We start from the raw sequence: 57671 nt of genomic DNA on the forward strand, positions 1-57671 counted from the left end.
ATAAGTGACCGTGGCCGGCCGAATGGGCCGGATCTGCAACTCCATGCCGATAGGCAGCGGCGTGACGGCGTATTCGAACTCGGGATACATCTTGACCGTATCGGTCATCTCGGGCTGCACGGGGAGCTTCGCGGCGCTCTCCAGACTGGGAACATATGCCTTCGTTACCTCGACCTGCTTGCCGACCTGCGCCGAAGCGAGACCCGGCAAGACGAACGCCGCGACAAGGGCTGTGAACACTTTCTTCATATCACTTCATTTTTCGGATCCGGGCCTTGGCCTCCTCCACGATGCCGTCGTCGGCATGCGAATAACCGTCGGCGACGCTCTGCCATGTGGCGCGGGCCTGAAAGTTATCGCCCTTGCGGACATAGACGTCGCCCAGCAGAATGTAGGCCTTGGCCAACCAATAAGCCTGCGGCTCCCGCTCGGAAAAGGCGAAAACAGCCTTCTCTGCGCGATCCATATCCCCTTCGGCGAAGATATCCTCGATCAAATAATAAGCGGCGGCCGACCCCTCGCGGGTGCGCACCTCCGAAGCGAGCTTCTTGTAGTGCTTGGCCGCTTCGTCGCGCTTGTCGCAGGCGCGCAGCTGCTCGGCCCAGGCGAAACGCGCCTCCCGCAACGCCTCGACGCCGGCATCGGGATGGGCGCAGACGTCGGCGGCCATCTTTTCGATCTGCTGCGCATCGCCGGCGGCGATCGTGGCCCGGACGTAACCGGTCATGGCTTTCTGCCGGTCGGCGGCAGTCGGCGCCACGTCGTAGAGCTGGCGATAGGCCGTGGCTGCCCGATCGTAGAGTTTATCGGCATAGGTCATCTCGGACAACTTCTCCAACACGGTAACGGAATACTGGTTGACCCCCAACTTGGCCAAATCGGAAAGGGTCTCGATGGCATTGCGCCGCTGCCCGAGCCGCAAATAACAATCGCTCAGATAATAAAGCGCCTCGACCCGATAACCGCCCTTGGGATAACTCTTGACATAGCTCCGCAACGATTTGGCCGCCACCTCATGGCGGTTGGACAGATAGAGTTTCTGCGCCGCGGCGAACGAAAGCGAATCGCGCGACAAGGCCGTAAGGTCGCTCTCCATACCGACCCGGGCGGCATGCTCGAAATAACCGTCGACATCGCCCTCGGAGACATAGATCTCGCGGATGCCCTGCATCGCTTCGCGCGCCTCGAACGACTGGGGCGAAGCCGCGACGACCAAATCGTAATAATGCAACGACTTCTTCCGGTCGCCCAAGTTAAGATAGACCAGTCCCAGGTCGGAAAGCGCCTGTACCCGCTGGGGCGAAGAAGGGTAATCGGCCAGGAAACGTTCGAGCTGCCGGGCGCCCTCGGCATAACGCTCCTGCTCGACGTAAGAACGGCCCAACTCGTAGGAAGCGGCATCGGCATAGTCGCCGGCCCCCGAAGCGACGATGCGCTGCAAGGCCTGCTGCTTCTGCTCGGTACGCCCCAGCAGACCGAGCGCTATGGCCCGCTTGTAGGCAGCATAATGTTTCTCGGGGGTGTTCGCAGCCATCGCCTGGGCATACTCCTCGACGGCGGCCTCGAACTGACGGCCAGCATAGTAGACGTCGCCCATGCGGTTGTGGGCATCGGCCCGATAACGATCCTGGCCGCTGTAAACGGCGAGGAACTTCCTGAACGCCTCGCCGGCCTGCTCCAAACTGCCCTTGGCGAACGAACAATAACCCAGGTTATACCAAGCGAAAGCATACTCGCGTTCGGTGCGCGGCGCCCGGGCGATGTAAGCGTTGTATTTGGCGGCGGCCACGGCATGATCGCCCTGTGCGAAAGCGATCTCGCCCTGCCAGAAAGCGCTGAGCGCCGTATACTTGGGACTCACGTTGACAGCGGCCGATTCCTCCAGATTGCGCCGGGCGGCCTTCATGTCGCCGGCGGCGTAGGCCTCCAGACCGCGGAAATAAGCGATCTTCTGCAAGGCGGCCCGCACGTCGGCATTCATGGACGACGACGACTTGATGGCCCGATAAGCGGCATCGTAATCGTGGGAATTATAATAAGCAGCCACCAGCAAAGCCCGGGCCTCGTCAGCCCGCGGCGACGAAGGATAACGCTCGACGTAGCGGCTCAACAGATTGATGGCCCCGTTGAAAGCACCCCCGCCCAACTCGTACTGCAACTTGGCGTAGTTGAACAATGCGTCCTCGGCGACCTCGGCATTGAACCGCTCGTCGGCAGCCATGGCGAAAGAGAGCATGGCAGCCTGCTTGTCGCCGGCCCGCAAGTAACAATCGGCCAGATGATAAGAAGCGTTCTGCGTCATGGCATCCTCGGCTCCGCACACGCGGCGCAAGCGGTCGGCCGCTTCGGCATAACGGGCCGTACGGTAGAGCGAAAAACCGCTCAGATAATCGGTTTCGCGGTCGTAGTGCCCGCCGGCATCCTCGAAAGCCTGCAAATGATCGAGCACGGCGCCGAAATCCTCCAGCCGAAACCAGGCCTCGGCGATCACGCGCTCCAATTCGGCACGCCGCCGCGGCACGGCGCGGCGGGCCAATTCGTCGCCGGTGTCGACCACATATTGGTAGTTGCCCTGATGATACTCGATCTGGAGCAAATAATAAGGCACCAGCTCGGCATAAGCCTCGCTATGGCCCAAAGCGAAGAAACCTTGCTTGGCCCGCTCGTAATCGCCCTGCAAATAATCGATGTAAGATTTGTAATACAAGGCATGATCGGCATACTTGCTTCGGCTGTCGATGCGGCTGAAATAACGGTAAGCCTGGGCGAAGTCCTTGTCGAAAAATTCGACATAACCCATGCGGATATTATACTGCTCGCGCCGCGAAGCGCTCAACGTCCGATAATCGACGGCAGCAAAAGATTCGCGCGCACGCTTCAGATCGCCGTTGGCACAATAATACGACCCCAATGCGAAAAACGCATCGTTGTTGTACACCGAACCGGGATGACGGATGATGAAGCGCCGCAAAGCCCCTTCGGCATCGTCGCTGCCCAGCTCGACGGCACAGGCCGCCAACAAGAATTCGACCTCCTCGGCAGCGGCCTTGTCGACCGGAGCGAGCGCCTGCTGCGCAGCCAGAAGCTCGTGCCGCGCATCGCTCCAATGCCCGCGGTCGAACAACTCGCGCCCCCGATCGATATGCTGGCGCGGGTCGTCGGACGCAGCCCATGCACCCAAACACCCGCAAAACAAGAAAAACCACAGAAAAACGAACCTCCGCATAGGTGAAAAATTTCAAAAGAGACCTGGCAAAGATAAACATTTTACCAGCACGCCCCGCAATCCGAGGAACGGAATTTGCCGGTTGCAGAAGAAACAACACAAAAAAAACACGAATCATGATCGAAAAAGTAACGGTAGAACTGACCGGCCAAGCCGGATTCCGAGCCACGGAAGGCTATGGATGCGACGCCATGAATCCGAAGGAACTGCTGCTCTACGCAGCGGCGCAATGCGCCGGACAAACGGCGATGATGGTAATGGAGAAGATGCACGTGAAACCCAAACGGCTGGAAATTACCTACTCGGGCGAACTGAACACCGACCGGCTGCAAGCCGAAAGCATGTTCCGCTCGTTCCGTGTGATCTACAACGTGGAATGCGGCGCCGGCGATCAACAAGAAAAAGCGGGCCGCGCACTATCGCTGACGCACGAAAAATACTGCGGCCTGACACAAATGCTGCGCAAGATAGCGCCCGTGAGCCACGAAATCGCAGTGGTAAACACCGAACCGGAACCTATGACCGCAGAATGAAAAGATCGCTCCGGGATTTTTCCCGGAGCGATCTTTTTGAGGTAAACGCTGTCGCCGCAGGTACTCACTCCGCCGCCGTGATGCGGCGATAGTCGGAAAGCGCGACAGCATAGTTGTAGCGGGCGTCGATGTCGTTGGTATACAACTGTATCCAACTCAACTGCGCCTGCAACACATCGAGAATCGTTACCAACCCCTCGCCATAAGAATAGGTGCTGAGGGCGAGGTTCTCGCCGGCGATCCGCAAACTGCGCTCCGAAGCATCGACCTGGGCGCGGCTCTGGACGATGGCCGTCCAACCGTTCATCTCCTCGCGTACGATGTCGTCGTGCACCTGCGCGGCGTTCGACTCGCTTTCGGCCTGCAACGCTTGGGCTGCTCCCACGGCCCGCCGCCGTTCGCCCCAATGGAAAAGCGGCACCGAAACCTTGACGAAAGCCGAGCCGTCGAGCACCGTTTCGCCCGTACGGTTGGGCGAATAAGGCTGCCACGATCCGCCCACCCCGACGCTGACCTGGGGATTGAAAGGCGCACGCACTGCCCGGATCGCGACGGCGGCCTGCTCGGCACGCAACTGCGCGACGGCATAGTCGGGCCGGCGGGCCAAGGCAGCATCGGCCGTCATGCGTCGGGGCATAGGCAGCGAATCGCGCACATCGTCGGCCAGGCTTACCGCGGCCGCGGCTTCGGCTCCGCGCAGGATATTGAAATTGTGCAACGCCACCTCGGCGCGCTGCTGTGCCGAAACCAGCCCGTAACGGGCTTCGCTCAACCGGGCATCGATCATCAACACGTCGCCCTTGGCGATATAGCCCTCGTCGAAACGCCGGTCGACCACCTCCTTGAGCGATGCGATCAACGCCACGTACTGTTGCATGGCCTCGGCATAAAGGTTCATGGCGGAGAGATTCCAATAAGCATAATCGGCTGCATAACACACCTCCAACCGCGAGAACTCCTCGTCGCAAAGGGCGATGTCGTATCCCAGTCCGGCGCTTTCGACCGCCGCACGCACGGAACCGCCGCCGTAGACGAGCTGGACGAGTTGCGGCAAGACACTGAAAGTCCAGTGCTTCACACCATCATAATGGCGCACCGTAGCGGTAAAGCTCCCGTCCATCGAAAGGCGCGGAAGGTAGCCGGTGCGCGCCTGCCCCACCCGCTCGGAAGCCGCAATCCGACGGGACTCGGCAGCCTTGAGCTGCCAACTATAATCCAAGACGGCAAGCCGATAATCATCGAGCTGCACCTGTGCTGCGAGCGACCGGACGAAAAAGAGGAAAAAGAGGAGGAAAAAAGGTTTCATGGTCGACGGATATGGTAAAAAACGGCATAAAACACAGGCAACACACAGATCGTAAGCAACGTAGCGACGAACAACCCGCCCATGATCGTAGCGGCCATCGCTCCGAACATGGAATCGAACAACAGAGGCAGCATGCCCAGAATGGTAGTGCCCGAAGCCATCGTCACAGGGACGATACGGCTGCGCGTAGCCGAAATGAGGGCATCGTAGGACGCGAGACCGGCTCGCTTCAACTGTCCGATCTGCTCGACGAGCACCACGGCGTTCTTGATGTTCATGCCCACCAACCCGAGCAGGCCGAGCAACGAAAAGAAGTTGAAGACCTTGCCCGTGACGGCCAACCCGAGCACCACCCCGATGAAAATCAACGGAATCATGGACAAGATGATGATCGGCTCGCGATAATTGCGGAACAACAACAACAGCACGATGAGAATCAAAACCAAAGTCAGCGGCATGTATGCAGCCAGCGCCCGGTTGGACTCCTGCTGGCTCTCCTGCTCGCCGAAAATCTTCATGGCATATCCCTCGGGCAAGACGATGCTGCGCCTGACCGAATCGCTCAAGGCGGCGAACAACCGCATGGTGTTGACCCCGCGTGCGGGATCGCACTGCGCTTTCATCACGCGCTGGCGGTTGTAACGCTTGACCGTGCCGCGGCGGAAATCGAACCGGAAATCCTCGACCGCCTGTCCGAGCGAGAAGACGCGGCCGGCGGGATTGAAAATAGGCAGAGCCTGCAAGTTGGTCAGGTTGTAGGCCCCGATGTTCTCGTCCTTGAGCAGGATGGGCATGAACTGGTCGCCCTCGCGGTACTCGCCCAGGACGTAACCCTGCGTGGCGATGGTAATGCCCTGGGCCATCTGGCTGCGGGTAACACCGATACGCTGCCCTTTCATCTGCGAATAGATCGGCAGCCAAGCCGGCTCGCGGTTGCCCCAGCTGTTGCGGATGTTGGTCGCACCGGGCGTGTGCCACATAATCTGCTCGACGGCCGAAGTCAAACGGCACAACGTATCGATGTCGTCGCCAATGAACCCGAACTCGATGGCGGCATCGGGCACAGGCGAGAGCTTGAAAAGCGACGAACGCAGCCACACGTCAGGGAACTCGGCCGTGACGAAAGCATCGAACCGCTCCTCGACGGCAGACGTCTGCCGCTTGTCGTACAACTCGATCAAGATATTGCCGAAATTGGAACGCAAGGAAACATTGCTGCTGGCCAGATAATAACGCGGAGGAGTGGCGCCCAACGTGACGGAAACGCATTTGACCTCGGGCTGCTCCTGCAACCATGCTTCCATACGCCGCAAATTGCGCTCCGTCTCGCGGATGTCGAACCCCTCGGGCAACAAGACGTCGGCCCGGAAGTAAGGCTTATCGAGCGACGGGAAGAAATTCTGCGGCATGCGTCCCATGACTGCAAGCGAGCCGACGAAAAGCGCCACGACGCCGAGCACGACGCCCCACCGCCACTTCAGAAGCCAGCTCAGAAACCGGTCGAACGCATGGTAGAACCCCGTATCGTAAGGATCGCCCGGCTTCGGCTTAACCCGCAGCATGAAGTCGGCGAACAACGGCGTCTGCGTGAGGGCGAGCACCCAACTGAGCAGCAACGACAAGGCCAGCACGACGAACAGCGGCTTGACGATCTCGGCGACGGACGAAGGGGCGAGGTACAAGGGCAGAAACGAAAAGATGGCGATGAGCGTAGCCCCGAGCAGGCTCCACACCGGGCCGTTGGCCCCGTCGATCACGGCGCGCCGCCGCTCCGCGCCCCGCAGCATGGCCTGCTGGGCGTTGTCCGTCACGACGATGGCATTGTCGACCAACATGCCCATGGCGATGATGAATCCGGCCAGCGACGTGCGGTTGAGTCCCTCGCCCAAAAACTGCATGAACAACAAGGTGCCCCCGATCGAAAACAACAGCGAACTGCCGATCAACACCCCGGCCCGAAATCCCATGACGAGCATGATGATGGCTATGACAATGGCGACAGACTCGGCCAGATTCAACACGAACGTAGCATTGGCTTCGCGAGCGATCCGGTTTTCGGGGTAAAGCACCGTAAGCTCCATGCCCACGGGCATGCGGCCGACCTGGGCATCGAGCACCCGGGCGATCCGGTCGCCCGTCTTGACCACGTCGGCCTGCGCCTCGGTGGAGATGCCGATCCCCACGGCACGCCGCCCGTCGATGCGCATGAGCGTCTGCGGCGGCTCGGCATATCCCCGCTCCACGCGCGCAAGGTCGCCCAAACGGTACTGCTTGCCCGACGCGGACATGAGCAGCTGGTCGGCGATGTCATCCAAACTTTTATAAGCCCCCTCTTCGAGGATGCGGATTTCGAGCGCCCCGGCCTGCTTCTCGCCGCTGTTGACCACGGCGTTCTGCTGGCGGACGGTCGAGAGGATCGTTTCGGGCCGGATCGAAAAATTGGCCAAAGCCGAAAGACTGACATAGACGTTCACGACGGGAGTCTGCTCGCCGAAAAGCGTCACTTTCTGCACCCCGTCGACCGTTACCAACGCCGTTTTCAACCGCTGCGCCCACTCACGCAATTCCGCCCACGAAAACCCGCGGTCGACCGACAACCCGTAATAAATGCCGTAGACGTCGCCGAAATCATCGGCAACGGTAATCGCTGAAGCACCGGCCGGCAAACGCGGCTGGACGTTGAGCGTCTTACGGCGCAGCTCATCCCACAACTGGGGGATGTCGCGGGCCGAAGTAGCAGGATCCAGCTCGACGAGGATTTTCGAACGTCCGTAAGAAGATTCGGAAGTAATCTTATACACGCTGCGCATGGACTGCACCTCGCGCTCGATCGGCTCGGTAATCAAAGCCTCGACCTCCTGCGGCGAAGCGCCGGGATAGGAACAAAGGAGCGAAGCGCTTTTGATGACGAAAACCGAATCCTCCTTTTTACCCAAGGTGGCAAAGCCTGCGACACCGCCGACCAGAAGAATCAAGAGGAAAAACCAGATGACTTTGGCGTTGCGCAACGAATATTCGGGAAGCGTCATGGCCGTGTCATATTAAGATCCGCACCCGATCGCCCGGATGCAAACGATAGACCCCGGCCGTGACGACCCGCTCGCCGGGTTCGACACCGCTGTCGATGACCACCCGGTCGCTGCCGAACAACTCGCCGAGCGTCACGGCGCGGCGCTCGACCCGATCGTCGGGGCCGACGATCCAAACATAGGTGCCGCCGTCGGTCGGCGCATAGATGGCCGACAGGGGCAACGCCACGGCACCCGGCACGGGATCGGGCGAAAACATGGTAACGGTGCACGACATGCCGGGCGAGATGTCGTAACGCGCCGTATCGACTCCGAGGAGGGTCAACGAAACGGGAAAGCCCGAAGCGTCGGACGACGTGCGGGCGTAATCCTTGAGCTTTGCAGCAAAACGCAGGCCGCGGAAATTGTCGAATTCAACCTCGAAACGCGACGCGGTATCGGCCAACGAAGCCAACCCGCGCTCGGGCATGGTAAACTTGACGGTAGTCGTGCGCGGATCGACCAAACGCAAGATGGCTTGCCCGGCCTGCACCCGCTCGAAATTGTCGACATACGTAGCCTCGATTACCCCGGAGAAAGGGGCTGTGATCTTCGTATCTTTCAACAGATCGAGGGCATTCTCATACGCCGACCGGGCCTGCGCGAAACGGGTCTGCGCGGCTTCGGCTTCCTGGCGCGAGACCGCCTGATGGGCCAATAAACGCTGCATGCGCTGCTGCTGCGAACGCGCCTCCTCGAACGCTGAACGCGTGGCGGAGACCTGCAACTCGACATCGCGGGGATCCAACTCGGCCAGCAAGGCTCCCCGCACGACCCGCTCGCCCTGGGCGACGGGAACGTCGAGCACCTGTCCTGCGAGCTTGAAAGCCAGGTTCACGGCATCGTCGGGCGTAGCCATACCGGCGAAGTCCTTGCGGATGGAGGCGGCATCGGCCGCCACGGCGACCTTCACAGGACGGATCGCATCGGCAGAAACCGACGACCGACGGCCGCAGCCGGCAAAGGCCAACAACGACATCGAAAAAGCAAGAACACGCATACGAAAAAAGTTGACTTCGCATTCGGAAGTCAACTTTCATACCACATGCCGGCCGTGCGCCCCTACGGACGAATATCCCGACAATTCATTTTAGCCGAGATCGTTCCGTCATCGAGCACCACCAGCCCATTGCGTGCGCGGAGCATGGTTTTCATGGTCGACGCGTCGATATTGTAACACTTGACCCGCTGCTGGCCGAACATGCGCCACTGCTCGCCATAGAGCGGATCGGGCGTGAGACACACCACGAGCGCCCCCTGCGCGACAGCGTGCGCCGCCAACTGCTCCATGCGCCGTGCGCAGCGCCGTGAGAGCCGATCGAACTGCGTGACGCACAACATATAGACTCGTCCGGGAGTAGCCAGCACCCGCTCCGTGGCATCGCCCTCGACATCGCGCAACGAAAACTCGCTGATGAGAGGTCGCATCACGGACGCCTCCTCCGAAACACGGGTATCGACCCATTCCCACTTGTCGGTATCCTGCCAGGCGGTATCGTCCAACGAGAACTCGCGCAGCCGCCCGGTCTCGCGGTTGCGGTAGACGAGCACCGTTTCCACCTCGCCCTGTCCGCTTTCGGGAGCCTGCATCGCCTCACGGATATTGACTCCGACCTTATAAGGCAAAAAATCGATCAACGGCAAATGCCGGTAACAATAATACCCCAAATACATCGACATGACGAAGAACGTACAGGTCAACATGATCTCCAAGGCGTTGAACGCGAAAACCTTGTCAGGCCGGTAACGCCACCAGACGACGACCGCCATAGGCAACAACGCAAGATTCTTGAAGAACGTCTGCCACGGCGTGAGTTTCAAAGCCTCGCCGAAGCAACCGCAATCCTCGACAGGAATCAACGTAGCGCTCAAAAACGTAAGCACAGTAAAAAACGACATCGACAACAAGGCGAAGATCGAGATCAACCGGATGCGCACCTTGCACAGCAACATGCACCCCATCATCAACTCGGCACCGCACAACCAGATCGAAAAGGCCATGCTGGCACCCTGCAAGTAGTCCAATCCGTAGATCGAGAGGTACTCATTGACCTTCAAAGCCGTACCCCACGGATCGATTACTTTGGTAAAACCCGAGAGCACGAACGTGGCGGCCAACGCCAGCCGGCAGAGGTTGGCGACGAACTTAAATATCCGACTGGAACGCATGGGCATCAAGCAAAGGTTTCAACGAATCATGTATCTTGGCGAAAATTCCATCGGGCGTCTCCATATTCCCTTGCGCATCGCAGCAGTCGACCACGCGCAACGCCGGATCGGCGGCCGCAGCATCGAGGTAGACCTCGCGGACGGCCTGCTGGAGTGCGAGCGACGACTCGTGGATGTCCTCGGCGCCATGCAGATAGGCGCGGTCGTCGCCCTCGCGCACAGCGGAGAGCTTGCGCTCGGTAAACGAAAACGGCACGTCGAGAAAGAGCGAGAGATCGGGCCGCGGAAGGTCGTTGTGCCCGAACTCCAGGTCGAGAATCCACCGGGCCAACTGCCGGCGCGGCTCGCCCTGGGGCAACTTGGCACACTGGAACCCGACGTTGGAGTAGACATAACGATCGAGGATCACGGCCTTGCCCTGCCCGAGCCATTCCCGGATCCGGGGCGCGGCCTCGGCCCGGTCACCGGCGAAAAGGAGTGCGACCAAGTAAGGATCGACCTGATCGACCCCGCCGAACTCGCCCCTCAAAAAACGGGCGATCAACTCGCCGTAGACGGGTGCGTCGAAACGCGGGAAGTGGACATAGGCGCTCTCGACGCCCTGCCGGGCGAACAACTCGCGCAGCAAGGCGATCTGCGTCGACTTGCCGGCACCGTCCAAACCTTCGAGTACAATAAACATCCGGTTGCTTCTTTAATTTGGGTTCTATCGCAACATCCGCACTGCACGCTGTACGCCCTCGGCCAAAGCGTCGGCCTCGGCGAGCGTATTGTACATGGCGAACGAAGCACGGCACATGCCCGTAGTGCCGAAATGGGTCATTACCGGCTCAGCGCAATGCTGTCCGGTACGCACGGCGATGCCGAGTTTGTCGAGGATCATCCCCAGGTCGTAAGGGTGCACCCCCTCGACGTTGAACGAGAGGATGGCGCACTTGTCCGGAGTCCGGCCATAGATGCGCAATCCCTCGACCTCGCGCAAACGCGCCTCGGCATGGCGCAGCAGGGCGCTTTCGTGGGCCTCGATCTCGGCGGGATCGAAACGCTGCATGAAACCGACCGCCTCGCCCAATCCGATGGCACCCACGAAGTTGGCGGTTCCGGCCTCGAACCGGAACGGCACGGGCGCGAAAGTGGTGCGTTCGAAAGTCACGCGATCGACCATATCGCCGCCGCCCATGAACGGAGGCATGGCATCGAGCAAGGCTCGCTTGCCATACAAGACGCCGATGCCGGTGGGGCCGTAGAGTTTGTGGCCCGAGAAGGCATAGAAATCGCAATCCAAAGCCTGCACATCGATGCCGCCATGCACGGCGCCCTGACAACCGTCGACTACAACGACGGCGCCGACAGCATGGGCGGCCGCAACGACGGGCCTCAGATCGGGCCGTGTGCCGAGCGTATTGGAAGCCTGCGTGACGGCGACGACACGCGTACGCCCGTCGACAAGCTCCCCGAGCAACTCGGTGCGCAAGCGTCCGGTCTCGTCGAACGGCAAAACGCGGATGTCGGCCCCCTTGCGCTGGGCCAGCAACTGCCACGGCACGATGTTGGAGTGGTGCTCCAACTCGCTGACGACGATATTATCGCCCGCGCTGACGAACTTGTCGCCCCAGGCATAGGCCACCGTATTGAGCGATGCCGTGGCGCCCGACGTGAAAACGATCTCCTCCTTGGCGGCGGCACCGATCCATGCGGCGATCCGCGCCCGGGCCGCCTCGTACAACTCGGTGGCCTCCTCCGAAAGAAAATGCACGCCCCGGTGAATGTTGGCATTCTGCTCGCGGTGCAGCCGGTCGACGGCCTCGATGACCTGCAACGGCTTCTGCGCCGTAGCGCCGCTGTCCAGATAGACCAGCGGCTTGCCGTAGACCTTGCACCCCAAAATGGGGAACTCCTCGCGTATCTTATCGACTTCGAACATCCTACATCATCTCCATTTTACGGGCGACGACCTCCATGAGCGCCTCGCCCAACTCTTCGACGCCGCAGCGCCGCACCACGTCGCCGGCAAAACCCTCGATCTGCAACCGCCGGGCCTGCGCCAAACTCAAACCGCGCTGCCGCATGTAGAGGATCGCCTCGGAGTCCATCTGTCCGACCGTGGCGCCGTGGGAACACTTCACGTCGTCGGCGTAAATCTCCAACTGCGGCTCGGCGACGATGCGCGCCGCCTCGCTCAACAAGATATTGCGGCTCTGCTGCCGGGCATCGGTGCGCTGGGCGTCGGGGGCGACGTAAACCAAGCCGTGGAACTCGCCGACGGCGCTGCCGCCCGCGATGCCCTTGACCAACGAATCGCTGCTGCAATCGGCCGCGCGGTGCTCGGTGCGCAGCTCCATGACGCAATGCTCGCTATCCGCGGCGAGAAAAAGTCCGCCCATCCTGCTGACGGCATGCGCCCCGTTCAAACCGATCTTATAGATCGCATTGGCACTTGTGGCCTGCACGGCTGTCATGCAACAAACGCTATCGGCCGCCTGCTCGACAACGACTTCGGCGAACGCCTCGGCCAAGAAAAGATGGGTAAGCTCCAACCGGGAGCCGCCCTCCAACAAGAAAGAAAGCGACGAGGCCAACGGCTTTTCGTGCACGACGACAAACCGGGCCGCCACCCCAGCGGCAACCTCGATGCACAACTTGCGGGGATCGACGGCAACGAAAGGCTGCGCGGCACCGGCATCGGCTCCGATGCGGAACTGCTCGCCCGCGACGGTCGCGAACCGGCGAATCGTATCGGTAATGGCGGCCATTATTCCTTATAATCGTTTATCAACCAATCGTACCCTTCCTTTTCGAGCTTGAGCGCTAAAGTCTTGTCGCCCGAATGGATGATCCGCCCCTTGTAGAGGACGTGCACCACATCGGGAACGATGTAATCCAACAAACGCTGGTAATGGGTAATGACGACAGTAGCATTCTGGGGAGTATGGAGCTTCGTCACGCCCGTAGCGACGATGCGCAGGGCATCGATATCCAGACCCGAATCGGTTTCGTCGAGGATGGCGAGCTGGGGATCGAGCATGGCCATCTGGAAAATCTCGTTCTTCTTCTTCTCGCCGCCCGAGAACCCCTCGTTGACGGCGCGCGACGTGAGCTTGGCATCCAACTCGACAACTGCGCTTTTCTCTCGCATGAGCTTGAGGAACTCCGCAGCCGACAAAGGCTCCTGGCCGCGGAACTTGCGCTGCTCGTTGACAGCCAACTTCATGAAATTGGCCATCGTGACACCGGGAATCTCGACGGGATACTGAAACCCGAGGAACAATCCTGCACGGGCACGATCCTCGATGGACATAGCCAGCAAATCCTGCCCCAAGAAAGTAGCGGAACCTTCCGTGACGGTAAACTTTTCATTACCGGCCAACACCGACGCCAAAGTAGACTTACCCGAACCATTAGGCCCCATGATGGCATGCACCTCGCCGGCCTTGACCTCGAAGTCGATGCCCCGCAAAATCTCCTTGTCGTCGACCGACGCATGTAAATTCTTAACGCTCAACATATCTTTTTTGCCAATTTCTTACATTTCATTATCTCCCGCGGCGTCAGCCCGCCCTGCTTGCGGCAACCGCCCTTGGCCAGGGTGCCGACCACCTTGTAGCCGCTCCACTTGAGAATCTCGCGCACGGCCCGGAACACACCGCCGGTCTGGCCGAACCAAACGTTGAACGGCCACACCGTATTGCAAGCAGAGACCACGACGGCCCGTTTGCCCCGGTGCAACGGCACGGGTATTCCGTTCTCCCGCTCGCCCATCATCACATAGACCACCCGGTCGAACAACACTTTCAATTCGCCCGTCATATTACCCCAATAACAAGGCGATCCGACGACGAGCGCGTCGGCATCGCGCAACAATTCGGCAACACGGTGCGCATCGTCTTCCGGGAGCACGCAGCGTCCGAGCGTGCGGCAGCGCATGCACCCCGTGCAAGGCTTTACCTGCAAGTCGTGGACGAAGAACTCCTCGGCCCGGCACTGCTCCGGCAGATGGGCCGCAACATGCCCCAGCATCTGCGACACCACGCCCCCGCGGCGCGGGCTTCCGTTCAACACGACGATTTTCATCTCCGAGTCCCGCATCATCCTACCGACCCCTCCAGACTGAGAGCCAACAATTTTTGCGCCTCGACGGCGAACTCCATAGGCAACTTGGCCAACACCTCGCGGGCATAGCCGTTGACGATCAATCCGACGGCATCCTCGGTCGAAAGACCGCGCTGGTTGCAATAGAAGAGCTGGTCGTCGGAAATCTTGGATGTCGTGGCCTCATGCTCCACGACGGCCGAACGGTTGCGGCAATCGATGACGGGGAACGTATGCGCACCGCACCGATCGCCGATCAACAACGAATCGCACTGCGAATAGTTGCGGGCGCCCTCGGCGCCCTTGCCCACACGGACCAAACCACGATAGGAATTCTGGCTGCGACCGGCCGAAATGCCCTTGGAAACGATGCGGCTGCGCGTATTGCGCCCGATATGAATCATCTTGGTGCCGGTATCGGCCTGCTGGAAGTTGTTGGTCATGGCCACGGAGTAAAACTCGCCGACAGAATGATCGCCTGCGAGAATGCAACTGGGATATTTCCACGTGATGGCCGAACCGGTTTCGACCTGCGTCCACGAAAGGCGCGCATTTTCACGGCAAATGCCACGCTTGGTAACGAAATTATAGATACCGCCCCGCCCCTCGCGGTCGCCGGGATACCAATTCTGCACGGTGGAATACTTGACCTCGGCGTTTTTCTCGACGATGATCTCGACAACGGCGGCATGCAACTGGTTTTCGTCGCGCTGCGGAGCTGTGCACCCCTCCAGATAACTGACATAAGCCCCCTCGTCGGCGACGATGAGCGTACGCTCGAACTGGCCTGTGCCGGCGGCGTTGATACGGAAATAAGTGGACAACTCCATGGGACACCGCACCCCCTTGGGGATGTAACAGAACGACCCGTCGGAGAAGACGGCGGCGTTCAATGCGGCGTAGAAATTATCGGTATACGGCACGACGCTGCCGAGATATTTCCTGACCAATTCGGGATAATCGCGCAACGCTTCGGACATGGAACAAAAAATAATACCCATCCCGGCCAGCGTCTCCTTGAAAGTCGTCTTGACCGAAACGGAATCCATGACGGCATCGACGGCGACGCCGGCCAAGGCCATCTGCTCCTCCAGCGGGATGCCGAGTTTGTCGAACGTGCGCTTCAACTCGGGATCGACCTCCTCCATCGACTCCAACTGCTTCTTGGGCTTGGGCGCCGCATAGTAGATGATGTCCTGAAAATCGATCTCGGGAATCGACAGATGCGCCCACGTCGGCGGATCGAGCGTCAACCAATGCCGGAAAGCAGCGACACGGCGCTCGGTCATCCACGCCGGCTCGCCCTTCTTGGCGGAAATCAGACGCACGACCTCCTCGTCCAACCCTTTCCGGATCAGTTCGGTATCGATATCGGACGTAAAACCGTACTTATACTCCTGTTCGCCGATATGCTCCAGCAACTCTTTTTCATTCTCAGCCATAGCTATGGAATATCGTGCAAAGATACGAAGTGCCGAGCGCAATGCCAAATAAATTTAACATTGCCGCGGCCGAGTATCTTCGAAGAGGTCAAAGATACGAATAAGCGAGGGCAAAAGCAAGCTCGCTTGCATTTTGCCGAACGTGAGTATCTTGGGCGCAGCCCAAGATGTAAAAATATTCGGCAAAAAAAGCCACCTTGCGTCCCGGCAAATCCCGTTCCACAAAACGACCGAAGACAAGACAACACCCCAGATACCGCCAAAACCGCAGCATCGATCATAGGCCGTCCGGCCAGAGCATTAGGCAAGCGCCGTTCCCGAAAATAAAAAACAGGAGGTGCGCAAAAATTCGCGCACCTCCTCGATATGAAAGGAAATCTCAAAGAATTACTGGAGCCAACGCGGGTCGCCGGCACCTGCGGCAATCACATCGGCATTGGTCGGCTTGTAGTTCTCAAGGAACTTATAACCCGTAATTTGAGGATCGGCAACCGTAAAGCCTTCGAGCGTCGACGTCGTATCGTAGATGAAGTTATTCGTCGAGGTCAAGGCAGCCTTGATACCGATATTCTTCGTCCAGGCACCCGTAGCCGACGTATCGATCGTGACAATGTTCTTCGAAACGGTTATCTGGCCCTGAGGTGCTTCGAAGAGGTCTTTACCCTTGATAATACTCAAATTGTAGAACGTATTGTTCTCAATCTTGCCAACGAAACCCTCGCCGTTACCGTTCGGGAAGCGAACGATCTGGCTGAACTTGGTATTGCCGTAAAGGCTACCCATGGCATCGATCGTGTTGCCCGTAATGGTCCAATCCTTACCAATAGGCTTGCCGTTGGCACCGATAAGACCTCCATCCGAACCGCCGACACAGATGATATTGTTCTTGACAACCAAGTTGTCTACGCCGAAATTCGAACGGTTCATACGGATGAATGCGCTCTTGAAACCGCCCCAAACCACGCAGTTCTCTACTTCGAGAATGTCGACATGCGCTTTCTGAGTGCTCTGGAAGTCGATGAAATACTGACCCTGATATTCCGTATTATTCAACGTACCGTCATCGTTGAGCTTGAAGTTGGTAAACTCGATGTTCGCAATGCGGATCTTCCCGCATGCAGCCTGCGGATCGATAGCGAAATTGCTGAAATTCACTTTCGGACGATCCGCTGCGTTCTCGCCCTGAATCGTCACACTCTGCGAAATGGTAAACCGAGCCGTCGTGTTGTAAGAGCCAGCCTGCAAGGTAATAACAGCGCCGTCCTTCACACGGCCCATCAAATCGCTGATATCCTCGCCGTCCTTGATCGTCAACGCAGACACCAAGTCGACCGTGTTGACATCCAGCCATTCAGACCACGACGAATCGCCGTAAACCTGTCCATCGGGATCAGCGATCGACTTCATGCGGAACTTGTAAGCCGTCTTGATGGTCAACGGAATGGTCTTCCCATCGGCATCCTTACCGAAGTCTTTTACCGTAAGGGTCGTAGCGATAGCCTCACCGGGGTTGGCCGCACGAATCTGTCCAGTAACATAAGCAGCCTCGTTACCGTCTTTCACATCATCCGGAGTAGCGATCTGATAGTCATAACCGAAAGCTTCGGCAACAGCCGGCCACGAGAAAATCAACTTCAACTGCTGAGCCTCGTCGAGTTTGAATTTGGGCAGGCCCAGAGGACGGGGATCGAATTCGAGCGTGCGGAAGACATACTGATCGGTAAACTCGGAATCGACCTGTTCGGTCTGATCGGCGGCAGCAACAGCCTTGACACGGAAAGCATAGTAGGATTTCTTCTCCAGACCGAGGAACGAAATCGAATTGTTGGCCGTGGAGGTAGCATAAACCGTAGCGCCGGGTGTGAAGTTGGCGCCGACGTCAGACATCAGACCGTCCAAAACCGTTTCGGTCGAACCGGTCGGCGTGAGCGTAATGAGTTCATACTGATAAGTTTTGGCACCCTCGACCTCGTCCCAGACGAACTGGGCGGCCTGGGCCATCTTGACCTTGAGCTGGAGATTCTGCGGAGTGGTCAGTCTGGCCGTAGTCGTAGCCTTGACGGCACCCGACCAGTCCGAAGCGTTGGTGCCTGCCTCGCCGGGAATCTCGGCAACCTGCACCGAGAAGAAATACTTCACACCGGTGGTCAAACCGTTGAACGTATAAGAAGTCCCCGTGGTCTCGAACGTACGATCGTCCTCGCCGATAGCGGTCAGCAAGACGTTGTACTTCTGAGCACCCTCGACCGACTCCCACGTGAAAGTCAGCGATTCAGCGGTCGTCGCCCCCATGTTGCAACGCACCTCGGCAGGCACGGCGAAAGTCGGACGCGTAGGATCGGCCTCCTCGGTCTTAGCCGAAACATAAGCCGAATAAGCCGAGTTGCGGCCCTCGTCGTACTTATAGGTAGCGCAGACGCGGAAGAAATACTCCGTACCGGAATTCAGATTCTCGAACGTGACGGTCGTGTTCTCCGAAATCTGCTCGCGAACGATATCGCCGGTCTCCGAATAACGGATCTGGGCCTGGTAACCGGTAGCATCCCCGACAGCCTCCCATGAGAAGGTAAGCGAAGTCTTGGTAATGTCGGTCTCGGCGCTCACGGCATTGACCGTAGGCACTTCGAGGCGCGACTTGATACCGGAATTATCGATCTCGTCGTCGTCCGAACAAGCAGTGAACGACACGACGGAACCGAGCGTCAAAGCGACCGCAGCGACACTCGCTGCAAAGCGCGAAATGAACTGGAATTTTTTCATGACTGTATTTTTAATTTTCATTTTTCATTCATTCGGCTCTTGGGGGCGGGAGAGAGCGACTCCCCCGCCCTTCGAGCAACAAGTTTCGGATGTTATTTGAGCCAACGCGGGTCGCCGACGCCGAGCTTGCGGACTTCGTCGTTGGTCACGGTAAAGTCGTAGCCGGAAACGCTCTTGAAACCGGGATCCATCTGGGCGTATTTGTTACCCCACGACGCAAGCGTCTCGGTCGGGATGGAACCGCCGTCGCTGCCTGCGCCCCACGGAGTTACGACCACGTTGTTCTCGATATTCGCCGTCACGGTAAAACTGTCGAAGTTGGAGACGTTGCGCGGAGCGTCCGAATCCTCGTTGAAAAAGATATTGTTGGCGATCGTTATGCTGCCGCCCGTATTCGCACCTGCACCGAGACCGGCGAGGTGGAAGAACAGACGTCCCGTCGAGTTATTGAACAGAATCGTGTTGTTCGAGAACTTCACGACCGTATTGTCATCGGCCATGTAGCTCAAGAAGCGGACACCGGCTTTCTGGAAGTCGAGACCCGTTGCCGTATTGTTCGTGAACGTAACCTCGCGAGCAACGATCTTCGATATCTGCAAGTAACTGTTCTGACCGTACATGCGAAGCAAGCGGTTGTTGTTGACGTAAACCTCCTCGACCGAAGTATCCTGGCGGTTGAAACGCATGAACGAACTGCCGAAATCGTGGATATAGCAATCCTCGACCTCTATACGCTTGATGTTGGCCTTTTGACCCGTATGGTCGATAAAGCAGCTGGTCGTATTATTCAGGTTGGCGCACTCGAACTCGATGCCCTCGAAACGAAGCGTACCGTCGACATATACCGTATTGGCTACCGTGAACTGGTTGACGATGACCTTCGGCTGCTGACGCGTAGCGGACATGAGCGTCAGGGCACGGGTAATGGTAATGCTGCCCTTGTTGGGCACGACATACTCGCCGGGCTGGAGTGCAATAATAGCTGCGGAACCGTTGATGGCGGCGAGCAACTCATCGATGGTCTCGACGAAGACGACACCCTCGGGCTTGACCATCATCGACGTAAACGATGCGGTATTGGTCAACTCGGGTTCGGCACCGGCTTCGGACTCGTAAGCCATGACCACAACATAAGTCGTATTGGGCTTGAACATCGAAGCATCGGCTACCAATTCGCCGGCAATGCGCTGCCCCTCGGTAAGGTCGAAGACCACCTTGTCCTCGGCATCGGCCACATTGGTGCAGATCAACTGCGCGAGCTTGGCATCGATACGCCACAAGAACGTCACATTGTCGAACGTTACCTTAGCCGGATCGATATCGTAGAGCACGGGGATGATGAACTCGACCGTATTGTAGGTCTCGCGCTCATTGCCTGCAACAACCGTATAGGTGCCGGACAAGAAACCGTCCATCGTGAAACCGCCGTCGGCATCGTCGACATTGATCGTCCGAACACCGCCGTCAGGCGCCGTGATCTTGACGAACGACACATCATAACCGGGCATCCACGTGAACTTCACGAGAGCCTCGACCGGATCGAGCACCTCGCACGAGAGCACCTCGGTCATGGCGGGAATGCGCACCGACTGGAAATCGGTAAAATAGGAATTGCGCGCAGCATCGGCATCGACGGCCTTGATGCGGAAGTAATAAGTCTGGTCGAACTTCAATCCGTTGACCACCCACTCGGTGCCGGTAACTTGCTCATTGCTGGCAACGAGCGAATAATCGGGTTCTGTGTCGCTCGCCGAGTCCCCGACCGAGGAATCCTCGCGCTCGATGCGCTCGTAGAGTTCGACCCAATAACCGATGGCGCCCTTCATGCCCGACCACGAAGCGGTCAGCGAAGTGCCGCGCGGCGTAAGCGTCACGCTTACCGGACGGAACAGACGCGAAGCCCCGCTGGGTTCGGTCTCGTCGTCGGTACACGACACGGACAACAAGGCGAAGAACGCCGTCATCAGCATCGCTATATTTTTCACGTATTTCATATCTGTTTACAGTTTTAGGTTCGATGAACTAATTGGGGAAACCGTAGTCCTGCTTGAGCAATCCGTTGTAATCGCGGATCATGTTCGAAGGAATGGGATAGAACGGACAATAAAGCGCACCGTAATCCTCGCGGAAGAGTCCCGAAGCAATATCGCTGATGAAGCACTGGTACTTCTTCTTGCTGACCGCATCGGTAACGACGGCACGCGGATCGCCCTTGTCGTCCCAGAACCAGAGACCGCCGGTGGCCGACTGGAAATACTCGGCGCCGGGCAACTTCGTACGCTCGTAATCGTAGTTGACGTCGAGCATCATCTCGTTGTTGTCGTCGTACTTGTAGTACACGTTCTTCGGGACGACGCGCTCGACCGTCTCGCCGTTGACGCGGCGGGTCTTGAACTCGAACTGATAGGGAGTGACGCCATCGGTCAAGCCCACCAAAGCCAAGCAATTGTTCTTCATGGTCTGAATGGCGGTGTGCAACTCGCCCCAACGCACCAAGTCCCATTTGCGGGAACCCTCGCCGAGGAACTCCCAGCGACGCTCGTCCTTGATAGCCTTCAAGAAATCCTTTCCACCGATGTAAGCGGCGAAATCGGCCTCGGTCATGGTGGGGATGGCGCGATGACGCACGGCATAGAGCGCATTGCGGGCCTCGGACGTCACAGCACCGTTGTACATATAGGAAGCCTCGGCGAACATCAGCAAGATGTCGGAGTAACGCATCATGGGATAATTGACGCCCGTACCGGTCTTGGTGTTGGCGGCATAGGAAGCCGATGCGAAATCGGAAGGCATCCACATGGTGTTCCACTTACCGATGCGGAACTCCGAAGGGTTGCTGATCATGTACTCGGAGATACCGGTCTTCGACGTAACACCGTTGGTATACTCGCCCGTATCGGAAATGTCGCGGAACTCGGTAGCATAGACCGAAACCGGCAGACGCGTGTCCTCGGGATGGTAAGAGTAGAACATGTCGATGGTGGTCAGAATCTGGCCCTGCGTAGCGTAACCGTAAGCCGTGGTGGTCGTGCGCAGACGCGGCCCGATGGTATAACCGAACTCGGAAGAACGCGACAGGATGAAACCGACCTCGTAGAGTACCTCGTTGGCCACGTACTGACGCTGGCAGACCGTACGCCAGAGGTTCTCGAAACCGGAGTACTGGGCCGTGCCCTCGGTCAAGAAATAACCGCCCTCGTCGATGACGATCTTGGTCTGCTCCATGGCGATCTTATGCCAATCCTTGGCATCGTCGCGGGGAGCCTCCCATTCGCCGGCAGTGGAGAAGTTCCAACCGGCACGCATCAAGGCCAGCTGAGCGCAGAGACCGCGGGCATAACCCTGCGAGATGCGCTCGGGCGTATCCTGGCGCCAAGGCAGCTCGCCAGCGTACTGCAACAACTGCTCGATGAGCCGCTCCATGATGACGAAACGATCGGTCTTGGGCAGATAGACATTGGAAAGGTCGGTCTTGGTAGCCTCGACCTTGAAAGGCACGTCGCCCAACAAACGGATCAGGTCGCGATAACACTGGGCACGCAAAGCGATCGCCTCGCCGTGCATGGCCACGACATCGGAATGGCCCGAAGCATAGAGCGACGAACCCTCGATGCCTTCGATGAGGACGTTGGCACGCTCGATAGCCTCGTAGAGCGCAGCGGCGGTCTTGGAAACCATGGACGACGAACCATCGGTGGCAGGCATGTAATTGGTGGTGCCGCGACCGTCGTCGGAAGCGGGAGCGCCGGCCGTGAAAGAACGGATTTCGGAGTCGCTCTGGCAATTGAGAATGATACCCAGATACTGCGAGTAAGTAGCATCCTCGGTAAACTTGGAGTAGACGCCCATCAACACCTTATAAGTCATGTCGACATCCTCGTACGTCACGTCGGGCGTGAAGACCGAAGGCGAACTCTGCTCCAGAAACGATGAGCACGAACCGAGACCGAAGAGCGACACGGCGGACATCATCGCGCATATATAAACCTTTTTCATTTTCATACGACTATCAGGTTAGAATGTAATGTTGGCACCTACGACAACCTGGCGGGCACGCGGAAATGCCGAGTAATCGACATTGGGCGTCAACGGCGTCGAACGGCGCGTATCGACCTCGGGATCGTAACCGCTGTAATCGGTCAGGCAGAACAGATTGGTGCCCGTCACATAGACGCGGAAACGCGACATGCCGATCTTCTTGGTCCACTTCTCGGGCAAGGTGTAACCTACCGTGACGTTCGACAGGCGCAGGAACGAAGCGTCCTCCAAAGCCCAGTCGGTCATCACGCCGCGCGTGATATTGACCGGCGTCCATATTTTGGCATTCGCATTGGCAGCGCGCAGCGCGTCGATATCGTTGAGCAACGTCGTACCGGTCTGCTTGTCGATGTAGGTAAAGCGATCGCGCATGATGCCGAGGTGGTTACCGTAACGCCGGGTGTTGAACGTCGAGGTAAACTCGATCTTGTTGGCGTTGTAAACCTTGTTGCCGATGCTGTAGTTGAAGTAAGCGGCCACGTCGACTCCGTAGAACGTCGCGGAGAGGTTGAAACCGCCGGTAACGGTCGGCTGCACGCAACCCAGCACTTCGCGGTCGGAAGAATCGATCTTGCCGTCGCCGTTCAGGTCGCGGATCTTCATGGCGCCGGGCATCGGCGAACCGCCGTAAGGCAACGACTCTACGCCGTCCTTGGGCGTCCAGGTAGCCGTACCGGAATCGGGATCGTACGTATAGTTGAAATCATCGACCGTATAAAAACCGTCGCAACGGTAACCGTAAACCTGGCCGATGGGCTTGCCCACCTCGACGAGGTAATCGCCGACACCGCTGATGGTCGACTCCCAACCCGAACCCTGCAACATGGTCTGGGCATAACCCAGAGCGTCGACACGGTTCTTATTATAGGAAAGGTTGGCGCTCAACAAGAGACGGAAGTTCTTCTTGTCGACCAACACACCGTCGAGGACGACCTCGACGCCTCGGTTGGAGGTCTTGCCGATGTTCTGGAACTGCGAGCTGAAACCCGACGAAGCGGGGATCGAAGCACCGATGAGCAAGTCCTTGGTGGTGTTCCAATAAACATCGACGCTACCCGACAAGCGGTTGTTGAAGAAACCGAAGTCGACACCGAGGTTGCGGGTAACGGTGGTCTCCCACTTCAACTCGGGGTTGGGCAATGCCGACGAAGGAGTCATGATCGCCTGCTCGACGCCGTTGATACCGTACATCTTGGGAGGCGACGACACGGAATAAACATAACGGTAGAGGTCGTTGGAAATGCGGTTGTTACCCGAAGCACCGAACGAGAAACGCAACTTGAGGTTCGAAAGCCATTCCTCCGAACTCTTCATGAACTCCTCCTGCGAAATACGCCAAGCGACGGCAGCCGAGGGGAAGTAACCCCACTGATTGCCGGGTGCGAACTTCGACGAACCATCGGCACGCAACGAAGCAGTCAAGATATAACGATCGTCGAACGAATAATTCACACGACCGAAGAACGAAGCCATGTTGTTGGGCGTGCCGACGCTCGTGCTGATCGGACGCGGCGTACCGAGGTCCATATTGGCCAGAGCGACTTCGCGCGTAGTGGACTTGGGGAAGTAACGAGCCTCGACCTTCAACGAATTGGAGACGCTCGACACGACCTCCTGACCGACCATGACCGTGAGGTCGTGCTTCTCGGCGAACGTATTGGCATAGGTCATCGTATTGGCGATACGCCACTGGTAGGAATCTTTCTTCTCCTTCATGGCCAGCGGAGCGAGGTTGTTCTTGCGGGCGTTCGAAGTAGCCAGACCGTAGAACGTGTCGTTCTTCTCGTCGTAAAGCTCGATGCCCCACTCGGAACGGAACGTCAGCCCCTTGATGATCTCCCAGTTCAACGCGGCATTGTAAGTCTGACGCTGGCGCACGGACTTCTTATACTCGTCGTTGGTCATGTCCACGGGGTTCAAGAACTCGGCGGAGTTGGAGACGAGCATTTCTTCGAGGTAATCGTCGCCCTCGGGCAACATCTCGGAAATACCGGCCGTAGGCATGTAACGCACGGCATGCTTCAGACGGGCCACCGAAGAACCGCCCTCGGTCGAAGTACCTGCGCCGATGACCGACGTATAGGAATAACGTGCGGTCAGATCGAACGTCAGGCCTTTGGCGATCTGGCCGTTGATCTTGGCATTGAGGTTGTTGCGCATGAACCCGGAACCGATCATGATGCTCTCGTCGTCCATGTGCGTGAGACCGATATTATATTTGACCTTCTCGGAACCGCCGGTAATCGAAGCGTTGTAGTTCTGGGTAAAACCCGTACGCCCGAAGATCTCGCGCTGCCAGTTGGTCGTCTTCATGTTCTTGTACAACTCCAAGTCGCCGTAAGCACCATAATAACGCATGAACGACGTATCGTCGTTCCAAGTGCTCGACTTGTAATTGGCCAACTCGTACTGCGACATGACATATTCATAGGAATCGAGCACGTCGAGTTCGTTGGCCAGCTCCTTCCAACCGAGGTAGACGTTCAACGAAACCGAGGTCTTGCCCTCCTTGCCCGACTTGGTAGTGACGATCACGACGCCGTTGGCACCGCGCGCACCGTAGATAGCCGTAGCCGAAGCGTCCTTCAAGACGTCGATCGACTGGATGTCGCCGGGAGCGATATCGTTGATGGTCGAAACGGGAAAGCCGTCGACGATGAACAAGGGCGAGTTGTCCTGGGTAATCGAACCGCCGCCGCGCACGCGCACCTTGATCTCGGCGTCGGGACCGCCCTCGGAGGTGGTTACCTGGACACCGGCCATACGGCCCGTGATGGCCTCGGCAGCCGACGATACGGGCATCGCCTCAAGCACCTTCGAACTCACGGACGAAACCGAACCGGTCAGGTCGCTGCGCTTCTGAACGCCGTAACCGACCACGACCACTTCATCCATGACGTTCGTCGACTCGCTCAAGAAAATTTCGTAAGCGGTCTTCGACGGCATCAGGTCGACGAGCTGATCGTCGTAACCGATGTAGGAAACTCTCAGCTGCTTCGCATCGGCCGGCACGCTGATCGTGAAGTCTCCGTCCAGTCCGGTGGAGACACCGACCGTCGTACCCACGACCACGACCGTAGCCGCGAGCACCGGCCCTTGCGAATCTTTAACGACACCGGAGATCGTACGCGACTGCGCGTACCCCCCCCCATGCGTCAAAGCGACAAATGCCAAAACAAGCACTACGCGACGTAGCGCCCATCTGGCGAACGAGTAAAAGCTCTCTGTCATAGTTTAAGGTTTTATAAATAGGTTAAGTGTTTTTTAGCTTATAACAAAAGTAAACATAGTTGCACCGATCGGACTGTAAATTTTATCACTTCTCATGTAAAAAATGACATCTCCGCCCGAAGCAACATCCGGGCAAAGCAAGCGAACACGAACTGCAACCGACTGACAACAAGCCGGTTCCGCCCATACACGCACCACAAAAAAATCAACGAAGCCGGCCACACAGCCGATCGTATTCCATCGAAGCCCAGATGAACGGGCCGACGCCCTTGCAATCGTTCTCGATGATCGGCTCGGAAATGTAATAGTCGAACGAACCGTCGCGCATGTCCTTGCCGCCGAGACCGGCCACGGCGCAACAGTCGATGATGGAGATCGTGCCATCGGAATTCTCGCGCACGAAACGCTCGACGAAACGCTCGTAGAGGCGCATGGCTTCGGACTGCATCGCAGCGGGAAGATACCCCAGGCGCACGCCCTTCAACATGGCATAGACGAACATGATCGATCCGGTAGCTTCGAGGTAGTTGCCCTCGCGGCCAGGCTGGTCGAGCACCTGGTACCACATGCCGGTCTGGGGATCGGCGAACTTGGGAAGCACCTCATAGATATGGTTGAGAATATCGACCATGGGCTGCGTAGTCTCGTCGACGCCGAGGTATTGCAGCGTCTCGACGAGGCCCATGGCATACCACCCCATCGCGCGGCCCCAAGCATGGGGCGTCTGTCCGGTAGTCTTGTCGCACCAGAACTGCTCGCGCGCGACGTCGCAGGCATGGCGGTAAAGCCCCGTGGCGGGATCGTAGGTATGTTTGCCCACCAATACGAACTGGCTGACGATGTCGGATTTCAACTTCCGGAACGACTCGCTGCCGCCCATTTTTTTCACGGCATACTCGGCATAGAACGGCTCGGCCATGTAGAGACCGTCGAGCCACATCTGATGGGGATAGACCTGCTTGTGCCAGAAACCGCCGTCATCGTTGCGGGGATGCTCCTGCAACTGCCGGAAAAGCGTGTCGAGCACTTGGGCATAGCGCGCCTCGCCGGTACGTTCGGCGATGATGAAAAGAGGGCGGCCGGGGCAAACATGATCAAGGTTGTACTTCTCTTTCTTGTAGGTAATGACCGAAGCGTCGGGCCGCACGATGGTGTCATAGTAGCGCAGGGCATAGTCGTAGAAATCGGAACGCCCGTAAGCATTGGCGGCATCGATCATGGCCAACAATTCCAGACCGGTAGTATAATTCCATTTTATCTTGCCCTCGGGAATGCCATCGAGCGTCGCGGGCGACGGATGACGGGCGATTTCGCTCTCGACCATCCGTACGGCCAAAGACTCGTTCCCGTTGAGGAGCGACCGGCGCCCCGAGCAGGCAACGGAGAGCGCCAACAATGCGAAGCCTGCGAAGAATAAGGTTCGTTTCATCTTATTTTGGTTCTTGGTTTTGTTTCAGATTATGGGTTCGGAGATATTCGGCGGGCGACATGCTGAACTGCTCGCGGAAACAACGGCTGAAGTAACCGGGATCGGAGAAGCCGACCTTATAAGCGACCTCCGAGACGGAGAACTGCCCCGTGCGCAGCAACATCTTGGCTTTGGTAATACGATACTCCTTCAGAAGCTCGACGGGCGACTTGCCCGTGAGGCTCTTGAGCTTGTTATACATAGTGGTGCGGCCCAGACCGAGATGCGCAGCCAACTGGTCGATCGTGAGATCGGAATTTTCGATGTTCTTGCTCAACCAAGACATCACATTCTTGATGAACTCCTCGTCGCGGTCGGTTACCACGACATCCTCCACGGTCAACTCGGCGACCTTGTTGCGCGCCGACTGCGACGAGAACTTCTCGAAGAGCTTGCGCCGCTGGGTCAACAGATTGTCGATGCGCGCCAACAGCAACTCGATGCTGAAAGGCTTGGTAATGTAACCGTCGGCGCCGAACTCCATGGCCTTCAACCGGTCGTCGGGCGAATGCTTGGCCGTGAGCATGACGATAGGGATGTGACTCATCGAGAAGTCGTGGCGAATCTTGTCGATCAACTCGATACCATCCATGCGGGGCATCATCAAATCGGTAACCACGATATCGGGCATCTGGCTGCGGATCTTCTCCAACGCTTCGACGCCGTCGTCGGCCTCGATGACGGCATAGGTGTCTATCAAGCTGTTATAGATGAAGACCCGCAACTCGGGATTGTCCTCCACGAGGAGAATCTTCTGCGCATCCTTGGGCGGCTGCACATCGGTGCGGCGCTGGCTGTCGACCGACGTGAAGTCGCTGACCATATAATCGGCCTTGCCGTCGCGGTCGGAGTCTCCCGAGAAGTCGATCTGCTCCATGCCGAAGTGCGCGTTGCCCGTCTTAAAGCGCACGGTAAAGGCCGAACCCTCGCCGGGCCGGCTCTCGACCGAAATATCGCCGTGGTGCAGCGTCATGATGTCCCGACAGAGCGAAAGCCCGATGCCGGAACCCTTCATGTGGGAATCGACGGCCCGCGAAGCCTGCACGAACCGCTCGAAAATGACACTCAACTTGTCGCGCGGAATGCCGATGCCGGTGTCACGCACGGTAAGCGTGACGCACTCCTCGGCATCGCGCTGGGCGATGATGACCTCGATCTTGCCGCCGGAAGGGGTAAACTTCAAGGCGTTGGACAGCAAGTTGTAGATCACGCTCTCGATCCGCTCGATGTCGACCCACACGAGGATCGAACGCCGCGAAACGGTAAACAACAAATCGATATGCCGCTCGGAAGCCATTTCGCGGAAATCGTCGAGCGCATCCTCGACCACAGGCACCAAATCGACGCGCGAAATCTTCAACTCCATCTTGTCCTTGACAATCTTGCGGAAGTCGAGCAACTGGTTGATAAGCGTGAGCATGCGCTTGGCATTGCGGTAAGCCAACGTAAGGCTGCTCCTGCCTCGCGGCGAAAGCTGATCGTGGCGCTGCACGTCCTCGATACCGCCTAAAATCAAGGTAATGGGCGTTCGCAACTCATGCGAGACATTGGTAAAGAACCGCAACTTCAGATCGGTCAAATCCTGCTCGACCTTGGCATCCCGGCGGATACGCAGGACGGAATCGGCCACGCGCCAGGCGGCATAGATGCCCCCGGCCGCCAAAAGCAGATACAACAACTTGGCCCACCAAGTCAGCCACACGGGCGGACGCACGACAATATCGATCGCGATGCCTTGGTCGGCGGCATCGACATTGCCGGCGAACGCCTTGACGAGCAAGCGGTAATTGCCGACGGGAAGTTTCGAATAGGAAGCGTCGTTGGTATTGCCTGCGAGGATCCAATCGGAATCGTAACCCTCCAACTTGTACATATAACCGACCGCATGCTGAATGGCATGGTTCAACGAAGCGAACGAAAGTCGGAAATTGGAAAAATCATACGGCAACACGATCTTGTCGCTCTCGGTAACGGAGACGGCAAGCGGCGCCCCAGCCCCCGAAACGACGGGCTTGTTGAGTACCTCAAGCTCGGTAAAACTCAATCGATAGTCGATCTTCGCATCGCGCATCTTCGCCGGATCGAAGCGATAGAGGTTGCGCCCGCCGCCGAAAACGACATGGCCGTCGGCCGAAGCGGCCGCCGTAGCCTCGCTGAAGATGACGTTGCGCATGTTGTCGTAGAGATTATAATTATGGAAAATCTCCCTCCGGGGGTCGAACCGCGACACGGCATTGTGGGTAGCGACCCACAAATCGCCCGCGGCATCTTCGGTAACAGCCATGCAGATGTTGCCGGGCAGCCCCCGCGAACGGTCATAGCTGACGAAGCGCGGAACGCCCGCATCATCGTAACCGACGATGAGATTCAACCCACCGCCATAAGTAGCCAGCCAGACGCGTCCCTGCGTATCCTTGTACAAATGGATGATGTCGTTGTTGCCTAACGAAGCCGCATCGCCGGGAATCTTCTGCGCAAGCCGGAACTTCATCCTCTTGACGTTCTCCGAAGGATCGAACACCAACAACCCGTCGACCGTGGCGGCCAACATCCTGTCCGGCCCGTCGGACAACAACCACCGCACGCGCCATGCCTCGTCGATGGGATAGTTTTTCAGACAATTGCCCGCATGGACGAAACGTCCCTGCTCGGAGTCTTCCAACAGATTGATGCCGCCACCGTAGGTGGCGACCCAGATGCGCCCCGAAGCATCCTCCTCGACGGAATAAACCTGGTCGTTGTTCAACGACCAAGCATCCGCATCGGAATGGACGTAACGCCGCTGCCGAAAACCGGAACCGTCGGGAGTCAGGCAGAGCAGTCCTGCCCCTTTGGTACCGATCCAAATCCGGCCGCGGGAATCCTCCTTGAGAGCATAGATCATTCCGGGCGACGAAGGCAGTTTGAAAACGGGACTCCACGCGGCATCGTAGGCGATCAACTCGCCGTCGCGCGTACCGACCCACATGCGGCCGCAGCGATCTTTCATCAAAGCCCGGATTTCGCCCATCAACTCCGCCGCCCCGCCGCCCGAATCGGGCAGCGGAAAGACCTCGGCCGGCTGGCGCAAAACCACGGCCCGGCGCAAACCGCGCTCGTAATAAGTCGAAAGCCACAACACGTCGTCGTGCACGTCGAAGCACACGACGGCGTTGGTCATCTGACAATCGGGACGCTTGGGATCGTTGAAAAACGGCTCGATGCGATCGTTTTCCCTGTCATAGTAACCGAAACCGTAATTGTTCATCTTGACCCAAAGGCGCCCGCCGCCCTCGGCGATATGGGTCAACGTATCGATGTTATAGGAAACCGTATAAGGCTCCTGCTCGAAGTGCTTGTAATCGTGCGTAGCAGGATTGTAACGCGTGATGCCGGTAGCGGGCGTGGTAACCCACACGACGCCATGCGAATCGACATCGAGTTTGCGGATGCGCGAAAGCCGGGCGCCCTTGGGCGACAACAGCACGAGCCGGTCGTCGGAGACCCGATACAACTCGCCGGTGCGACCGCCTACGTAGACCCTCCGATTAACCTTATCGAGAGCCATGCAGGTCAACTCGGCACGCGCACCGGGCAACTCTGCCACGGAAGCGCCATCGCTGCCGATCCGAACGAACGCCGAACGCGAGAGCGCGTAAATACCCTCGCTATCGGCATCGAAAGCAGCAACGGGTTCCCGCATACAGAAAATTCGGCGCACGGAATCGGGAGCCGCGGCAGCAACCAAGTTGATCGACCCGTCCTCGGCGGCGATCCAGGCATTATCCTGCCCGTCGACGAACAATGCGGCGACTTCGCCGCCCAAAGTCTTGGAATCGAAGAGCGCATCGGCTTGCACGGGCGCAGCATCGCCCGAACCGGAAAACCGCACGACGCCCACGCCGGAAATCGACACCCAAGTGCCGCCCCGGCTGTCGTGCCGGCAAAAAAGCGCGCGGTAATGCTTGGAATCGACACCCTCGATCTGTGCGGCCACGTCCTCGAATCGCTCGGTATATCTATTCAACCGGTAGAGGTGCAAATTGTAGGTAAGAAACCACAGATGCCCGTCGGCATCCTCGCTTACCGAGACGAACCGATGGTGGGTCAAAGGAGAATAATCGGCCGGAACGGTGGAAAAGTTCTTGAACGCATACCCATCGAACCGGCTGACGCCATACCAAGTGCAGACCCACACGAATCCGCGCGAATCGGTGTAGATGTCGGCGATACGGTCGTGCGTGAGTCCGTCGAGGGCGGAATAATACTGAAAAAGGCACTGCGGCGCCCCGGAAGCGACCGCATCGGCCATCCGGCAGCACAACACAAAAAAAATCAATGCCAATCGTTTCATTCGCCTATGCAAAATTCCGTCTCAAACAAAGATAGCGAAAATTTATCGGAAATCCGCATTTTTTTCACAAAGGGCGATCGCCCGAGCCGCCTCCTTTTCGGAAAGGCGCACGGCCCACTTCACGCGCGAAGCCTGTGCGGCTCCGGGGCCGGTCGAACCGCATTCGCCATAACGGGCGGTTCGGTGCGCCTGGGGTTTGCCCCAATCATGCCACCCTGCGGGGCGGATATGAGCGCCCAACTCGCAGTCGACAAAGAAAGTCTGCGCATGGTCGCGCCACGGGCGCCCCAGGTAACACTTCGTGACGCCCTCGTCGGCCGTCAAGCGGCAGCCGACGAAGACCAGACCGCACGGCATGCCCTTGCAAGTAGAAGCCGCCGTGATGTAAGAATCGGCTTTAGAATGGATTTCGCAACCGGAGAAAAGCGCGGCAGCAGCCCCGAAAATGAAATCGGTCGTGCCCTCGATATAACAATTCTCGAAACGCACCCAAGTGTTGTCCGGCACGGTATGTCCATCCTGGTTACCTTTTCCGTAGAGGTAGAGGGTGTCCTGATCGCCGAGAAACCGGCAATTCCGGAACACCAGATTGGTGGCGAGCGTCTGCACGGCGACGGCCTGGCCGACACGTCCTGCGACATTGGCGAAGACGATCCCGTCGACCGCCCAGTTGTCGCCGCCGAAATAAACGGTCGACGACCCCGAAGTACCCATCGGCGCACCCGTAACACCGGTTTTGGAGGCATAACCTCCACCGGAAACGGCGGGCATGCCCCGGCCGACGAGCCGCACGTTGCGCTTGGTATAAGGAATGGCGATCTTCTCATCGTAGAGACCCTCGCAAAGGACGATCGTCGTCGTTTTGCCACAAAAATCGGGAACGGCGGCTATGGCCTCGCCGAGCGTGAAGAAATCGCCCGAACCGTCCTTGGCCACGACGAAATCGACCGGACAATAGTGCCTTCCCAACTCGGGAACCTGCTCACGAAGCAGATCCGCCACCATACGGGCAACGACATGCGCCCCGCGGACATTGAGGTGGGTATCGTCCTTACGGCCTGCGGGGCAAAGCGGCGAAGTACCGGGTGCGACCCACATGAAATAATCCCGCGACGCCTCGTCGCCGAGTGCGGCAACCCACTCGCGGGTAAGCGGCTCCATATCCAGAAGCGCGACCTCCTCCTCGGCAGCAATGCGCCGCACGGCGTCGGGATAGCCGGCATGGGTGTCGGTCAACACGCCGTCGACGAAACAACGCCGCACGATGGGTGTCAACAAAATGGGCGTAGCTCCCTTCTGCCGGGTCTCACGAACATAACGCCGCAAATTCTCGGCATATTGCGCCGACGAGGAATAACGGGTCGAATCCTTGATCTTCTGATCGTTATGTCCGAACTGGATGAAAACGTAATCGCCGCTGCGGAGCTGGTCGAAGACTTTAGCCCAGCGACCCTCGGAACGGAACGAGAGCGTGGAACGCCCGTTGGTGGCGTGGTTGTCGACCACGACGAGCGAATCGAACAACGGCTGGAACATGTGCCCCCATCCTCGCTCGGGATTCTGTTTATCAAGGTTTTTGGTGGCACAAGTCGAATCGCCGATCAGAAACACGCGCACAGGCTGGGCCTCAACGCCGCAAGCCAAACAGAGAAAAACTAAAAAAAAGAATAAACGCCTCATGGATAACTAACTAAAAAAGAGGGTGTCACGCATACCGACACCCTCTGATTCGAATATTCGCACTATTGCAGACTGGTGTAACTGCCATCGGCATTCTGGGCCTCGACAATATCCTGCACCAGATAATGAGCATAGACCTCGAAATTGGTATAAAGCTGCTGGGGATCGAGCGTCTTCAAAGCTGCATCGGCAGCATTGGCGGGATCGAGACCGAACAAAGTCTCGTAATAGTCGGGAATGCCGTCGCCGTCGGTATCCTTGATCCGGTCGATCTCCTCCTGGGTGGCCGTGAGCACAGGATAGCCGCCCTTGTCCGAGGGAGAATCGATGATGCCATACCAGCTCTTGTTGCCTCCGGCATTCTCGCCCGACGTGCCGGTGCCGTTCTTCACGTCGGCCAAAACGCGACGGTCGGCCGCATCCTGACGAAGCGAAGCACCGCAATACTGCACCATCCGGTCGAAAGCCCCCTGGGCCGAGTGGGTCGTAACACTGCAAGGCGTGCCGTCGGCCAAAACGGGATAGTTCTTTTCGGCCCACGTCCAAACCGCTACGAAATTAGGCGCCAGGCTCCCCTTGGTCGTACCCCAAGCCATGCCCTGCGTGTTGTCGGCCGTGATGCGCGGGCCGATCTGCTTGTCGCTATCCGACGAAGCGACCGAAGTGTCGAGCACATTGCTGTTGTTACCCAAATAGATATTCGGATTGCCCTCGACCCACTTGCCTTTCTCGGCGAGTTTATTGCCGTCGTAATAAGTATCGGCCACGAAGAACTCCTTGCGTTTTTTGATCACATTGGCGCCGCCCGTAGAAGTCGGGCCGCAACCCAGATACGATGCAGGCCCCCATTTGTAGTAGTTGCCCACGAAATTCATCGTGATGCCCACACCGCCGTAAGCACCGAAGTTGCAGAAGTTGTAAACCACATTGTTGCGGAAATCCAACATGCGATCCGCAGTCTTGATCCCATTGGCCGTAGCATTGGCGTCGGGATCGACCGAATCGCTGTAACGCTCGGGGCCTTCCAGACGCGGGTTGCGCGAGTCGTGGTGGGCCAGAATATTGTGGTGGAACGAAGCCGGAGCACCGCCCCAGATACCGCCGTAACCATGCGAACCCTTACCGTGGTTGCCGTTGCGCAACGATTCATACATCAGGCACCACTGCATGGTCATATTCTTCATGACATAGAACGACGCGCACTCGTCGGAACTCCACGACATGGAGCAATGGTCGAGAATGATATTCTTCCACCCGCGCGAACCGATGGCGTCCAGACCGTCGGCCGCTGCGCCGTCATCTTTGGGGTTGGCTTTCTGGTTGTCGCCCGGACGGAAACGCATATAACGGACAATCACGTTATTCGCCGAAATGGACAACTGCTTGTTGCACAAGCAGACACCCTCCCCCGGAGCGGTCTGGCCCAGGATGGTAATGTTGCCCGTGTTGATCTTGAGATCGGAATTGAGGATGATGTCGCCGGCCACGTCGAACACGACGATGCGCGGCTCCTTGCACTTCTGCACGATCCAACGGATCGATCCCTGGTTGTTCTCGTCGTCCTCAAGCGTAGTGACGTGATAAACCTTACCGCCGCGGCCGCCCGTAGTATACATGCCAGCACCCTCGGCACCGGGGAAAGCACGGATTACTCCGTCCTGCTCGGAGGCGGGGAACTTGAACGCAACCGGAGCACCGGGATCGGGCGTCTCGGTTTCCGAAGCGGTCTTGACCGTCAACTCCTCGGAAAACTCCGAATCGGCGTAGAGTTCCGAATCGCCTGCCAACGCCTGCACAGCGAACCGATATTCGGTGGCGGCCTCCAACTCTCCGATCTCGACCGAAAGTTCGGTCGTCTCGTCGCTCTTGACAACGGTTTGATCAACGACCTTGGTCAAGCGGTAAGCGTATTTCGCAGCACCGGCGACCTTGGCCCACTCCAAGGTAACCGAAGAAACCGCAGCTGCCGTCTGCTGAGGAACGGGCACGTCGAGACCGGCCTTTTCGCTCTGACCGGGCGCCAAAGTTTCGGTCGAGAGATAAGCCGAATACTCCGAAGCGATGCCGCTGGCACCGCAAGCCTGCACGCGGAAACGGTAGGAAGTCGACGCAACAAGCCCCGATACGGTAACCTGGGGTTCGGCGACCGTATTGGTAAAGAGCGTGCGGCCGTCGCCCGTAGTGAACTGATAATGATAATCCTTAGCGCCTTCCACGACGTTCCAGACGAACGACAGCGCACTATCATTGCGCGCCATGCACTTCACATCGGTCGGAACGGCCAGCGCAGCATCGATATCGTCGTCGGAACACCCGGCCACGTCTGTTGCGCAAACCAGCGCAAAAGCAAAAAACAAGATTTTTTTCATGGACATTCAGGTATTGGTTTTTAGGTTTTATTCGAATTCGACGGCCTTAGCAGCCCCTTTGGACAGCGAAGAATTGGCAGCCGTAATTTCGGCAGAGCGGATCACTACATCGCGGTTGCGGCTGCCGGTAGCCGAGAAAGCGCACTTCAAGTCGGCGGGGCACGAGAAATTCTCGGCCCGGAAATCTTTCACGTTGTTGATCATCAAGGCCGGCCCCTTGACGGGAACGACCGTGACGTCGCGCAATACGACATCGGTCGACTCGTTGATCTGAGCACCCGTCGTAGCATAGATCCATGCTTTCTCGACCGTCACGCGCTCGACGTTCATCTCGGGCAAACCGTTGAAATACATAGCCCGACGGGCACCGCGGCACCAGATGTTGCGGATGTGGATGTCGCGGAAAACCGGAGTGGTCTCGTCGACAGGCTTCAGCGCCATGTCGGTAGGTTCGGCGTCATCTCCGTCGGCAAGCGCCTCGGAAGCGGACTTGCCGCCATAGAAAAGGTCGAAAAGCAACGCCTCCTGGGCGATATTGTTCATGGCAATATTTTCGATGTGGATGTTCTCCACCACACCGCCGCGGCCGCGCGTAGACTTGAAACGCAAACCGACATCGGTACCCGAGAACGTACAATTGGACACCAGAACATTCTTCACGCCGCCCGACATTTCGCTGCCGACGACGAAACCGCCGTGGCCGTGGAAGACGATGCAATTATCTACATAGATGTTCTCGCACGGAATGCCGCGGTCGCGTCCGGCCTTGTCTTTGCCGCTCTTGATGCAGATGCCGTCATCGCCGACATCGAGGTTGGAATTGGTCATGATGACATTCTTGCACGACTCGATGTCGATGCCGTCGCCATTCTGGGCGTAGTCGGGACAACGCACCGTAATATTGTTGACGATCAGATTGGTGCACATGGCCGGATGGATGTTCCAACAAGGCGAGTTCTGGAAAGTGACGTCTTCGAGCAGAACGTTTTCGCAATGGTGGATAGCGATCATTACCGGACGCAGGAAATCTTTCATCTTCTCGAAATCCTCACGCGTTTTAGCCCATGTGGAGACATTCTGATCAGAACCCGAAGTAGCACCGAACTTGAAACTCTCCGACGGATACCATGTCTTGCCGTCGTCGGAGAGGATGCCGCCGCTGCGGACTTTGGAGCGCCATTGTCCCTCGGTAAGTTTACCCATCTTGACAGCGCGCCACGCATCGCCGTTTCCGTCGATGACGCCGTGACCCGTGATGGCCACGTTCTTGACGTCTACGGCCGAAATAGGAGACTGGCAACGCCACGTATTCAAGCCCTCGAAAGTGATCTGCACGAGCGGATAGAGCGACTTGTCATCGCTGAAAACGATCATGGCGTTGCGGTCGAGGTGCAGTTCGATGTTATCCTTCAGTACGATAGGACCGGTATACCACACGCCCGCGGGCACAACGACACGACCGCCGCCCTGCTGCGCAAGGGCATCGATCGCTGCGGCGAATGCCTCGGTAGCCAACGTATGGCCGTCGCCCACGCCGCCGAAGTCGGCAACGCTTACCGAGCGTGCGGGAATCGCAGGTCGCGGCACATCGGGCATGTCGAAAGGCATGTCGGCCGGCAAGGCACCGACCCGGGAGGAGGAAGGTGCGCAACATGCGGATGCGAGCGCCGCAAAGGCCAACGGGAACAAGAGATTTCTGAAATTCATAAATTCGTCAATTTATCGGTTTTTGTAATTTTTATCGGTTGAACCATACAAATGTACAACGACGTAATTGAGAGAATTGGGATTTTTTGACGCAATGCAAGGATTTTTCGCCGCCCGCCGCTGCACGACACCGGCTGCCCGTCCTACCGGAAACGCCTAATTCAACCGCTCGACGGTCACTTCTGCATAGGGGCGGCTGCCCGCACGGGCCGTTCGGGGTGCTACGCACTCGGTTTCGAACGTCTGCAAATCGTCGTTCTGCCCATCGTCCCAATCGAGGAAGCCGCTCTTGCGCCACCCCATGACGAACCAATAGTCGATGCGCCCGCCGACAGGACGCAGCTGGCAAAGGTAACTGCCCGCATCGTCGATCTGTGAAACCACCTGCCGGGCCGGCAGCCAGGCGGCCAGGCCGACCGTCTCGCGCTCCCATCTGAGCGTATCGTTCTCGGGAAAGTCGCACCCCACGGTCTGCAACAGATAACTATCGTTGTCGCGCACGATGCGGATTCGGTTGTCGCGAATCTTCATCACGCCGGTAGCCAACTCCAGTTCGTCGACGCCCTCGCCCTCGATGAAATTCTCGACTTTGACGACCGAACCGCCGCCGTAGAGAATATAACGCGAGGTCATGTCGATTTCGCGGCCGCCATAGTTCCACCCCTCGACCCGCATGTCGACCACCGTACGCAAAGGGCCATAGGCCCGGATCGTCGCTTCGCGGCGCCGCATATCGACGATGTGTTCCATACGGCGCTTGACGGGATTCCACCCCTTGAGCGCCCCGATGGAAACCGTGCCGAAGACACGCAGGTTGTCGTGGCCGTAACCGGCGGCGAGCTGCTCGTCGGAGGGATACCACATCGTCTCGCGCAACTCCAGACGCGGCTGTCTCTTGCCGTAGGTGTCGATGCTCTGCTTCTTGTCGAAATAGATGCGGTAAGCTGCGTATTCCGACTCGAAAGCGGGGCCGTGGTGGTGCAACTTGCGGTACATGTCGTCCTTGAGAGAGGAGAGCTGCGATTTTTCAGTCAAGGTCTTGTCGGGATTCTTCCACCACATCTGGGCATTGACCAAGGGCTTGTAATCATGCGCGACCTCCTTGGTCGAATAATCGACCCGCACATCCGCCCGCTCGCCGGGCTGCATATCGACCGGGAAGACCAGTTCGTCGAACACACCATCGCCGTCGAGGTCGTCCAACTGCGACGGAATCTCGGTGCGGCCGTGCCGCGCATCCAACAAATAGACCGTAGCACCCTTGGCCTCGGCAGGAACATCGCGCACGACGGCCCATGTCGGGCCGCTGCCGGAAGAAATCGAGAGCCGATAATGCACCTTGGTGGTTTTTGCGCCCGCAGCGCCGCATGCCATGCACGCCGCCAGCATCAAGAAAAGATGTTTCATTCTAAATTATAATGTTTATTCGGTTTCTTCGATCAAGGTCTCGATCGTACGCTCCAACTCCTCGCGCGAACGAATCGCCCCGACAGGCAGCCCATCGGCGAAACTCTGCAACGCCTCCTCGGGCAAGAGTTCCACCGCCGACTCATCGGCCTGCGAAAGATCGAGACCCAAGGTCGCAGCAAAAAACTCGTAGACCGCACGCCGCTTGTTGGGGCCATAATCGTGGCGTTCGTCGGGCAGATGGACATTGCGCACCTCTGCGGCCGCATCGTAAAACGCCCATATGCGCTGCAAGAACGGATATTCCAATTCGGGATAGCTCGCCGTCCAGTCGCCGCCGTCGCTCACGGTCAGCACGGGACGCGGCGCCATGACGGCGGACAGCAATTCGGGCGTACAACTTCCTCCCCCGGCCAGAGTCACGGGGCGCCCGCTTTCGCAAGGGCATCCGCCGTCGAAATGCGACACAAGATGCACCACTGGAGCCAAGGCGGCGAAACGCCCGTCGACGAGCGCCAACAATAACGTATGGGTCGCCCCGCCCGAACCTCCGGTGGCCGCCATGCGGGTCGTGTCGATGTCCCGGCGCGATGCGACGATCCAATCGGTAACGGCTTTCGACCACAACACCTGCAGCTGCATAGCATGCTGCCCCGTATGGGCTTCGCGGCCGATCTGCCGCTCGGAATCGCCCCACCCTACGATGTCCATATCGACCGCCACAGCGCCCATGCGGGCGAAAACGGCCATCCTCGCCTGCTGATCGGGACGATAACGCCCGCCGGGCCAATGTCCTGCCGGCGAAACGATCAACGGATGACGGCCGCGGGCGAGCGGCGCGTAGATCGTACCGCAGACATACAACCCGGGCAATGTTTCGAGCGCATAATTCTGCGTGGCATACCCGTCATGCGGCACCCTCCGCCCCAGGCGCACGTCGGGATGCGCAACGAGTCCCCGAACGAACGGTTCGAGCGCCAAAGCCTCCCTGGCCCCAGCGAGCAGTGCCTCCCGGCGATTTTCCCAGCTCTCGCGATCAGCATATTGCGCCGACAACCAAGCCAACAACTTCTTGCCGTCGGCCGGCGTGCGACGGTAGTATTCATAGGGCTGCACGGTAATCTTCGACCCGCCGCTCCACACTAAATCGAGCGGATGCAACAAGTTGTCGAGGGTCTCTTCGAGAGAATAGGGCCGCACCCGGAAGTCGCCGAACGCCGCACGCACGGTGTCGGGCGCGAAACGCTTGCAACGAATGTCGACCCCGAACCGTTTTTCGACCATCTCCAGCATCTCGGCAAGCGACCGGTCGGCGGGATGCGGCGGCCGGGCAACGGCGATCATCCTGCCGGCGATGCACAAGCAGAAGGCCCAACAAACGAACAATATATAACGCTGCGATTTCATCCGAAAGTCGATTTGCAGAGATACAAATATAGAAATTTTGAAGGCATTTCTTTGTCGTTTGCCAAAAAGATTCTATATTTGCACACCTTTTGACGCACTCGGGCGCGCCGAGGTGACCGGAGAGATGGGTGAGTGGCTGAAACCACCGGTTTGCTAAACCGACGTACGGAGTAATCCGTACCACGAGTTCGAATCTCGTTCTCTCCGCCAAAAACAGAATTCAGCCGACAGACTGCAAACATAAGTTTGCAGTCTTTTTTTTCTGGCGCGCCCCACTACATCCGCCCGGCACCGGAAAGCAACAATGCTTTCATGCTCGCCGGCACTTTTGTTCACGACACGGAAATCTCTGCACAGTAATTGCATCGGAAATTCGCATGCAGACAGATTTCCGAAAAACCCTTTGTATCCTGCTTTTAGGGATCGGCTGCGGCACCGCCGCGGCACAAACTCCCAGCGCCGATTCGCTCTCCCGGCCGCATCTGGGCGCCCTCGCAATCGGCAAGGGCATAACCTACCGGTCGCCGGGCGACGGGTTCTCGCTGACGATGCGGCTGCGCATGCAAAACCTCGTGGCGCTGTCGTTCGACCGCAGGTTCACGCTGGATGAAATCGAAGCACGCATCAAACGGCTGCAAGCCAAGTTCGACGGCCACATCTACTCGCCGCGCCTGACCTACGCCATTCAACTGGGATTCACGGGCCACGCAGCCAATGCACGCAGCAACTCCAACATCGTCGCCGACGCCATCCTCTACTACCGGCCATCGGCCGCCTGGAGCTTCGGGCTGGGACAGACGAAAATCCAAGCCAACCGCGCGCAAATCACGTCATCGGGCTTGTTGCAGTTCGTCGACCGCAGCATCGTAAACGGCGAATTCAACGCCGACCGCGATTTCGGACTTTTCGTCCGCTACGACCTGCCCTGCGACGACGGATTCGCCTTCTCGGTCAAAAGCTCCGTGACGTTAGGCGAAGGCCGCAACTGGGGCCGTTCGCCCAACGGAGGGCTGGTCTACACGCGGCGTCTGGAGCTTTATCCGCTGGGGCGATTCAAGAAGAAAGGCGAGTCATCGGAGGGCGACCTGGCCCACGAAGAACGAGTGAAGATCATGGTAGCCGGCGCTTACTCTTACAACCGCAAGGCCATGCGCACGCACGGCCAACACGGCGATCTGCTGCCCGACGGCGCGACACGCAACCTGCACAACTGGTACGCCGACTTCCTGCTGAAATACCGGGGTTTCTCGTTCTGCGCCGACTTCATGGGGCGCACCTGCTCCGACCCGGTTTTCGACGACGAAGACCGCACATGGATCTACACAGGCTGGGGCTTCAACGTCCAAGCCGGCCACATGATCGGCAAAAAATGGGAAACCTCCCTGCGTCACTCGATGCTTTTCCCGCAAACCGAAGTGCAGGCCCGGGCAGGTTATCGCCGTCGCTCACAAACGACTGCGGCCGTTTCGCGCTACATCGTCGGCCATGCGCTGAAAGTACAGGCCGACATCTCCTACAACCATCGCAGCCGCGCCGCAAAAACCGACTACCCGCGCTGGCTGTTCGCCCTTCAACTGGAAATGGGATTCTGAATCCGGAAAATATTGCAGCCCGGAGTGCGAGGGCCAATCCGGACAAAAACCTGCCGATACTCCTCCGCAGGCAGTGAGGTCAAAGGATTTTCAGCGCGATCTGTGCGCATGCCTCGGCATCGGCCAAGGCATGGTGGTGATGCTGCAAATCGTAACCGCAGGCAGCCGCCACGGTATGCAGCTGATGGTTGGGCAGCTGCCGCCCGAAATAGCGACGCGATGCCCGGCAGGTGCAAAAGAACTCATAGCCCGGCCACGGCATGTCGTAGAGGTCGAACGCGGCACGCAGACACCCCTCGTCGAACGGCGCGTTGTGCGCCACCAAAGGCAACCCCTCGATGCGCGGCACCAGCCGGCACCACACCTCCTCGAACTCGGGAGCCTCGTCGGTGTCGGCGCATGTCAGCCCATGGATCGCCGTGGTAAAGGGGCTATAATAGTTGGGGCGCGGACGAATCAAACTATAAAACGAATCGACCGTTTCGCCGCCGCGCACCACGACAGCCCCCACCGAACAGACACTGGCGCGGTGGCGGTTGGCCGTCTCGAAATCGATGGCAACGAAGTCGGTCATCACTCCCACTCGATGGTTGCAGGCGGTTTGGAGGAGATGTCGTAGACTACGCGGTTGACGCCGCGCACCTTGTTGATGATTTCGTTCGAGAGGTCGGCCAGGAATTCGTAGGGCAGGTGCACCCAATCGGCCGTCATGCCGTCGGTCGAGGTCACGGCACGCAGGGCCACGCAACTTTCGTAGGTGCGTTCGTCGCCCATGACACCCACGCTCTTGACGGGCAGCAGAATCGCACCGGCCTGCCACACCTTATCATAAAGACCCGCAGCACGCAGGGAGTCGATATAGATTTTGTCAACGTTCTGCAAGATTTCGACTTTCTCGGGCGTGATGTCTCCCAAAATGCGGATCGCAAGGCCCGGCCCCGGGAACGGATGACGGCCGATCAACTGCTCGGAAATCCCGAGCGAACGGCCCACGCGGCGCACCTCGTCCTTGAAGAGCAGCCGCAGCGGCTCGACGATCTTCAGATTCATCTTCTCGGGCAGACCGCCCACGTTGTGGTGCGACTTGATGGTGGCCGAAGGGCCGTTGACCGAACACGACTCGATGACATCGGGGTAGATCGTTCCCTGCGCCAGCCACTTCACATCGTTGATTTGCTGCGCCTCCTCGTTGAAGACTTCCACGAAGTCGCGGCCGATGATCTTGCGTTTGCGCTCGGGGTCGCTCACACCGGCCAGGTCGCCCAGGAACTTGACACCGGCCTTGACGCCCTTGACGTTCAACCCCATATTCTTATAAGATTCGAGCACCTCCTCGAACTCGTTCTTGCGCAGCAGGCCCGAATCGACGAAGATGCAGTAGAGGTTCTGCCCGATGGCCTTGTGAAGCAGCACGGCGGCCACCGACGAGTCGACGCCGCCCGAAAGGCCCAGCACGACTTTATCGTCGCCCAGCTTCTCGCGCAGCTCGCGCACGGTGGACTCGACGAAGCTCTCCGAAGTCCAGCTCTGGGCGCATCCGCAGATGCCGACCACGAAATTCTTCAGCAGCTGCGTGCCGTCGGTCGAATGGTAGACCTCGGGATGGAACTGGATGCCCCACGTCGGCTCGCCCTCGATACGGAACGCCGCCACGCGCACGTCCTCCGTACCGGCGATCAGACGATAGCCGGCCGGCACGGCGGTAATCGTATCACCGTGCGACATCCACACCTGCGTCTTGGCGGGCAGGCAGGCCATCAGCGGATCGGCAGCATCGCCCACCGTGAGCATGGCGCGGCCGTATTCGCGGCTGGGTGCAGGCTGCACCTCGCCGCCATAGGCCGCCGAAAGATACTGCGCCCCGTAGCAGACGCCCAAGAGCGGCAGGCGCCCTTTGATCTGCGACAGATCGGGGTTCGGAGCTTCGGCATCGCGCACCGAATAAGGGCTGCCGGAGAGAATCACGCCCCGCACCGACGCGTCGAGCACCGGAATCTTGTTGAACGGATGTATCTCGCAATAGACGTTCAACTCACGCACGCGCCGGGCGATGAGCTGCGTATACTGCGACCCGAAATCGAGGATAAGGATTTTTTCCATCTATGATTATCGTTTGTTTTTCAGATAACTATCGGCGGTTCCGAAGAATCGGGTTCGGAACCCGCCGCCGGATTCGAGCCAGCATCTCCGGCCATGCTACGGGTCTCTACTTTTTCGTTACGGGCCGGTTCATGCGGCCGGCCACCCTCATCTCCTCGGCGAAAGCCTCGTATCCGACCTCGCGGATGCGGCCGACGCACCCCTGCCGATCCGAACGAAAGATGAACGAGAAAAATTTCGCATAGATATTGTTGAATATCTTGCATTTCTCGGCAGTCGTCATCGTACAGTCGGCGCAACTCTGCCAACCGTGCTCCAGACAACATTTGCGCACCTTGCACCACACGGCCTTTTCGTAGTCGCGGCAATCGGGGCACTTCCCTTTGCTTTTCTGCGGACAAGCGCCACAAAAAAGTCCGCAAGCTGCAATGTCGATATTCATCATGACTACGATTCGTTTTTCTTGTCGGGTTCGGCATCCTCCTTGCGCTTGCGGCAATTGTAAACCACGATGCGGACGACGAAGATATAAAGGAACGCCAATCCCAAATAAAGGTAACGGAGCCATTCAAGGCGGCCCGCATAAAGCCATACGATGAAAAGCAACGCAAAGAATATCAAGGCGAAAATATCTATGCGGGAAATCTGCCGATTGCCGTTTACCATACCCGGAAAGATTTATGCGTTTTTATCGTTCGCTCGAATAGTTGGGCGCCTCGCGCGTGATGGTCACGTCGTGCGGATGGCTCTCCTGCATGCCCGAAGCCGAGATGCGGATAAACTGCGCCCGCTGCAACGCCCGGATGTCGGCGGCGCCGCAGTAACCCATGCCCGAGCGGATACCGCCCACCAGCTGGTAGACCGTCTCATTGAGCGACCCCTTGAACGGCACGCGCGCCACGATGCCCTCGGGCACGAGCTTGTTGATGTTGCCCTCGCAGCCCTTCTGAAAATAACGGTCGGCCGAACCGGCCTTCATGGCATCGATCGACCCCATACCGCGGTAGGACTTGAACTTGCGGCCGTTGTAGATGATCGTCTCGCCCGGAGCCTCCTCTGTGCCGGCGAACATCGACCCGATCATCACGCAGTCGCCGCCTGCGGCCAACGCCTTGACGATGTCGCCCGAGTAACGCAGACCGCCGTCGGCGATGACCGGCACATCCTTGCCCCTGGCCTCGGACGCAGCAGCATAGATGGCCGACAACTGGGGCACGCCGACACCTGCGATGATGCGCGTGGTGCAGATCGAACCCGGCCCGATGCCGACCTTGATGCCGTCGGCCCCGGCCTCGATCAGAAAACGCGCCGCCTCGGCCGTAGCGATGTTGCCCACCACGACGTCGAGCGCCGGATAGGCGGCCTTGATCTGCTTCAAGGCTGTGACGATATTCTTGGAGTGTCCGTGCGCCGAATCGAGCACCACGGCATCGACATCCTCGGCAACGAGCGCAGCGACGCGCTCCATGACGTCGGGCGTAATGCCCACCCCGGCAGCCACGCGCAGACGCCCCTTGGCATCCTTGCAGGCATTGGGATGATCCTGCACCTTGGTAATATCCTTATAGGTAATAAGCCCAACCAAGCGTCCTTCATCGTCGACCACGGGAAGTTTCTCGATCTTGTTATCGAGCAACACTTCGGAGGCATGCTCCAGCTCAGTCTTGCGGGTCGTAATGAGCCGGTCGCCGGGAGTCATTACCTCGCCGATAGAACGCGCCATGTCGCGCTGGAAACGCAAGTCGCGGTTGGTAACGATACCGATCAGTTTCCGTTGGGAATCGACGACCGGAATGCCGCCGATCTTATTTTCGTGCATCAGTCCGAGCGCATCGCCCACGGTATTATCGCGCGAAATGGTCACGGGATCGTAGATCATGCCGTTCTCGGCGCGCTTCACACGCCGCACATGGGCCGCCTGTTCGACGATGGACATGTTCTTATGGATCACGCCGATGCCGCCCTCGCGGGCCAGAGCGATAGCCAAAGGCGCCTCGGTCACGGTATCCATCGCCGCAGAGACGATGGGGATGTTGAGCTTGATGTTTCGGGAAAAACGGGTCTCCAAAGAGACCTCTCGCGGCAACACTTCCGAATAAGCGGGTACGAGCAACACATCGTCGAAGGTAAGACCCTCGGGCTGAACCCTTTCATTGACAAACGACATAAGAACGGGATTTTGTTGCTCGCAAAAGTAAGCATTTTTTTCCGAATCTCCGCACGAAACGACGCATGTTATCAATTTTTATCAACATGCACCGCACTTTCCTGGGACACGAAAGCCGCCCCGCGACGAACCGCCAGCCCCAAACGAGGGAACCCCGCCCCGAGCAACGCTATACGCTGGCTGCGAAGACCTTGATGCCCATCGAACGAAGTTGCGTACGCACACCCGAGGGGAAATTGCCGTCGGTAACGATCACGTCGATCTTGTCGACCGGCGCAATGAAAGCGAAACTGCGCTTGTTTACCTTGCTCGAATCGAAGACCGCCACCACCTCGCTGGCCATCGAAAGCATCGCCTGGTTGATGTTCGCCTCCTCGATGTTGGGAGTCGACAAACCGCATTCGATATTGAAGCTGTCGACCCCGAGAAAAAGTTTGTCGCAATAGAACAGCCGCAGATTCGACTCGGCGACTGGCCCCACGGTGGAATGCGACGGCTCGCGGAGGTTGCCGCCCAACAGGATGACGTTGAATCGCTTGTATTTCAACAGCTCGACCGCGATATTGACTGCGTTCGTAATGATGGTCAGACGCTGGAAACGCTGAAGATTGCGCGCGATTTCGAGCGTAGTGGTACCCGAATCGAGCATGATCGTATTCCCCTCCTCGATTAGAGTCGCAGCCAGGCGGCCGATAGCCTGCTTCTCGCGCATGTTGAAGAAACGCTTGCTGCTGATAGACGCATCGTCTCCGCTCTCCTCGGCCGCACAGCACATCGCACCGCCGCGCGTGCGGATCAACAGATTGCGATCGTAGAGCATATTCAGATCCTTGCGGATCGTAACTTCCGAAACCCCGAACTCCTCGTGCAGCTCCTTGACGGAAACGGACGAATTGTTCTTGAGTCGTTGCAGGATCAACGAACGGCGCCCCTTGGCGGTCTTCAAGCTCTCCATTCTTTCGAAGTCGGTATTGGTTAAGCAGCCGGCCGGAAGGTGTACGCATCCGCTTCGGACGCACGAACACCCCCGATACCAATAAGATATTGCAAAAGTAATACTTTTTTTCTCGAAAAGGAAAACAAAATGCAAGATATCGATTCGAAACATTACGAAACATTTTCTCGCATCACACAAACAATGCATTAAATAAATATAAATCAATATGTTAAATCAATAAAGTACAACATCGAAGAATCCGTCTATTCAAAATAGTTTTATCATTTCAATTGCGAAAGTTTCGAAACGACTATTTTTGTAACAGAGCACGAAACCAAACAACAACAGCGAAACAACACGGAACATTATGAACGCAAAAGGAAACTTCACCTACAAAGAAATTATGCAGCAGCCGAATACATGGCTGAAAGAATACGAGGAACTGCTGAAACAGCGCGAGAAGATCAAAAGTTTCGTAACCGAATGTCTGGCGCAGCATTACGAAATCATCTTCACAGGCGCGGGCACTTCGGCCTATATCGGCGACGTGCTGGAGGTGGCCGTCTCCTCGACCCCGTTCCGCGGAGCGCGCTCCGTGGCGACGACCGACCTCATTACCCACCCCGAGAGTTATTTTTCGCCCGAAAAAAAGGTGCTGTTGATCTCTTTCGCCCGCTCGGGCAACAGCCCCGAAAGCCTGGGCGCCGTGAACCTGGCCGACCGCATTTGCGGCAGAAACATCGCCCACATATTCATCACCTGCAACAAAGAGGGCAAGCTGGCGCAGATCGCCCGCAAGGAAAACTGCCTGCTGGTGCTGCTGCCGCCCGAGACCGACGACAAGAGCCTGGCCATGACGAGCAGTTTCTCGACCATGCTGCTCACGGCGATGCTCATCGCCAACATCTGCGACCTCGACGCCCAACGCCCCCTGATCCGCAACCTGGCGGCCGATGCCGCAGCCGCGCTCGCCCGCTACGACGACGCGATCCGCCGCATCTCCGACCGCAACTTCAAGCGGGCCGTGTTCCTCGGCTCGGGCGCCCTGAAAGGAATCGCCGAAGAGTCGCACCTCAAGCTCCAGGAGCTGACCGACGGCGGCGTGGTGTGCTGCTTCGACTCGTTCCTCGGATTCCGCCACGGCCCCAAGGCCGTGGTCAACAACGAGTCGCTGCTCGTCTACCTGCTCTCGGACGACCCCAACGTGCGACGCTACGAAACCGACCTGATCCGCCAGATCGCCTCCAACAACCGCGTCGTCGGCATGATCGCCGTCTCGGCCTCGCCCGTGGAGATGCCGGAGGTCGAATTCGACCTGAACGTCGCACTCAACGGCGGCACGGAGCGCCACGGCATCTACGGCTGCATCCCCTACGTCTTCGTAGCCCAGCAGCTGGGCTACTACAAATCGCTGGCGGGCGGTCTCGACCCCGACGCCCCGTCGGTGTCGGGCAACATCTCCCGCGTGGTAGAAGGCGTGACAATCTATCCCTACTGAATTCCGAACGACATCAAACGAAACCTCATGGCAAAAACCGAAAACCTGCTGCAAGCCATCGCCCGCATCGAAGCCCGCACCGGCATTCCGCGCACAATCTTCGCGGCATGCCCCAACTCGACGGCCGTCGTGCGGGCCGCATTCCGCGCAGCCAAACGCAACAACGCCCCGATCTACTTCGCAGCGACGCTCAACCAAATCGACTGCGACGGCGGGTACACGGGGCTGACACCCGTCGAATTCGTCCGGCTGGCCCGCTTCGAAGCCGAAGCGGTGCACTTTACCGGGCCCACGATCATCGCCATTGACCACGGCGGCCCGTGGCTCAAGGACAAGCAGAGCGTCGAACGCTGGACGGCCGAGGAGGCGATGGCCGGCGTGAAACGCTCGTTCGAAGCCGCCGTACTGGCGGGCTACGACCTGATCCACGTCGACCCCACGGTAGACATCCACCTGCCGGCAGGCCAGACGATCGACATCCGCGTGGTGGTGGCCCGCACCGTAGAACTGATCCGCCACATCGAGACGTTCCGCCGCGAACGCAACCTCGCGCCCATATCCTACGAGGTGGGCACCGAGGAGGTGCATGGCGGACTGGCCGACGAAGCGACGTTCGACGACTTCCTCGCGGGACTGAAAGCCGGACTGGCCGAAGTCGGGCTGAACGACGTATGGCCCTGCTTCATCGTGGGTAAAGTAGGCACCGACCTGCACACGACCACCTTCGACCCCGAAGTCGCCCGAAGGCTGACAGCCAAAGTCCGTCCCTGCGGGAGTTTCATCAAGGGCCACTACACCGACGGGGTGAGCAACCCCGAAGCCTACCCCCTCACGGGCATGGGCGCGGCCAACGTAGGCCCGGAGTTTACCATGAGCGAATACGACGCCCTGGCCGAGCTGGAAGAGATCGAGCGCGAACTCAACGCGCAGGGCGCCGTGGCGCAGCCCTCCCGCATCACGACGGTGCTGCGGCGGCTGGTCTGCGACTCGGGACGCTGGCGCAAATGGCTCCATGGCGACGAACCGGGCAAAGAATTCGACGCCTTGACGCCCGAACGCCAACTGTGGCTCGTGAAAACGGGCTGCCGCTACATTTGGCAACACCCCGAAGCGCTGGTCGCCCGCCAACGACTCTACGACAACCTCTCACGCCGCGGCTACGCCCCGGAGGAGGTCGTGCTCTCGCGCATCGAACGCGACATGGACAAATATTTCCACGCTTTCAATCTGGTCAACCTCAACGATCTGCTGCCGTGAAAACATTCGACATAACGGCCATCGGCGAACTGAACGTCGACCTGATCCTCAATCGCATCGGGGGATTCCCCGAGATGGGCAAGGAGAAATTCGCGGGCGAAATGCTACTCACGCTGGGCAGTTCGACGGCCATCTTCGCCGCCAATGCCGCAGCGCTGGGCGCCCGCACCGCTTTCGCAGGAATGATCGGCCGCGATCTCTTCGGAAGCTTGGTCGAGGAGTCGCTCCGCGCGAAGAAGGTCGACACGCGTTTCGTGGTAACGTCCGACGCCTGCGCCACGGGAGCCACGATCGTGATGTCCTACGACGAAGACCGCGCCAACGTTACCTACCAGGGAGCCATGGAGCGTCTGCGCCTGGGCGACCTCGACCCGACGCTCTTCGATCTGACGCGCCACGTGCACATCTCCTCGATCTTCATGCAGCCGGGGTTGCGCAGCGACCTGGGCGACCTGCTCCGCACGACCCAAAGCAAAGGCATTACCGTGTCGCTCGACACGCAATGGGATCCCGCCGAACGCTGGGACTTCGACTACCCGCACCTGCTGCCGATGGTCGATCTGTTCATGCCCAACGAAAGCGAACTGCTGGCTCTCACCCGCACGTCGACCCTCGACGAAGCGATCGCCTCCGTGAGGCCCTACCTGGGTCGCGCGGCCATCGTCAAATGCGGAGGGCGCGGCTCGCTGCTCGTCCCCAAGCAGGGCGCCATGCGTCTGCTGCCGGCATTCCTCAACCGCCGGGTCGTCGACACGATCGGCGCCGGCGACAGTTTCAATTCGGGCTTCGTCTACGGCTTCGTACAAGGCCGCCCGCTCGAAGAGTGCCAACGGCTGGGCACCCTCACGGGAGCCGTCAACACCACGGCAGCCGGCGGCACGGGCGCTTTCGCCGACCGCGAAACGGCGATCCGCACGGCCCGCGAACACTTCGGCGAGACACTCGACATCTAAAACCCCCATCCCATGCGCATCCAAGACAAACTGAAATCCTGCCAACAAGCCCGCCAGGCCCTGCTGGCGACCAACTTCTATAACTTCGAGACCCTGACCGCCGTCCTGCAAGCCGCACAACGCGTCCAGGCACCCGTCATGCTGCAACTCACGCGCAGCTCAATCCGATACATGGGGCTGCACCAGGCCGTGGCAATGGGTCGCCGGGGACTGGCCGACTACGGGCTGGAGGGGTGGATACACCTCGACCACGGCGATTCGGAAGAACTCGTCCAAGCGTGCCTCGACGCGGGTTTCGACTCGATAATGATCGACGCCAGCGAACAGCCCTTCGACGAGAACGTGCGGATCGTCCGCCGAGTGGTCGAAATGGCCCGCCGCTACGGCGCCCATGTCGAAGCCGAACTGGGCTACGTCGCCAAACTGGGGCAGACCCAGGGCGGAGGCTTTACCACCCCTGACCAGGCCGCCCGATTCGTTGCCCGCACCGGTGTCGACGCGCTGGCCGTGGCCATCGGGTCGGCCCACGGCTTCTACAAGCAGCCGCCCCGGCTGGACATCGCCCGGCTGCGGGAAATCCACGCCGCAACCGATGCGGTGCTGGTGCTTCACGGCAGCTCGGGCATCCCCCATGCGATGGTGCAGGAAGCCATAGCCAACGGCATCGCCAAAGTCAACCTGGCCACCGAAATCAAGGACACGTTCATGCGCGCTCTCAAGGAGACGCTCCTCGCCTCGGACGAAATCGACCTGCGGAAAGTATTTCCCCGGGCGATCGCCCCGACCGTCGCGCTGCTGGAAGAGAAATACCGCATGAGCGGCAGCGCCGCCCGATAGCGAACAACCAACCCTAAAACCCGAAACCATGAAACCAAAACAACTACTCGCCCTCGCCCTGCTGTGCAGCACGGGCATCGCACAGGCCCAGACGCCGGACGACGGCATGACGACGGCAAAAGCCGCCGTGCAGGAGCTCAAACTGAAAGACTTCCGCCCGGAATCAATCTTCCGCATTCCCGTTACCGAGGTGGAGAAAGCGCGTTTCGCAGCCATCGACATCCACTCCCACGACTATGCCCGCAACGAAGAGGAGATCCGCGCATGGGTCGAGGCGATGGACGCCTGCGGCATCGAGAAGACCCACGTGCAACACTGCAACTGGATCGGGGAGCCGTTCGAGGCCTACATCGAAAAGTATGCCCCCTACAAAGAGCGGTTCGCGTTCTGGTGCTGCTTCGACTACACGGATTTCGACCGTCCCGACTGGGCCGAGCGAGCCGTCGCCCAACTCGAAAAGTGCCACCGTCTGGGCGCCGTAGGCGTGGGCGAACTGGGCGACAAGGGGCTGGGCGACCTCTATGCCAATCCCATACCGGGCAAAGGCATCCACACCGACGACCCGAAGCTCCGCCCGTTGTTCGAGCGCTGCGGCGAACTGGGCATGCCCGTCAGCATCCACATCGCCGAACCGATCTGGATGTACCGTCCGCTCGACCGCCACAACGACGGTCTGCTGAACGGCGCCACCTGGGCGGTGGACACCGCCGTGGAGGGATGCCGCGACTACGAAGAACTCATCGCGACATTCGAACGCACCGTGGCGGCCTATCCCGGCACGACGTTCATCGCCTGCCACTATCTGAACATGAACCAGGATCTGGAGCGTCTGGGCGCCCTGCTGGACAAGTACCCCAACCTCTACGTCGATCTGGCGGGCCGCATGGCCGAATCGGCCGTCACGCCGCGCGCCACGCGCCGTTTCCTGCTGAAATACGCCGACCGCGTGCTCTACGGCACCGACAACGGCATGGCCCCCTCCATGTACCGGATGACTTTCCGCCTGCTGGAGACCGACGACGAGCACATCTACAACCCCGACTTCGGCTACCACTGGTCGTACAGCGGCTTCGACCTGCCGGCCAAGGTGCTCAAGAAGATCTACCGCGACAACGCCCTGCGGATTCTGAAAAAATAACCTACTCAAAAACCGCAACAAGATGAAAATCATCCACATACCGTCGTTCCTGCTTTTCGCGGCCGTAGCCGTGTCGTGCAGCCACACGAAGCGCATCGACAACGGCGACCTGCATATCGAAATCGACGAAAGCATGCACTGGCGCGTGGCGTCGCAGGCCGAAACCCAAGGCCCGCTTTCGGGCGCATTCATGCCCCAAGGCGTCGTCACGGCCGACGAAGCCGTGCTGGCCGACTTCCGGATCGTGAGGAAGCAGACCGCAGGCCAAAGCCACGAACTGACCGGCATCTGCGAGACCGACGACATCCGCGTGGAAAAACGGTTGCGCATCACGGTCGACCCCGGCTTTCCCGACATGGCGCTCGTGGAAACGCGCTATGTGAACCAAGGGCGCCCGCTGACGATCCGCTCGGTCACGCAAAACGACTTCGCCGTAGAGAGCGACTCGCTCGTCTGGTCGTTCCAGCCCTCCTCGACCTCGGCCCGTCAAGACTGGATACTCCCCGTCCGCCCGGGTTTCGAACAACAGAACTACCTGGGGATGAACAACTCCGACTACGGGGGCGGCATCCCGATGGTGACCCTTTGGCGCCGCGACTGCGGCATCAGTGCGGGACTTCGCGAACGGACGCTGCAAATGATCTCGATGCCCGTAGCGTGGCCCGAACAGAGCACCCGGCCGACGGCAGGCCTGCGCCGCGACTTCAAGGAAGGGCTGCCGTTCGGCACCGGTGACACGCTGAAGCTCGACCGCTCGTTCGTGGCGGTGCATCGGGGCGACTTCTATGCTCCGCTCCGGCAATTCAGCCGCTACATGCAACAACACGAGGGCTTCCGTCCGGCCGAATCCGAACCCGGAGCTTTCGAACCGGTGTGGTGCGCCTGGGGCTACGAACGCATGTTTACCCTCGACGAAGTGATCGGCACGCTGCCCAAAGCGGCCCAACTGGGCTTCAAATGGGTCGACGTCGACGACGGATTCCAGATCGCCGAGGGCGACTGGGAACCCAACGCCCGCTTTCCGGGCGGCGACCGCGACATGCGCCGCCTGACCGACGCCATCCATGCCCACGGTCTGAAAGCCAAGCTCTGGTGGGCGCCTCTGGCGGCCGATCCAGGCACGCGCATCCTGCGCGAACACCCCGAAATGCAGCTCATTACCGAAGAGGGAACGCCGGAGTTCATCACTTGGTGGGACAGCTACTACCTCTCGCCCGTCAATCCGTCGACCGCACACTACACGGCCGGGCTGGTCGACCGCTTCATCGACAAATGGAATTTCGACGGGCTGAAACTCGACGGGCAGCATCTGAACTGTTGCATGCCCGACCACAACCCGCACAGCGGACTGACGCACCCTGACGTGGCGGTGGAGCAGTTCCCTACCTTCTTCAAAGCCATCTTCGAACGGGCGCGGGCACTCAAACCCGACGCGGTAATCCAGCTCTGCCCCTGCGGCTGCGCCATGAACTTCTTCAACCTGCCCTACATGAACCAGGCCGTAGCCTCCGACCCCACATCGAGCTGGCAAATCCGCCTCAAAGGCAAAGTCTACAAGGCCATCGCTCCGCAGCTGGCCTACTATGCCGACCATGTGGAACTGAGCGACGGCGGCATCGACTTCCCCTCCCAGCTGGGCATCGGCGGTGTGGTCGGCTCGAAATTCACGTGGCCGCGCAACAACCCCCACGTGAAAGCCGACTACCGGCTGACTCCGGACAAGGAGAAACTCTACAGCAAGTGGCTGACCCTCTACAACGAAAAGATGCTCTCCACGGGCGACTACCTCAACCTCTACGACATCGCGTGGGACAAGCCCGAGACGCACGTCATCGGCAAGGAGGGCCGCATCTACTACGCATTCTACGCCGAGAACTGGAGCGGCGGCGAGATCGTCCTGCGCGGACTCGACCCGGCCTGCATCTACACCGTGACGGAATATGCGGCCGACGGGCGCACCTATACCGTGGAGGGCTGCCGCCCGACGATCGCCCCGGTCTTCGAAGGCAGCTACCTGATCGAAGTCGCCCCCGTACGAACCCCTGAAACCAACAACCACTAAACCCTAACTGCACATGAAACTACTAAACAAGACGCAAATCGCATGCGCCTGGCTGCTTTTGCAGACGGCGGGCGCTTTTGCCCAGACTCCGGTCGAGGGCACGGTCGTCGCGGCCGAAGACGGGCAGCCCCTGGTCGGCGTGACCGTGTTCGTCGAAAGCGACATGACGCGCGGCACCTCGACCGACGCCACAGGCCGCTACACGCTGGCGGCGAATCCCGACGAAGTGCTCGTCTTCAGCTTCATCGGCTGCGAGACGGCCCGGGAGAGCGTCAACAACCGCACGGTAATCGACGTGAGGCTCCGCAGCCGGAGCAATCAACTCGACGACGTGGTGGTAATGGGCTACTCGACCCAGACCAAGGCCGAACTCTCCAGCTCGGTGGTAACGCTCAAGGGCGAGGAACTAACCGCCATCACAACGCCCGACGTAGGCAACATGCTGCAAGGCAAGGCCGCGGGCGTGCTGGTCTACAACACCTCGGGGCAACCCGGATCGGCCGCCACGATCCGCGTGCGCGGCACGGGTTCGATCTCGGCCGACTCCGACCCGCTCTATGTGGTCGACGGCATCATCGGCGGCTCGTTCAACCCCAACGACATCGAAACCCTCACGATACTCAAGGATGCCGGCGCCACGGCGCTCTACGGCTCGGAGGGCGCGGGAGGCGTGATCGTCATCACGACCAAATCGGCCAAGCAGGGTCAGAAAACGACCGTCAACTTCAAACTCTCGGCCGGCATGAAGCAGGTGCTCCAGGGCCGGCTGAAGATGATGGACTCGCACGAACTCTATCAGACCCAGAAGTCGTTCATGCCCGAAGTGCTCTTCAACGCCCAGCGTCCCGAGTCGCTGCTCGGCCAAGACTTCGACTGGGTAGACGCCATCTTCCGCACGGGCGTGGTGCAGAACTACTACGCCTCGGTGGCCGGCAGCTCGGGCAAGACCAACTACTTCGTGAGCTTCGACCACTACAACGAAGACGGCACGCTGGTCAACACCAACTACATCCGCAACACGGCGCGCGTGAACCTCTCGACCGAACTCCACCGCTCACTGAAGATGAACACGCGCATCGCCTACACCGACACGCGCGACAAAAGTGCCTCGACTTACCAGACGCTCGAATACGCCTACGGCCTGCTGCCCTGGGACAACCCCTACAACGCGGACGGATCGCCCAAAGACCTGTTGCACGACACCTCGCTGCCGTGGCTGTCGCAGAACCGCTACAACATCTTCTACAACGAAGACTTCAACTACGCCAAGTCGCACGGCGACAACCTGACGGCCGACCTCCAATTCGTCTGGCAGATCGCCCCGTGGCTCTCGTTCACCACGTCGAACCGCTACGACACCTCACACTCGAAATACGTCGCCTACAACGACCCGCGCACGTTCTCGGACACCGACGACCCGAAAGGCACGCTCTACCACAACCTGAGCAGCGGCTGGGGTCTCTCGACCTCCAACCTGCTGAAAGCCTACAAGAGCTTCGGCGACCACACGGTCAACGGACTGATCGGCTACGAATACGGCATCAACAAGCAGGAGTATACCCACACGACGGGCAAGAACATGCCGCAGGGCATGCCGTCGCTGGATGCGACGATCCCCTACGCCAACGGCGGCTACGACATCTGGGGCGAAGGCTATTCGCTTTTCGCACAGGCCCAGTACAGCTATGCCAACAAATACATCCTCACGGCTTCGTTCCGTGCCGACGCCAGCTCGAAATTCGCGCCCAAAAACCGCACGGGCTACTTCCCCTCGGTGTCGGGTTCGTGGGTCATCAGCCACGAAAACTGGCTCAAGGATAGCGACGCCGTGAAACTGCTGAAGCTGCGCGCCTCGTGGGGCCAGACAGGCAACTCGTCGATCGGCTCCTACATGTATCTCGACTCCTATACGCTGTCGAGCCAGTATCAGAACAACGTGGGCGCCGTGCCCGTGCGCAAGGCCAACCCCTATCTGGGCTGGGAGACGGCCGACATGACCAGCGTGGGCGTGGATATCAACCTGTGGGATCGACTGGAAATCGCCGTCGACTTCTACAACATCGTCAACAAAGACCTGCTGCTCAACGTTCCCACAGCTCCGAACACGGGATTCTTCGAATTCACCGACAACGCCGGCAAGGTGCGCAACCGCGGCTTCGAAATCGCGCTCAACACGACCAACATCCGCCACAAGAACTTCGTGTGGAACACGACGTTCAACATCGGCGTGAATCGCAACAAAGTGCTCTCGACCCCCACCCCCGAAGGATTCATCCAATCCAACACGAGCGGCACGGTAACGCAGATCGTCATTCCGGGCGAGGACATATACAGCTGGTACATGCCCAAATGGCTGGGCGTCGACCCCTCGAACGGCGATCCCGTGTGGGAGAAGCTGCTGCGCGACGAGGAGGGCAACGTGATCGGCACCGCCCCCACAAACGTCTACAACGAAGCCGAGAAACAAATCGTGGGCAAGGCCACGCCCAAATTCAGCGGCGGCTTTACCAACACGTTCCGCTTCTTCAACTTCACGCTCGACGTGGCCTGCAACTTCGTCTACGGCAACAAAATCTTCAACTACGACCGCACGATCTACGACAACGATGGCGCTTTTACCAACTACAACATGATATCGTTCGACAACGGCCTGAAATGGAAGCGCTGGGAGAAAGAGGGCGACGCCGCCTCGCATCCGCGGGCCGTGTCGTTCGGCAACAAGAACTCCAACGCCGTCTCGTCGCGCTACCTGGAGGACGGCAGCTTCTTCCGCATCAAGAACATCATGCTGGCCTACGACTTCCCCCGCAAGATCGTCAACAAAATGCACATGCAGGGGTTGCGGCTCTACTTCTCGACGGACAACGTGGCAACCTTCACGCGCTTCTCGGGCATGG

Annotated in this window: 38 protein-coding genes and 1 tRNA gene (2 of these 39 running past the window's edge); 10 read left to right on the forward strand and 29 right to left on the reverse strand. The window is 58.9% G+C overall.

What is annotated here, in order from left to right:
* Both QZ298_RS07290 and QZ298_RS07295 read right to left on the reverse strand, forming a co-directional pair.
* Nucleotides 1-249, reverse strand: the 5' portion of a protein-coding gene (locus QZ298_RS07290; protein ID WP_296007423.1) for a hypothetical protein. 1470 nt of this gene lie to the left of the window's left edge; 249 of the gene's 1719 nt are visible here — the first part of the coding sequence; it begins with the start codon at nt 247-249; the stop codon falls past the left edge of the window.
* Nucleotide 250: 1 nt separating this feature from the next.
* Nucleotides 251-3226: a tetratricopeptide repeat protein gene (locus tag QZ298_RS07295; RefSeq protein WP_296007424.1), complete on the reverse strand. Its 2976-nt coding sequence runs from the start codon at nt 3224-3226 to the stop codon at nt 251-253.
* A gap of 116 nt (nt 3227-3342) precedes the next feature.
* Here QZ298_RS07295 and QZ298_RS07300 point away from each other — a divergent pair, with 116 nt between their 5' ends.
* On the forward strand, nt 3343-3759 hold the full coding sequence (locus tag QZ298_RS07300; protein WP_296007426.1) for an OsmC family protein: 417 nt from the start codon (nt 3343-3345) through the stop codon (nt 3757-3759).
* Between the two features lie 64 nt (nt 3760-3823).
* Here the strand turns inward: QZ298_RS07300 and QZ298_RS07305 are convergent, their stop codons facing one another.
* The 21 genes from QZ298_RS07305 to QZ298_RS07405 form a co-directional block, all read right to left on the reverse strand.
* Nucleotides 3824-5065 carry a TolC family protein gene (locus tag QZ298_RS07305; protein WP_296007427.1) on the reverse strand — a complete coding sequence of 414 codons (1242 nt, stop codon included), beginning with the start codon at nt 5063-5065 and terminating at the stop codon, nt 3824-3826.
* Entirely contained in the window at nt 5062-8094 is a 3033-nt protein-coding gene (locus QZ298_RS07310) for an efflux RND transporter permease subunit (RefSeq protein ID WP_296007428.1), read from the reverse strand. Before QZ298_RS07310 ends, QZ298_RS07305 begins: the two co-directional genes overlap by 4 nt.
* A 7-nt stretch (nt 8095-8101) precedes the next feature.
* On the reverse strand, nt 8102-9133 hold the full coding sequence (locus tag QZ298_RS07315) for an efflux RND transporter periplasmic adaptor subunit (protein ID WP_363323885.1): 1032 nt from the start codon (nt 9131-9133) through the stop codon (nt 8102-8104).
* A 62-nt stretch (nt 9134-9195) separates the two neighbouring features.
* Entirely contained in the window at nt 9196-10302 is a 1107-nt protein-coding gene (locus tag QZ298_RS07320) for a BT_3928 family protein (protein ID WP_296007430.1), read from the reverse strand.
* Nucleotides 10280-10984 (reverse strand): thymidylate kinase, encoded by a 705-nt coding sequence (locus QZ298_RS07325; protein ID WP_296007433.1) that lies wholly within the window; start codon nt 10982-10984, stop codon nt 10280-10282. Before QZ298_RS07325 ends, QZ298_RS07320 begins: the two co-directional genes overlap by 23 nt.
* Nucleotides 10985-11008: 24 nt before the next feature.
* The gene (locus tag QZ298_RS07330; protein ID WP_296007435.1) at nt 11009-12226 is read right to left on the reverse strand and encodes a SufS family cysteine desulfurase; all 1218 of its coding nucleotides are present in this window, start codon (nt 12224-12226) and stop codon (nt 11009-11011) included.
* 1 nt (nt 12227) lies between these two features.
* Nucleotides 12228-13055, reverse strand: a complete 828-nt coding sequence (locus QZ298_RS07335) for a SufD family Fe-S cluster assembly protein (protein WP_296007436.1) — start codon at nt 13053-13055, stop codon at nt 12228-12230.
* Nucleotides 13055-13807 (reverse strand): Fe-S cluster assembly ATPase SufC, encoded by a 753-nt coding sequence (gene sufC / locus QZ298_RS07340; protein ID WP_296007437.1) that lies wholly within the window; start codon nt 13805-13807, stop codon nt 13055-13057. Before sufC ends, QZ298_RS07335 begins: the two co-directional genes overlap by 1 nt.
* On the reverse strand, nt 13801-14373 hold the full coding sequence (locus tag QZ298_RS07345; protein WP_296007439.1) for a flavodoxin family protein: 573 nt from the start codon (nt 14371-14373) through the stop codon (nt 13801-13803). The genes sufC and QZ298_RS07345 overlap by 7 nt, the downstream gene beginning before the upstream one ends.
* Before the next feature lie 14 nt (nt 14374-14387).
* The gene (gene sufB / locus QZ298_RS07350) at nt 14388-15833 is read right to left on the reverse strand and encodes a Fe-S cluster assembly protein SufB (protein WP_296007441.1); all 1446 of its coding nucleotides are present in this window, start codon (nt 15831-15833) and stop codon (nt 14388-14390) included.
* A 387-nt stretch (nt 15834-16220) separates the two neighbouring features.
* Complete coding sequence (locus QZ298_RS07355; RefSeq protein ID WP_296007444.1) at nt 16221-18593, reverse strand: fibronectin type III domain-containing protein; 2373 nt, start codon at nt 18591-18593, stop codon at nt 16221-16223.
* 92 nt (nt 18594-18685) lie between these two features.
* Nucleotides 18686-20587 (reverse strand): DUF5123 domain-containing protein, encoded by a 1902-nt coding sequence (locus QZ298_RS07360; RefSeq protein ID WP_296007446.1) that lies wholly within the window; start codon nt 20585-20587, stop codon nt 18686-18688.
* 28 nt (nt 20588-20615) lie between these two features.
* Complete coding sequence (locus QZ298_RS07365) at nt 20616-22595, reverse strand: RagB/SusD family nutrient uptake outer membrane protein (protein ID WP_296007448.1); 1980 nt, start codon at nt 22593-22595, stop codon at nt 20616-20618.
* A gap of 12 nt (nt 22596-22607) precedes the next feature.
* Nucleotides 22608-25862, reverse strand: coding sequence for a TonB-dependent receptor (locus QZ298_RS07370; protein ID WP_296007449.1), 3255 nt, complete (start codon nt 25860-25862; stop codon nt 22608-22610).
* A 205-nt stretch (nt 25863-26067) separates the two neighbouring features.
* Nucleotides 26068-27291, reverse strand: a complete 1224-nt coding sequence (locus QZ298_RS07375) for a glycoside hydrolase family 88 protein (RefSeq protein WP_296007451.1) — start codon at nt 27289-27291, stop codon at nt 26068-26070.
* A gap of 1 nt (nt 27292) precedes the next feature.
* Nucleotides 27293-31663 carry a two-component regulator propeller domain-containing protein gene (locus QZ298_RS07380; RefSeq protein ID WP_296007453.1) on the reverse strand — a complete coding sequence of 1457 codons (4371 nt, stop codon included), beginning with the start codon at nt 31661-31663 and terminating at the stop codon, nt 27293-27295.
* Between the two features lie 42 nt (nt 31664-31705).
* Nucleotides 31706-33307 (reverse strand): pectinesterase family protein, encoded by a 1602-nt coding sequence (locus QZ298_RS07385; RefSeq protein WP_296007455.1) that lies wholly within the window; start codon nt 33305-33307, stop codon nt 31706-31708.
* Nucleotides 33308-33405: 98 nt separating this feature from the next.
* Complete coding sequence (locus QZ298_RS07390; RefSeq protein WP_296007457.1) at nt 33406-35712, reverse strand: pectate lyase; 2307 nt, start codon at nt 35710-35712, stop codon at nt 33406-33408.
* Nucleotides 35713-35739: 27 nt separating this feature from the next.
* Nucleotides 35740-37419: a glycoside hydrolase family 28 protein gene (locus QZ298_RS07395; protein WP_296007458.1), complete on the reverse strand. Its 1680-nt coding sequence runs from the start codon at nt 37417-37419 to the stop codon at nt 35740-35742.
* A 156-nt stretch (nt 37420-37575) separates the two neighbouring features.
* Entirely contained in the window at nt 37576-38826 is a 1251-nt protein-coding gene (locus QZ298_RS07400; protein ID WP_296007460.1) for a DUF4861 family protein, read from the reverse strand.
* Between the two features lie 15 nt (nt 38827-38841).
* Nucleotides 38842-40233, reverse strand: a complete 1392-nt coding sequence (locus QZ298_RS07405; protein ID WP_296007462.1) for a hypothetical protein — start codon at nt 40231-40233, stop codon at nt 38842-38844.
* Nucleotides 40234-40351: 118 nt separating this feature from the next.
* Between QZ298_RS07405 and QZ298_RS07410 the strand changes: the two genes are divergently transcribed.
* Nucleotides 40352-40443 (forward strand) — tRNA-Ser (locus QZ298_RS07410).
* A gap of 167 nt (nt 40444-40610) precedes the next feature.
* Nucleotides 40611-41825: a porin gene (locus tag QZ298_RS07415; RefSeq protein ID WP_296007464.1), complete on the forward strand. Its 1215-nt coding sequence runs from the start codon at nt 40611-40613 to the stop codon at nt 41823-41825.
* Between the two features lie 79 nt (nt 41826-41904).
* Here the strand turns inward: QZ298_RS07415 and QZ298_RS07420 are convergent, their stop codons facing one another.
* The 6 genes from QZ298_RS07420 to QZ298_RS07445 form a co-directional block, all read right to left on the reverse strand.
* Nucleotides 41905-42399 carry a 3'-5' exonuclease gene (locus QZ298_RS07420; protein WP_296007466.1) on the reverse strand — a complete coding sequence of 165 codons (495 nt, stop codon included), beginning with the start codon at nt 42397-42399 and terminating at the stop codon, nt 41905-41907.
* A complete protein-coding gene (guaA, locus tag QZ298_RS07425) occupies nt 42399-43925 on the reverse strand; it encodes a glutamine-hydrolyzing GMP synthase (protein ID WP_296007468.1) in 1527 nt (508 codons plus the stop codon). The genes QZ298_RS07420 and guaA overlap by 1 nt, the downstream gene beginning before the upstream one ends.
* A 106-nt stretch (nt 43926-44031) precedes the next feature.
* Complete coding sequence (locus tag QZ298_RS07430) at nt 44032-44370, reverse strand: DUF3795 domain-containing protein (protein WP_363323886.1); 339 nt, start codon at nt 44368-44370, stop codon at nt 44032-44034.
* Nucleotides 44371-44372: 2 nt separating this feature from the next.
* On the reverse strand, nt 44373-44591 hold the full coding sequence (locus QZ298_RS07435) for a hypothetical protein (RefSeq protein ID WP_296007470.1): 219 nt from the start codon (nt 44589-44591) through the stop codon (nt 44373-44375).
* Between the two features lie 22 nt (nt 44592-44613).
* The gene (guaB, locus tag QZ298_RS07440; RefSeq protein ID WP_296007472.1) at nt 44614-46092 is read right to left on the reverse strand and encodes an IMP dehydrogenase; all 1479 of its coding nucleotides are present in this window, start codon (nt 46090-46092) and stop codon (nt 44614-44616) included.
* A 169-nt stretch (nt 46093-46261) separates the two neighbouring features.
* Nucleotides 46262-47047, reverse strand: coding sequence for a DeoR/GlpR family DNA-binding transcription regulator (locus QZ298_RS07445; protein ID WP_296007474.1), 786 nt, complete (start codon nt 47045-47047; stop codon nt 46262-46264).
* Nucleotides 47048-47432: 385 nt separating this feature from the next.
* Between QZ298_RS07445 and QZ298_RS07450 the strand changes: the two genes are divergently transcribed.
* The 7 genes in view from QZ298_RS07450 to QZ298_RS07480 are tightly spaced (at most 28 nt apart) and all read left to right on the forward strand, a layout consistent with a single transcriptional unit that may run on beyond the window.
* Nucleotides 47433-48527 carry an SIS domain-containing protein gene (locus tag QZ298_RS07450; RefSeq protein ID WP_296007476.1) on the forward strand — a complete coding sequence of 365 codons (1095 nt, stop codon included), beginning with the start codon at nt 47433-47435 and terminating at the stop codon, nt 48525-48527.
* A gap of 27 nt (nt 48528-48554) precedes the next feature.
* On the forward strand, nt 48555-49784 hold the full coding sequence (locus tag QZ298_RS07455; protein ID WP_296007478.1) for a class II D-tagatose-bisphosphate aldolase, non-catalytic subunit: 1230 nt from the start codon (nt 48555-48557) through the stop codon (nt 49782-49784).
* Entirely contained in the window at nt 49781-50737 is a 957-nt protein-coding gene (locus QZ298_RS07460; RefSeq protein WP_296007479.1) for a carbohydrate kinase family protein, read from the forward strand. Before QZ298_RS07455 ends, QZ298_RS07460 begins: the two co-directional genes overlap by 4 nt.
* Before the next feature lie 12 nt (nt 50738-50749).
* Nucleotides 50750-51574 (forward strand): class II fructose-bisphosphate aldolase, encoded by an 825-nt coding sequence (locus tag QZ298_RS07465; RefSeq protein ID WP_296007482.1) that lies wholly within the window; start codon nt 50750-50752, stop codon nt 51572-51574.
* A gap of 28 nt (nt 51575-51602) precedes the next feature.
* A complete protein-coding gene (locus QZ298_RS07470; RefSeq protein ID WP_296007483.1) occupies nt 51603-52712 on the forward strand; it encodes an amidohydrolase family protein in 1110 nt (369 codons plus the stop codon).
* Nucleotides 52713-52734: 22 nt separating this feature from the next.
* The gene (locus QZ298_RS07475; protein ID WP_296007485.1) at nt 52735-54774 is read left to right on the forward strand and encodes an alpha-galactosidase; all 2040 of its coding nucleotides are present in this window, start codon (nt 52735-52737) and stop codon (nt 54772-54774) included.
* A 13-nt stretch (nt 54775-54787) separates the two neighbouring features.
* On the forward strand, nt 54788-57671 hold the 5' portion of the coding sequence (locus QZ298_RS07480) for a SusC/RagA family TonB-linked outer membrane protein (RefSeq protein ID WP_296007487.1). The gene runs 107 nt beyond the window's last position; only the first 2884 of its 2991 coding nucleotides appear in the window; the start codon lies at nt 54788-54790; its stop codon lies off the right edge, out of view.

Source organism: uncultured Alistipes sp. (genome assembly GCF_910580175.1).
Taxonomy (GTDB): Bacteria; Bacteroidota; Bacteroidia; order Bacteroidales; family Rikenellaceae; genus Alistipes.

Coding starts and splice junctions, on each gene's coding strand:
- QZ298_RS07295 (WP_296007424.1), bottom strand. CDS start 3,226: ATGCGGAGGTTCGTTTTTCTGTGGTTTTTCTTGTTTTGCGGGTGTTTG.
- QZ298_RS07300 (WP_296007426.1), top strand. CDS start 3,343: ATGATCGAAAAAGTAACGGTAGAACTGACCGGCCAAGCCGGATTCCGA.
- QZ298_RS07305 (WP_296007427.1), bottom strand. CDS start 5,065: ATGAAACCTTTTTTCCTCCTCTTTTTCCTCTTTTTCGTCCGGTCGCTC.
- QZ298_RS07310 (WP_296007428.1), bottom strand. CDS start 8,094: ATGACGCTTCCCGAATATTCGTTGCGCAACGCCAAAGTCATCTGGTTT.
- QZ298_RS07315 (WP_363323885.1), bottom strand. CDS start 9,133: ATGCGTGTTCTTGCTTTTTCGATGTCGTTGTTGGCCTTTGCCGGCTGC.
- QZ298_RS07320 (WP_296007430.1), bottom strand. CDS start 10,302: ATGCGTTCCAGTCGGATATTTAAGTTCGTCGCCAACCTCTGCCGGCTG.
- QZ298_RS07325 (WP_296007433.1), bottom strand. CDS start 10,984: ATGTTTATTGTACTCGAAGGTTTGGACGGTGCCGGCAAGTCGACGCAG.
- QZ298_RS07330 (WP_296007435.1), bottom strand. CDS start 12,226: ATGTTCGAAGTCGATAAGATACGCGAGGAGTTCCCCATTTTGGGGTGC.
- QZ298_RS07335 (WP_296007436.1), bottom strand. CDS start 13,055: ATGGCCGCCATTACCGATACGATTCGCCGGTTCGCGACCGTCGCGGGC.
- sufC (WP_296007437.1), bottom strand. CDS start 13,807: ATGTTGAGCGTTAAGAATTTACATGCGTCGGTCGACGACAAGGAGATT.
- QZ298_RS07345 (WP_296007439.1), bottom strand. CDS start 14,373: ATGAAAATCGTCGTGTTGAACGGAAGCCCGCGCCGCGGGGGCGTGGTG.
- sufB (WP_296007441.1), bottom strand. CDS start 15,833: ATGGCTGAGAATGAAAAAGAGTTGCTGGAGCATATCGGCGAACAGGAG.
- QZ298_RS07355 (WP_296007444.1), bottom strand. CDS start 18,593: ATGAAAAAATTCCAGTTCATTTCGCGCTTTGCAGCGAGTGTCGCTGCG.
- QZ298_RS07360 (WP_296007446.1), bottom strand. CDS start 20,587: ATGAAATACGTGAAAAATATAGCGATGCTGATGACGGCGTTCTTCGCC.
- QZ298_RS07365 (WP_296007448.1), bottom strand. CDS start 22,595: ATGAAAATGAAAAAGGTTTATATATGCGCGATGATGTCCGCCGTGTCG.
- QZ298_RS07370 (WP_296007449.1), bottom strand. CDS start 25,862: ATGACAGAGAGCTTTTACTCGTTCGCCAGATGGGCGCTACGTCGCGTA.
- QZ298_RS07375 (WP_296007451.1), bottom strand. CDS start 27,291: ATGAAACGAACCTTATTCTTCGCAGGCTTCGCATTGTTGGCGCTCTCC.
- QZ298_RS07380 (WP_296007453.1), bottom strand. CDS start 31,663: ATGAAACGATTGGCATTGATTTTTTTTGTGTTGTGCTGCCGGATGGCC.
- QZ298_RS07390 (WP_296007457.1), bottom strand. CDS start 35,712: ATGAAAAAAATCTTGTTTTTTGCTTTTGCGCTGGTTTGCGCAACAGAC.
- QZ298_RS07395 (WP_296007458.1), bottom strand. CDS start 37,419: ATGAATTTCAGAAATCTCTTGTTCCCGTTGGCCTTTGCGGCGCTCGCA.
- QZ298_RS07400 (WP_296007460.1), bottom strand. CDS start 38,826: ATGAAACATCTTTTCTTGATGCTGGCGGCGTGCATGGCATGCGGCGCT.
- QZ298_RS07405 (WP_296007462.1), bottom strand. CDS start 40,233: ATGAAATCGCAGCGTTATATATTGTTCGTTTGTTGGGCCTTCTGCTTG.
- QZ298_RS07415 (WP_296007464.1), top strand. CDS start 40,611: ATGCAGACAGATTTCCGAAAAACCCTTTGTATCCTGCTTTTAGGGATC.
- QZ298_RS07420 (WP_296007466.1), bottom strand. CDS start 42,399: ATGACCGACTTCGTTGCCATCGATTTCGAGACGGCCAACCGCCACCGC.
- guaA (WP_296007468.1), bottom strand. CDS start 43,925: ATGGAAAAAATCCTTATCCTCGATTTCGGGTCGCAGTATACGCAGCTC.
- QZ298_RS07430 (WP_363323886.1), bottom strand. CDS start 44,370: ATGATGAATATCGACATTGCAGCTTGCGGACTTTTTTGTGGCGCTTGT.
- QZ298_RS07435 (WP_296007470.1), bottom strand. CDS start 44,591: ATGGTAAACGGCAATCGGCAGATTTCCCGCATAGATATTTTCGCCTTG.
- guaB (WP_296007472.1), bottom strand. CDS start 46,092: ATGTCGTTTGTCAATGAAAGGGTTCAGCCCGAGGGTCTTACCTTCGAC.
- QZ298_RS07445 (WP_296007474.1), bottom strand. CDS start 47,047: ATGGAGAGCTTGAAGACCGCCAAGGGGCGCCGTTCGTTGATCCTGCAA.
- QZ298_RS07450 (WP_296007476.1), top strand. CDS start 47,433: ATGCAGCAGCCGAATACATGGCTGAAAGAATACGAGGAACTGCTGAAA.
- QZ298_RS07455 (WP_296007478.1), top strand. CDS start 48,555: ATGGCAAAAACCGAAAACCTGCTGCAAGCCATCGCCCGCATCGAAGCC.
- QZ298_RS07465 (WP_296007482.1), top strand. CDS start 50,750: ATGCGCATCCAAGACAAACTGAAATCCTGCCAACAAGCCCGCCAGGCC.
- QZ298_RS07470 (WP_296007483.1), top strand. CDS start 51,603: ATGAAACCAAAACAACTACTCGCCCTCGCCCTGCTGTGCAGCACGGGC.
- QZ298_RS07475 (WP_296007485.1), top strand. CDS start 52,735: ATGAAAATCATCCACATACCGTCGTTCCTGCTTTTCGCGGCCGTAGCC.